This is a genomic window from Nonomuraea cavernae (genome assembly GCF_014646355.1).
GTDB classification, from domain to species: Bacteria; Actinomycetota; Actinomycetes; order Streptosporangiales; family Streptosporangiaceae; genus Nonomuraea; species Nonomuraea cavernae.
On sequence record NZ_BMNH01000042.1, the window covers coordinates 1 to 49,041 of the forward strand.

Genomic DNA, 49,041 nt, shown 5'->3' on the forward strand with positions numbered 1-49,041 from the left:
ACCCAGGCCACCGGAGCCCAATGGACCATCGGCTTCAACGGCACCTACACCACCACCAACACCAACCCCGCCACCTTCGCCATCAACGGCGTCACCTGCGGCGGATCGGGCCCCGGCCCCGACCCCGGCCAGCAGGCCCTGGTCGTCACCCCGACCGCGCTGACCGTGCCCGAAGGCTCCAGCGCCACCTACTCGGTGCGGCTGCAGACCCAGCCCACGGCGAACGTCACCGTCACCTCCACGGCCGGCAGCGGCGACACCAACCTCACCATCACCTCCGGCGCGTCGCTGACCTTCACCACCGCCAACTGGAACACCCCGCAGAACGTGACCGTCGCGGCAGCCGAGGACAGTGACACCACCAACGGCAGCCGGCCCATCACCGTCGCCTCCACCGGCCTGACCAGCGTCACCGTCACCGCCACAGAAGCCGACAACGACACCGGCGGCGGCACCGGCCACGTGGACAACCCGTACGCGGGGGCCACCGGCTACGTGAACGCCGACTGGTCGGCCAAGGCCGCAGCGGAGCCCGGCGGCTCGGCCGTCGCCAACATCTCGACCGGCGTGTGGATGGACCGCATCGCGGCCATCAACGGCACCACGAGCGGCCGGGGCCTGCGCGCCCACCTGGACGCGGCCGTCACCCAGGACGCCGCCAACGGCAGCGCGCCGCTGACCATCCAGGTCGTCATCTACAACCTGCCCAACCGCGACTGCTCGGCCCTGGCCTCCAACGGCGAACTGCTCATCGCCCAGAACGGCCTCAACAGGTACAAGACCGAGTACATCGATCCGATCGCCGCCATCATGGCCGACCCCAAGTACGCCGCCCTGCGGATCGTCACCATCGTCGAGATCGACTCCCTGCCCAACCTGATCACCAACCTCGGCTTGGCCAAGTGCCAGGAGGCGCAGTCGTCCGGCGCGTACGTGCAGGGCGTCCAGTACGCGCTGAACAAGCTGCACGCGATCCCGAACGTCTACACCTACCTCGACGCCGCGCACCACGGCTGGATCGGCTGGTCCAGCAACTTCGGCCCGACCGCCGACCTGATCGCCTCGACCGCGCGCGGCACCACGGCCGGATACGCCAGCATCGACGGGTTCATCACCAACACGGCCAACTACTCGGCCCTGACCGAGCCGCACTTCTCCATCGGCACCACCGTCAACGGCACCTCGGTCCGGCAGTCGAGGTGGCTCGACTGGAACGACTACGTCGACGAGCTGACCTTCGCCCAGGCGTTCCGGACGGCCCTGGTGTCCAAGGGCTTCCCGAACACCATCGGCATGCTGATCGACACCTCCCGCAACGGCTGGGGCGGCAGCGCCCGGCCCACCGGCCCCAGCACCTCGACCGACGTCAACACGTTCGTCGACCAGTCCCGCACCGACCGGCGGATCCACGCCGGCAACTGGTGCAACCAGAGCGGCGCCGGCCTCGGCGAGCGTCCGCGCGCCAACCCGGCGGCGGGCCTGGACGCCTACGTCTGGATCAAGCCTCCCGGCGAGTCTGACGGCTCCAGCACGGAGATCGCCAACGACGAGGGCAAGGGCTTCGACCGGATGTGCGACCCGACCTACACCGGCAACGATCGCAACGGCAACAACCTGACCGGTTCGCTGCCCAACGCGCCGCTGTCCGGCCACTGGTTCTCCGCCCAGTTCCGGCAGTTGCTGCAGAACGCCAACCCGCCGCTCTGACCTCCCGCCGAGCGCGTACGGCTCCAGCCCGATCCACGGGCTGGAGCCGTTCCGCGTAACCTGGCCGCGCGTTCCGCACGGAAGAACGCCCGGCCGCGTTCGTCCGGCGTGCTGCCGCCGTGAAAGCGATCCGGCCCATCGGGGGATAAGAGGTGTCCGCTGGTCGCGTCCGGAGGGGAGCACATGTCGGGGGAAGAATCGTGACGGCGATGTCGTGGGCCGCCGGCCCGCTGGGGGAAGCCGTGTCCGCGCGGCGTTCGCTCGCCGACGACGAGGTGTTCGCCGAGGTGTTCGACGCCTACTTCGGCGAGATCCACGGGTACGTCGCCCAGCGGCTCGGCCCGGACAGCGCCGAGGACGTCGTCGCCGACGTGTTCCTCGTCGCGTTCCGCAAGCGCGCCGTCTACGACCCGGACCGCGCGAGCGTACGGGCCTGGCTGTACGGGATCGCCACGAAGCTGGTCGGCAAGCATCGCCGCCTGGAGGCCCGCACGCTGCGGGCGCTCGGCCGGCACGGGCCGGACGCCGACGCGCCCGGCCCCGAGGACCGGGTCACGGTACGGGTCAGCGCGCAGAGCCTGCGGCCCGAGCTCGCGGCGGCCCTGGCCCAGCTCGACCAGCGCGACCGCGACGTCGTGCTGCTGGTCGCCCTGGCCGGGCTGAGTCACCAGGAGATCGGCACGGCGCTCGGCATCCCGTACGGCACCGTCGGGTCGCGGCTGAACCGCGCCAGGAAGAAACTGCGCGGCGCCCTGGGCGGCACCAATCCGATGCACGTCCTGGAGGAGGCCGACCGTGGATGACCTGCAGCGGATCCGCGACCTGTACGGCGAGCCACGGCTCGATCCGGCGGCCAAGGTCAGAGTGCGTGAGCGGCTGGCGGCCGAACCTCGGCGCGTCATCCGCTGGCGCCTGTCCTGGACGGTGGCCGTCACCTGCCTCGCCGCGTCGGTGCTCGCGGTGGTGTTCACCCTGCCGTCGCAAGGGGGCCTGTCCGGCCGGTCGATCCTGCTCGCGGCCGCCTCCACGGCCGCCTCAGACCCCACGGCCGGAGGAGCGTACTGGCACATCAGGAAACTGCGCCCGGGGACAGGGGTCACCGAGCTGTGGGTCGCCGGCGACGGCCGGGCCTGGCGCGGGCAGGGGGCGCCGGGTGAGCCGCTCACGGTCACCAGGGTGACCGGGAGGGCGCCCTTCAGCATGGCCGGGCGGGACCTGACCTTGGAGCAGATCCTGCGGCTGCCGTCCGACTCCGGCGCGCTGCGCGCGTGGGTGGCCGGGACGCTGCCCGCGAACTCCGGCGGCGGGGTCATGGCCGACGCGCTCAGCGGGCTGCTGTGGAGCAAGCCGTCCCCGCCCGGTGTCCGGGCCGCCGCCTACCGGCTGCTCGCCGACCTGCCGGACGTCCGTTACCTGGGTGGCCGTACCGACCAGCGGGGCCGGCCGGGCGAAGCGTTCGCCTTCACCCCCGCCCCGGGGGTGCGCCGGACCCTGATCATCGACCCGGTCAGCTCACAGGTCCTGTCCTGCGCCGACACCGGCCCGGACGGCACGACCGAACGCCTCGAACTGGTCCTGGACGCCGGCTGGACCGACACGGCCCCACCCACCCCCACCCGTCACCGGCCCCCGGCGCCCCGGACGCCGTAACCGGCGAGGTGCGTGACCGCCCGTAGGCGCGGTCACGCCCGGATGCCCGGTTCCCGCGCGCGTTCCGCGGCTGGAAGAGCCGCGACGCGCCTTCGTTCATCGCACCGCGCGTGGGTTTCGCGCGCCCGAAATCAGGAGCGCTGAGATGTTCTGGCGTAGCCGAACCGGCCGGGCCATCTGCCTGGCCGACCAGTTCCCCGTGGTCGACGTGCCGGAGGTGATGCGGGGCCGGGTCAGGTTCGCCGGCCTGCCGCCCGTGGACCTGGGCACGGACGTCGACTGGCGGTCGAATCCGCACGGGAACCGCTCGTGGGCGCTGAACCTGCACACGCTGCGCTGGGCGGGTCGGCTGGTCGCCGAGTACGAGCGGACCGGCGACCGGGACCTGCTCGACCGGGCCGCCGCGGTCACCCATGACTGGCTGCGCGAGAACCCCCGGGGCGGCCCCGGCGTCAGCCCCTGGGCGTGGGCCGAGCACGCGGTCGCGCTGCGCGCCCCGGTGCTCGTCTGCCTCAGCGCGCACGTACGGACCGACCACCTGTGGGACGGCCTGGCCGAGCACGGCGAGGTCCTGGCCGATTCCGCGTTGTACCGGCAGGGCCACAACCACGGGCTGGACCAGGACATCGGGCTGCTGGTGGTCGGCTGCCGCCTGGGCCGGGACGGGTGGCGCAAGCTGGCGATCCGGCGGATGACCGCCTCGGCCGAGCTGTCCATCGACGCGCAGGGCGTGCTGCACGAACAGGCCCCGAGGTACGGCCTCTACGTCCACCGGCGACTGGGCGTGGCGCTGCGCGCGATCGAGGAGAGCGGCGCGCCGGTGCCCGCGCGGCTCACCGGCCGCCGCGCCTCGCTCGAGACGTACATCGCGCACGCGACCCAGCCCGACGGCCGTCTGGTGCCCATCGGGGACAGCCCGGCGGACACCCGCGCGCCCGCCTTCGCGACCGCCTCCGGGCAGGGCGAGCCGGTGGTGAAGGTGTTCGACGGCGGTTACGTCTTCGGCAGAACCTCCTGGGGCGACCCGCGCGCCGCCTACTACTCGATCAGGTTCGGGCCGGGACGGCGGTTGCACGGGCACGAGGACCACCTCGGCGTCACCTACCACGCGCACGGCCGGAACATCCTGGTCGAGGCCGGTTTTCACTCCTACGAGAAGACCGCCTACGCCGAGTGGACCCGCTCGCCCGAGGCGCACAACGTTCCGGTCGTGGTGGGTGCCGGGTTCCGGCCCGGCACGCCCACCCGCCTGACCGGCTCCACCCTGGGCCCTTCGCGGCAGACCTTCCGGCTCGCCGACGACGCCTACGGCGTGTGCCGGACCCGCGAGATCCTGGTCGAGCACGGGCCCGACCTGATGGCCGTGCTGGACTCGGTGCCCACCGGGTCCGTGTCGCGCGGCCGCTGGCACTTCGACCCGTCGCTCCGGCCGGTCTCCCAGCGCGACGGCGTGGTGGTCCTCGGCGACGGCGACTGGCGCGTGACCCTCCTCCACCTCGCGCTCCCGTCAACCGGTCTGCCGACCAGCGGGCAGACGGTGGGCAGCAGCACCATCTCGACCGGGTATCTGCGGACGGCCGAGGCGGTGACCGTGTCGTCTCCGGAGGCGGCCCGGCTGCTGACCGTGATCGTGCCCGGAGCGGCGGACGCGCGGGTCTCGGTCGTGGACGGGGTGATCACCGTGCACACGCCCGGTGGGCCGGTCGCGCTCCCGTGGCCCGTTCAGGCTCCGTACGACCAGCCGGGGTGGGTGCGGGCGGGGAGGTCGCGGGTCCGACTCGCCGTCGGCGAACCGACGGTCTAGAGCCAGCGGCCGACGGGCGGCGCGGCCGGATCGGGCGCCGGGGCGCGCCCGGTGACCCAGGCCGCCAGCCGCGCGGCGGTCCCGTGTACCTCGCGCGGGACGCCCGGCTCGTCCGGCGGGCCGGTGGGCGGCGGCACGCTCACCGCCCAGGAGCGCCGCCTGTCGTCCGGCCGGATCATCAGGCCGGGTCCCTGCCCGCGGCGTTCCCACAGCCCGGTCACGTCCGTGAGCAGCGCGTCCACGAAGTCGGGCGGGAAGTCCTCGAACCGGCCGCCCGAGTCCAGGTCCACCGCGTGCACCCACACCTCTCGGGCGCGCATCCAGATGATCTCCGACGCCGGCACCAGGCGGCCCTGCGCGGTGCGCACCCGCTCGGCCAGGTCGGAGTCGCTCAGCGCGGCCAGATCCGACCGCAGCGCGGCCGACGTCCGCTCCGCCAGCTCGGTGAGCGCGCCCGGCGACAACCGGGCCAGTTCCTCGATCTCAGCCTCACGGGCTCCGCCCCTGGCGTACATCGGGGTCTCCTCCCCCGTGTGCGCCCAGTGCACGAGCCTGCCCAGAGCGCGCGCGTTGGCGGCGACGTGCGCCACCAGGTGGCGGCCCGTCCAGCCCGGCAGCAGGCTCGGCCGGTCGAGGTCGCAGCCGCGCAGCCGGGCTGCGAAGTAGGAGGTGCCCTCGTCCAGCCAGCGCAGGCGGGCGGCCTCCCGAACGGCGGCGCGAGGCCGGTCAGGCACCGCGACGCCCCGTGCCGGCCGGCTCACCGATCTCCACGGCCTGGTCGCCGACCACCCGCGCGACGGCCGTACGACGGGGCAGGCGCGGAGTCACGACCTTCACGCGCGCTCCTCTCGATGAGCGTCCTGGGCTTTCCCCCTCCACCCTCCAGTAACCCACGACGCGGTCACTACAGCCAGTCGCGGCCCTTGAAGACCAGGTAGAGCACCAGGCAGACGACGGCCATGAGGACCATCGCGAACGGATAGCCGAACGTCCAGTGGGTCTCGGGCATGACGTCGAAGTTCATTCCGTAGATGGTGCCCACCAGCGTCGGCGCGAACAGGATGGCCGCCCAGGCGGAGATCTTCTTGACCTCCTCGCCCTGCCGGATGCTGGCCTCGGTCATCTTGGCCATCTCGGAGTTCTGCGCCTGGGTCACCAGCGTCGAGTTGACCAGCAGGATGTTCTGGAGCAGCTGGCGGAACCCGGCCAGCCGCTCGTTCACGGTGATGACGTGGTCGGCCACGTCGCGCAGGTAGCTCTGCAGCTCCTCGTCGACGCCGTACTTGTCGGCCCCGGCGATGAAGCCGTCGATCATCCGCGCCAGCGGCGCCGTGGCCCGCTGGAACTCGATCACCTCGCCCGACAGCTCGTAGACGCGCCGCGAGACGGCCGGGTCGCCGCCGAACACCTGCGCCTCGATCTCCTCGATGTCCTTCTGCAGCCCGGCCACCACCGGGGCGTAGCCGTCGACCACGGCGTCGAGGACGGCGTACAGCACGGCCTGCGGGCCCTGCCGCAGCAGCTCGGGGTCGGACTCCATGCGCCTGCGGACGGACTGCAGGTCGGGCGCCTCCGCGTGCCGTACGGTGAGCACGAAGTTGGGGCCGACGAAGACGTGCAGCTCGCCGAACGCGACCTGCTCGACGTCGTCGAGGTAGTCGGCGGCGCGCAGCACCACGAACAACGTGTCGCCGTAGCGGTCGTACTTCGGCCGCTGCGAGCCGACGACGGCGTCCTCCAGCGCCAGCTCGTGCAGCTCGAACTCCTCCGCGAGCTGCGTCAGCTCCCACTCCTGCGGCCGGTAGAGGCCGATCCAGGCGAGGCCGTCCGGCGTCTGCTTGAGGCGTTCGAAGGCGTCGGCGAGCGACTGGGGGGTGTCGACGCGCCTGCCGTCCTGGTAGATCGCGTTGTCGATGACGGTCGGCCGGCTGGGGGCCTCGTCGGTGGCGCGGGGGTCCATCGAGTGCTCGGGTGCTTGCTCACGGCTGGAGCCGCCTTGCCGGAAGCCCTTCGTCCGTGCCATACATCTCCTTTACGTTAACTTGTCGAGCTCGCGCGTCGCCCGGTCGCGGATGGTCTTGCGCCACATCGGTGTCCAGCCGAAGATCAGGCCGTGCGGTCTGCCGAGGGCCATCCGGGACCACCGTTTGAAATCGAAGTCGTCGTGGTGGCGGACGATCAGGCCGTCCTCGAACCTGAACAGCACGTCCACCTCGTTGACCACCTCGCGGCCGGTGCTCGAGAAGACGTAGCGGACGGTCCAGTGGGCGGTGCCGGTGCGGTCGTCGGCCGTCACGGCGCCGTAGTCGGACCTAAGACCGTCACGAACCCCGAGTTGCAGCCGCCACATCGCCATGACCCTGTCGCGACCCTCGACCTCCTGGAAGATCGGGTCGCCATAACTCACCTCGGGGTGGTAGCAGCGCTCCATGGCCGCGTAGTCAGCGCGCCCCAGAGCTTCGTAGAAGGCGCCTATCAACGCCACGTGCCGATCGTTCACCCTCCTATGAGACCATGGCCGCGCCGTTGTGCCAGCAGACGGCCCTCACCCAGTCGTCACCGAGATCGAGCCGCTCGAGCGCCCGCAACTGGTGCGCGTACGTGTGCGGAATCGTCGGGAAGTCACTGCCCAGCACCACCTTCCCCGCCAGCCCCAGATCGAACAGGGCGGGCCGCAACCGCTCCGGAAACGGCATGTCGCGCTCGGCGAAGTCGGTGAAGGCCATCGTGGTGTCCAGCGCCACCCGCTCGTAGCGGGCGGCCAGGTCGAAGAACGGGTCGTACTCCGGCATGCCGAGGTGGGCGATCACCACCCGCAGCCGGGGATGCCGGCGCAGCACCTCGCCGATCGGCCCGGGCCCGACGTGGCCTCCGGGCACCGGGACCGAGCTCGCGTGCACGATCACCGGCAGGCCCGACTCGGCCAGCAGCCCCCAGATCTCGTCGAGCTCGGCCGCCCTCGGATCGAACCCGCCCACCTGGAGGTGCACCTTGAAGATCCGCGCCCCGGCCGCCAGCGCCCGCCGCACGTAGCGGGCGGCTCCGGGCTCGGGGTAGAAGGTCGCCGACGGCAGGCAGCCCGGGGTGCGGCGGGCGAAGTCGAGGGTCCAGTCGTTCAGATCGGCGGCCATGTCCGGCCGGTGCGCGTAGGCGAGCGCGGGGAACGACCGCACGCCCAGCTCGCGCAGCCGGTCGACGCGCCGCCGCACCGGCCACTGGTACTCGATCTTCCAGCCGCCGCCCATGAGCGGGCCACCGTGCTCGAAGTGGTGCCAGACCCGGCGCTCCATCCGCTCGGGCAGGAAGTGCACGTGCAGGTCGATCAGCCCAGGCAGGCCCAGTGATCGCCACCACTCCGGAACCCCGGCGTCGGAATCGGATTCTGTGAGCACAGCCGAGACTTTACCCGGATAGGGTTTTGTCCTGATGGACAAGCTATGGGCCCACCTGATCGAGGTTCAACCCGCCCCCGACCCGTGGGTCGTGGTGGTCTCGGCACTCGCCGCGCTCGTGATCGTCTCCTTCCGCACCTCCTGGCAGCTGTCCCGGGGGCTGATCACGATCGCGCACGAGGGCGGCCACGCGCTGATGGCGTTGCTCACCCGGCGCAAGCTCGAAGGCATCCGGCTGCACTCCGACACCTCGGGCGTGACGCTGACCCGGGGCAGGCCCAACGGCCCCGGCATGGTGCTGACCGCGCTCGCCGGCTACCTGGCGCCGTCGCTGCTCGGGCTCGGCGCCGCCTGGCTGACCGAGCAGGGCCGCATCACGCTGCTGATCTGGGGCGTGCTGCTCTTCCTCGTCTGCATGCTGTTGCTGATCCGCAACCTGTACGGCGCGCTGATCCTGCTGGCGACGGGCGGCGCGGTGTTCGCCCTGTCGATGTACGCGCCGGGAGAGGTGCAGCAGGCGGCTGCCCTGGCCGCGGTCTGGTTCCTGCTGCTCGGCGGGGTGCGGCCGATCGTCGAGCTGCAACGCAAGCGCCGCAGGCGAGAGGCTCGCGACTCCGACGCCGACCAGCTGGCCCGGCTGACGTTCCTGCCCGGTGGCTTCTACGTGTTCTTCTTCCTGCTGGTGGCGTGCGCCTCGGTGGTGGCCGGGGCCTATCTGATGAATCCGCTCTGACCACGCGCGCGCACCCGCGCTGCGCGGTGCCGGATTGTCGGTGGGAAGCCTTACCTTAGAGCCCGTGTCCGAACAGCCTCTGACTCTCGACGCCGCCCTCTCGGAGGAGGCGGTGCTGTCGACCTACCGCCGGATGTTCGCCGCGCTGGCCCGTGACAGCGGCGCGGTCGTCGACGATCCCGCCCTGGTCGACATCGCCGAGACGCTGTTCGCGGCGTTCGCCGAGGCGGGCGAGGAGTGGCTGACGCACGAGCAGATGCGCTTCGCCTGCCGCGCCTATCCGGGTGACCAGTTCGACAACCGGCTGCGCGTGCTCAAGGGGCTGGGCGCGATCCGCGAGGTGTTCCCCAAGCCCAACCAGCTGCGCTACCGGGCGTCCTTCACCAGCGTGGTCGGGCTGATGTTCATCCGGCGGATGATGGACGACGGCGGCCAGTCCGAGATGCACCGGCTGCTGGCGCTCGAAGACCTCAACGTCGCCGACCCCCGCACCACCATGGACGAAGCCAGGCAGAGCGCCGCCAACCTGGCCCGCGCGTTCCGGCTGTGGGCGCTGGAGCTGATCACGCTCACCATGGGCACCATCGAGGAGCTACGTGAGCAGGCCCCCAAGCTGTGGGGCACCGAGGAGATCGCCCGCCGGGCGCAGAGCCTGCACGGCACGATCCTGACCCGCTGGCCCGAGCTCGACCGGGTCTGCACCGACCTGCGCTCGGCCATCTACGCCTACAGCGACGCCTCCCGGCGCGCGGCCGGCCGGCTGGCCGACTCGGCGGGCACCACCCGCAACCTCACGCTGCTCCCGACGGAGACGTGGCGCACGTTCACCCAGACGGCGTCCAAGGAGCGGCTCGCCTCGGTGCTCGACGACTTCGTCTTCGACGCCCCGGCGCCCTGGCACGACCCGGCGGCGATCGCCCGCGCGGTCGACGAGGCGCCACGCCCGGCGCCGGCGCAGCCCACTCCCCCGCGTTCCACGCTGCCCGACCCCGGCCCCGGGGGCTCGCTCGACTCCTCTCCCGGCGCCGCGGTCGAGCGCCTCGCCGTCGTCGCGGAGTCCCTGCTGGGGGCCTCGTCACGGGTGGCCCTGGCCGACGTGCTGGGGCCCGACTGGCCGTCCGCGCGCCGTCTGCTCGCCGACCTGACCTCCGTCGACCTGCGTCCCGAGCTGCCCTACCGGCTGGTGTGGTCCGACGACCTCACCATCGATCCGGCGCGCCGGCCCGCGTGGCTGTCCCACGGACACCTGGAGCGCACCCCGTGACCACCCCCGATTCCCTCGATTCCCCCGAATCCCGCGCATCCCATGCGCCCGCACCGGTCCGGGACACGGCACCGCACGCGCGGGCCGAGGCGCATGTGCGGGCGCGTTCGGGCGGTCCGCTCCGGCTGCACGCCGGGGAGCCGGCGCCCGCGGGCATGCTCCGGCTCACGCGTTCCGACTCCAGCGGCGAGGCGCTGCCGGTGTGGCCCGACGGGGCGACGCCGTCGCTGCTGGACGAATACCAGGTGACGCCCGTCCCGGTGGAGCGCTCCGGTGAGACCCGGCGGGTGCTCGCGGCCTGCCTCACCTGCTGCTGGCCCGACCTGTCGGCGGATCCGTGGCCCGGCGAGCCCGCTCCGGTCGAGCTGGTGCTCGACACCTACCGGGCGCTGATCGGGCGGACCGACGACCTCATGCGCAACTGGGCGATCGGGGCGCTGCGCCGGTTGCACGACTCCGCGTGGATCGTCATGTCCGACGGCCTCGTCTCACTCGGCCCTCGATGCGCGCTGTGGCCGGTGGAGTCGCACGCGCAGCTCAAGGAGCTCGTCCACCGCATTCCCCGGCCTGAGCGGAGCGAGCTGACCGTGGTGGCCGACGCCGACCTGGTGGCCGCGGCCCGCCCGCCGGTCGCCTCCGATCCCGCCACATCCGCTCCGGTCCCGGGCGCCCTGGCCCCGGCCGGTGACCCGCCTCCCGCCGCTCCAGCCGAGGACCCGCCTCCCGCCGCCCCGGCCGAGGACCCGCCTCCCGCCGCCCCGGCCGAGGACCCGCCTCCCGCCGCCCCGGCCGAGGACCTGCCTTCCGCCGGCCCCGGAGGACGGGTCGAGGAGGGCACGGCGGAGTTCGGCGATCTGCTCGACGGCTACGACGAGCGGCGGCGGGCCGAGCTGGTCGCGGCGTTCATGGCGGTGGAGCACGCCGCCGAGCCCGTGCAGGAGGCCCGGTTCGGAGCGCTGCGCGATCCCGCGTTGCGCCGCACGCTGGGCGAGATGCTGGCCCGGCGTGGCCGCACGCTGATTCAGCATCGGGAGCGCTGGATCTCGGGCTACGACGACGGCGCCGCCGGGGCGGGCGTCCGGCTGGGCGAGGGCGAGCGGGCGGTGCTCACTCTGGTGCTGGTGCACTCGGTGGCGATCCCCCGTGCGGAGGGCCTGCTGCCCGAGGACACCTGGGCGTCGCCGCACCCCACGCCGGTCGAGGAGCTTCGCCGCCACACCCAGCTGCCGATCGGCGAGCTGGAGGCGGCGCTGCGCGGGCTGCGCCACGCCGGCCTGCTGACGCAGGTGAAGGCCGGCGAGGAGGCGGGCGGTTACGTGCCCGGGCCACAGTTCCACCGGCTCACTCCGGTGGCGCGGCGGCGGTTGCAGGAGGAGCTGATCCTGGCGGCCGGGCCGCACACGCCGTTGGCCGCGGCCGTGCGGGCGCGGCGAACGACCAGGTGACCGGGCACGCGGCGGGCGCGGCGGCGAGGGCCGGGGTGGGGCGGATGACGGATGCGAGAGTGACGGGGGTTCGGGTGTCGCAGGTGGAGAACGTGGTCGGAGACCGGGTGCTGATCGCCGTGCAGGCGGTCAACATCTCACGGCTTTCGACTCATCCGGTGCCGACCGTTCCCGGCACGCTCATCGTGGTGGCCGGGGCGGGGCCCAAGGACTCCAACGGCGCGGGCAAGTCGTCGTTCATCGCCTCGATCACGGCGCTGCTGGGTGACGAGCAGTGGCGCTTCGCCTCCGGCGCCAAGGCGGTGTCGGAGCTGCTGTTCAACGCCGAGCTGGCCAGCGGCGCGGGCGCCCGCCAGTGGGCCAGCGCCGACCACGGCTACATCGTCGGCGTGTTCGGCCCCCCTGACGGGCCGCCGCACCTCTCTGGCAGTCTCAGTGACGGAGCGCCACAAGCCCCGGGCAGCTCCGGCGACGACTCGCCACACACCCTCGACGGCCCCGGCGATGGCTCTCCGGGGGACACCGCGCGCTCAGGTGCGGGCGATGAGGAGTTGTTCGCGCTGCCCGACACCTCCGGCGGCGCCGTCACCGTGTGGCTCAGAGTCAACCAGGAGGCGCCGCACCTGGAGATCCGCTGGCACGACGGCGTGCGGCTGGCCTCGGCCGCGTCCGAGGCCGAGCGGGTGGCCAGGGCCGACGAGATCTGGGCGTCGCTGCCCCGGTCCGCCGGGCGGCGCGACGTGGTGGCCCGTGACCTGACGAAGGTGCTCTACGGAGACCGGGTGCGGTGCGTGTCGTTCCTGTCCACCTCGGTCCGCAGCAAGGTGGCGACCAACCTGCTCTCCCAGCCGCTCAACGAGATCTCGCCGGAGCGCGTGTTCGAGGCCATCGCGGCGTTGACCGGCCTGGACGCCGAGCTGGAGCAGGAGCGGGAGGCGCGGCGCGACGAGCACGCCAAGCGGGTGCGGGCCGCGCAGGCCCGCGACCGGCTGGCCGAGTTCGAGGCGGAGTCGAAGGCGCTGCTGGGCACCTTCGACCGTCGCGACCAGGCGAGGGTGCGCCTGGCCGACGCGCTGCGGTGCTGGCGCGGCCGGCAGGCGCGCAAGCTGGCCGACGCGGCGGCCAAGGACGAGATCATGGCCGCCGAGCTCGACCGGCACCGCGCGGCGGGTGAGGCGGCCGGCGAGGCGATCGCCATGGTCAAGGCGGAGATCGCCACGCTGAAGGACGACACGCTCGACCGGCGCGTCGCGGAGGCGCGCAAGGAGCTGGCTGCGCTCCAGGCGCGGGCCGCCAAGCTCGAAGCCGACCGGGCGGTGGCCGAAAACTCCGCCGACGAGCTGCGCGGCCGGATTCCGGCGCTGGAGGAGACGCGCCGGTTCGCCGATGGCCGCGACGTGCCGGGAGCCGAGCGAGAGCTGGTGGAGGTCAGGCAGCGGCTCAACGAGGCGTTGAAGGGCCTCGGCGTGGCCGACCGGGAGGTGAGCTCCGCCCAGTCGGCGCTGGATGACGCCGAGGGCGGCCCGGCGGCGGCCCAGCTCAACGCGCTGGCCGCCGCAGGTGTGGACGCGACAGGTCTGCTCGACGCTCTCGACGTGGCCGAGCAGGCGCACGACCACGCGGGGCTGGGGCTGGGGCTGGAGGGTCTGCGAGGGTGGCCGAACGAGCATGCCGTCATCGTCGACGCCGGACGGTTGGCCGCCGCGGCCGAGGCGCTGAGTGAGCTGCCGGGGTCGGTGCTGGTCAGTGCCGCCGGGGTGAGCGTGGTGGGGGCTTTCGACGGGGTGGCGACCGGGCGCGAGGCGCGCATCAAGGCAGCCGAGCAGCGGCTCAACCGGGCCCGCGACATCCAGGAGACCGCGGCGCGGGCCGTACACGAGGGGGAGGAAGCCGTCGCGGCCGCGCAGCGGCGGGTCGAGGGCGCGCGGGCCGGGGTGCGGCTCGCCGAGCTGGAGACGCGGCTGGCCGGTCAGCGGTCCAGGCTGGCCGAGCTGGCCGGGGCGCTCGGCGAGGTCGGGCCCGCGGTGGCCGAGGCCGAGCGGCAGGCGGGCGCGCTCGATTTCCGGGCCCGGACGCGCGACATGGAGATCGAACGGCTGGAGGGCCGGCGGCAGCGGCACGAGAGCGAGCGGGCCCAGGCGCGCGAGCAGGAGGCGCGGGTGGGCGCCGAGCGGGAGGCGCTCAAGCTCGCCGCGCTGGCCGCCGACTGGGGCGGCACCGTCGAGGCGGCGCGCGAGTGGCTGCGGGAGTTGCCCGAGGAGGAGCGGCCGCGCACCGCCGACGAGTGGTGGCGGGTCGCCGAGCGCCATTTCGACCAGGCGTTGCGTGACACGTTCCCCGAGGAGGACGCCGAGATTCCCGAGGAGCTGCGGTTCCTGCTGGCCGAGCGGGGCGGGAGCACGGCGCGCGAGCAGTCGACGTTCGCGGCGGTGTGCGGGGCGCTGGCCTCCTACCTGCGCGGTCAGGAGGAGTACGAGAAGCACCAGCGGCGCCAGATCGAGGCCCAGCTCGTGTCGCGGCAGCGTGACCTTGCCGCGGCGGCCAAGGGCGCCGAGGAGGCGGCGCACTCGACGTCCGTGCACCGCGCGGCGCTGAGTGCGGCGATCAAGGCCAGGCTCACCAGGGTGGCCGAGGAGTTCGAGAAGCTCGACACCGGTTACGGCGGTTACGGCGCCACGCTGGAGTTCCCGGTGCCGCCCGCACCGGCGGATCCGGAGCAGCGCTGGCAGTGGCGGGTGACGCCCAAGTGGCGGCGCGGAGAGGGGCAGGGGTTCGTCCCCTACAACCGCAGGGCCAACACGGCGCTCATGGACGAGAAGGCCGTCAAGCTCGTGTGCGCGGCGGCCATCGCGTCGTCCGGTGGCGGTCACCTGTGCCTGGTGCTCGACGAGCTGGGCCGCAACCTCGGCAAGGAGCACCGGCGCGAGGCGGTCGCGCTGTTCCGCCGGATCGGCGAGACGTACGGGATCACGGTGATCGGGGCGCTGCAGGACGACATGGAGCCCTACGCGATCGACGCCTGCGGCCAGTACATCAAGTTGCGTCGCTCGTCCGACGCCATGCCCTACAACGAGCCGCCGGTGATCGTCGGCCACGACGAGCACGCCGACCGGGTCCGGGCGCTCGCGGCCTACGTGGAAAGACCGTGACTCCCGACGTGTCACCAGGTGAGGTGTGGCGGCGGAGGAGTCAGCGGGAGGCCAGCCAGTCGCGAAACCTGCGGCCGATCACAACCGGGTCCTCCAGCAGCTTCGGGACACCCGATGCGTTGCCCGGCTCGATCCGGACGTGCAGGAAGGCCGGGCCGCCCGGCTCCAGCGCCTTCGCGAACTCCGCGCGCAACGTCCGAGGGTCGGCGGCCTGACGCACCGACCAGCCGGCGGCGGCGGCGAGCGCGCCGAGGTCGATCCGAGCCGAGTAGGTGGGCAGGTCGCCCGTCGAGCCGTAGACCGCGTTGTCGAGCAGCACGAGCAGCAGTTTGTCCGGCCGGAGGTAGCCTCCGGTGGCCAGCACGTTGGGGTTCATGAACAGCGACCCGTCGCCCTCGATGGCGACGACTCGCGGGATCGCCGAGCCGGCCAGGCCGAGCGCCACGCCGGTGGCGACCGAGCCCGCGAGTCCCATCGAGTCGAGCAGGTAGAGGTGGTTGGGTCTGTCGGCGATCGCGGCCAGTTCGCGGCTGGTCGCCGCGCACGTCACGACCACCGGGAGGTCAGCGGTCCCCTCCACCAGCACCTGGAGCGCGTCGATGCGCCGCATGCTCACGCCGTCTTTCCGTCGGTGGCCCAGAACTGCGCCAGCACCACCACCGGGCGGAACGTCATCCGGGCGTGCGCTCCGGCCTCCGCCACCACGTCCTCCCAGTCGGCGGGCCCGCTGCGCCGGTCGAGGTCGAAAACGCGCACCCCGAGCCGGTCGAGCAGGGCGGGCACGTGCTGGGAGAAAGAATGGATCATCGAGTTGTACTCGCCCAGCCCGCCACGGATGTTGGCCACGATCAGCAACGGCAGATGGTAGGAGACGTTGAACGTGGTCAGCGCCGTGAGCGCGTTGCCGAACCCGTTGTCCTGCATCACCACCGCGCCGAACCTCCCGGTCAGCGGCAGCGCGCCGATCACCCCCATCGCCTCCTCCTCACGGGAGAGAGGGAACACCAGGTCGGGCCGCCCGAGCGCGGTGATCACCGGCGCGACGCCGACGGAGGGGACATAGCCGACCAGTTCGGCTCCCGAAGCCCAGATGCCCTGGGCCACCGCCGCGGCGTAGGGGGAAGTCATGTGCGCAACCTACCCAGAGGCGGGTCATCTGATCGGCGGGCCGGTGTAGGAGGCGCGCAACCGCAGCAGCGAGCCCCTGCCGTACTCCTCCATGGCGTGGGCCAGCCAGCCAGCCGTCCTGGCGACCGCGAAGACGGCCTCGCCCGCGCCGCTCACCATCCCGGTGACCGCGACGAGCGTGGCGAGCGCGAAGTCGATGTTGGGCTCGGGAAGCCGGCGCCTGCGCGCCTCGTGGAGCACGGCCTGCGCGGCGGCGACCCGCTCGTGGCCGGGCGCCGCCTCGCGCACCAGGTCGAGGAGCAGGCCGCCGCGGGCGTCGCCGTTCTTGTAGACGCTGTGGCCGAAGCCGGGGACGCGCTCCCCTCGTCGTACGCGCTCCGCGACGGCGCGCGACGCCTGCCCGGGCTCGGCCACCTCGGTCAGCAGCCGCTCCGCCCCGTACGAGGCGCCGCCGTGCAGCGGGCCGCCGAGCACGCCGAGCCCGGTGAGCACCACGGCGTACGGGTCGGCCTTGGCGGAGGCGGCCACCCTGGCGGCCAGCGTGGAGGCGGCCAGTTCGTGGTCGGCGAGCAGCACGAGCGCCGCCCGGAACGCGACGAGCAGACCCGGCGTGGCGGGACGCGGGCACAGCCGTGACCAGAGGCGCTCGGCGATCGAGTCGCCTTCCGGCTCGCTCAGCGCGGGCAGGGCGTCGACCAGGCCGGCGACGAGACGGCGGGCGGTGGCGGTGACCGACACCGGGTCGAGCTGGTGGCGCAGGATGTCGGAGGCGCCGAGGACCGTTGTGATCACCTGCAGCCGGTCGAGCGGCAGCAGGCCGGCGGGCAGATCGCGCTGCGCGGCGACGGCCGCCCGCAGCCCTTCGAGATCGGCCGTCCATCCCCGCCGTGCTCCGATGCCGGACGTGCCGGAAGGCCCGCCAGACTCATCCGACGACATACCGGGAGGCCGGCCCTGATCGCCGGACGCCATGCCAGGGTGCCGGCCGGACTCGCCGGGCGGCGTGTCGGCGTCCCGACCGGGCGTGGCCGGCCGCGTGCCGTAGTCGCCGCTCTTGGACAGGGGTGGGTGAGGAAGGACGGCGGGGTCGCCGGTCCAGAGCCAGTCGGCGACCGCTTCGAAGGTGGCGGTGCGGGCCAGGCCGAGGGCGTCGCGGCCGCGGTAGTAGGGACGGTCGAGGCCGAGGGCGGTGATGCCCGACTCGATGACGAGCTCCGGCGGCTGCCCACGTGGCCGGCCGCGCCGCGCCAGCCGCTCGATCTCGGCGGCGTCGAACAGGCTGCGCCGCCCGTCCTCGCCGTGGCGGCGCTTGAGCACACCCCTGCTGACATAGGCGTAGAGCGTGGCCGGCTTCACGCCGAGCCGCTCAGCCGCCGTGGCCGCGTCGATCCACTCCACGCCCGCACCTCACAACATTGACGAAAATCAATATTGATACACATTGAGAGACCGTGTCAACGTGAAGCCATGCCAAAAGTTCACTTTCTCGACGTGACCAACCGGGACGGCGTGCAGACCGCGCGCACCGGCCTGTCGAAGTTCGGCAAGACCATGGTCAACTTCTATCTGGCCAAGCTCGGCGTGGCGCAGTCCGAGATCGGTTTCCCCTTCCTGTTCCACGAGGTCCCCTACGTGAAGGCGCAGGTGGCCCTGGCCGAGGCGGGCGCGTTCGGCGAACTGCGGCTGTCCGGGTGGTGCCGGGGCGTGGCGGAGGACGTGGAGAAGGCGGCGCCGCTGGGGTTGCGGCACTACAACCTGTCGATCTCCACCTCGGACTACATGATCCAGAACAAGTTCCGGGGCCGCCTCGACCGCGGTTCGATCATCAGGGAGATGACGGCCGCCGTCACAGCGGCCAAGGCGGCGGGCGCCCACACCGTGGGGGTCAACGCCGAGGACGGGTCGCGCACCGATGACGGCTTCCTGCTGGAGTTCGCGCTGGCGGCCAAGGAGGCGGGGGCCGGCCGGGTGCGTTACTGCGACACGATCGGCGGCGACACACCCGACCGGATCCGCGAGCGGTTCGCCAAGCTGGCCTCGTCCGCGGGGATGCCGGTCGAGACGCACTGTCACAACGACCTCGGCATGGCGGTGGCCAACTCGGTGTCGGGCGCGCTCGGCGATCTGGACGCCGGTCAGGACGCGTGGGTCAACACCTGCGTGAACGGCGTCGGCGAGCGTTCGGGCAACGCCGACCTGCTGTCCACGATCCTGGCGTTCGAGCATGGCTTCGGGCTCAACGCGGAGATCGGCGACGCCCTCGACCTGTCCTGGGCCCGCCGGTTCGGGCTGTGGGCGGCCTACGCGCTCGGGCAGCCGGTGCCGTACAACCAGGTGGGGGTGGGGCGCAACGCGTTCGCGCACGAGAGCGGCATCCACGCCGACGGCGCGCTGAAGGACCACGGCAACTACGAGCTGTACGACGAGGCGACGCTGGGGCCGTTCCCCGACGACTGGCACGCGCGCCGCGGCCGGGTCGTGCTGACCGGCGAGTACGGCGGGAAGGCCGGGTTCGGGCACGTCATGGAGGGGCTGGGGGTCGAGGTGCGGGAGGAGGACCTGGCGTTCCGCGTGGTCCAGCTCTGCAACGCGATGACCGGCCGGCCGCTCACCGACGACGAGTTGCGCCTGATCGCGACCTATCCGCGCGAGCTGTCACTCCTGTTCCCCGGCTACGAGACCGGCTGAACTCCGGAGTCCGCCCTGGTCGCTCCATGTCCTGCACGGCCGAGGTCCTCACCAGCCGACGCCCTGGTCGATCGGGGTCCTGCCCGGCCGAGTCCGGCCTGGCCATGGCGTTAGCCTGGATGGATGGACCCTGGAACCTATGCACTGGGACCTGACTCGGGCTCCCTTGTCGTCCATACGACCCGCACCGGGCTGGGCGCGAAGGCGGGCCACGACCTGACCATCGAGGTGACCCGCTGGCGAGGTGAGGCCGTGGTCGACCCCGCCGGTCCGGCCGGCTCGTCGGTGACCCTGGAGCTCGACGCCTCGTCGCTGGAGGTCAGGGAGGGCACCGGCGGCATCAAACCGCTCACCGACGGCGACCGGCGGGAGATCCAGAAGATCACGCGTGAGAAGGTCCTCCAGACCGGCCGTCACCCGACGATCACGTTCCGCTCCACCCGGATCTCCGGCGACCCGGAGTCGTTCCAGGTCGAGGGGGACCTCACCCTGGCCGGGGTCACCCGGCCGGTCACCGTGTCGGGCGCGCTGGCCGGCGACCGCGTCCGCGGCACGGCCACCGTCACGCAGAGCCTCTGGGGCATCCGGCCCTATTCGGGGTTGTTCGGCGCGCTCAAGCTCAGCGACGACGTCGAGGTGCGGTTCGACCTCGGCCTGACCCCGTGACGGTGGCGGTACACCTGGCCCCCTGCCACTGTGGCATCCGGCCAGGTCGTACGCCGTTTCACCACGGGCGCGGCCTGACGGAGCCCGAGAAATGAGGCGGTGCCGGTCGGGTCTACCCGCCCATGGTCCCCGGCCGCCGGTCCCGCGGCGCTTCCGCGCGCAGGCTGGGCAGGAGCGCGCCGAGGTCTGCGTCGGCGCCGAGCAGTCCTTCGAGGTCGACTCCTTCCGGCGCGAGCGGCGCCAGCAGAGCCGCGGTCTGCCGGCTCACCTCCGAGGTCGCCCCCTCGATCTGCTCCATGATCGAAGCGGCGATCTCCGACGCGGCCAGCTTTCTGGTGATACGCGGATCCAATTCGAGGTGCGTGATGCGCCCCTGCGGCCCGGCTTTCACGGTCACCAGGCCGTCCTTCGAGGTGGCAGTGGCCTCAACCTCCCGCAGCCGCTCGTAAACACTCCGGATCTCGGCGGCCTGTCGCTCGTAATCGGTAACCAGTTCTTCCAGCTGCGCGTGAAGCTCCTCATGCATGATGCGCGTCCTCTTCACCACTGTGCCGCCCCGGGGTCGGCAGGTGCCGCACCGCGTGCGGGTCCTCCCTGTGAAGGATGTCGTAACCCTCGGCGTACGTACGCATCATTGGCCACAACAACTGGGCACGCAGACAGACCGGCACACCCGAGTCCGCGATCCGCGCCAAGACCCAGCCGGGATCTGTCCTGTCAAGGGTGAGTACGGCCAGCATCAGTAGGTCGTCCTCCTCCAGAGCCGGATTGGTCGTCTCATCGATCTCCCCTGCGAGAAATCCGCTGACGAATCTCCCAGCCGAGTCCAGACTTTCCAGCATCATGGTCCATTCCCGTTGTTGGTATGCGGGTTGGCAGGGTCGACGCCGTTCCGTTCGAAGATGCCGTAGACCTCACTCATGAACGTGTCTAGATCGCCGCCGCCATTCAACATGCTTCGCTTGAGGGCGGTATAAATGAGATTTGCGCGGAGGGTGCCGAAGCTGAGCTCAGACACCATCGGCTCAGCGCCAAGGCTGACACCGTCCATCACCGGCAGCGTCATCGGCAGCGTGGTTGGCAGCAAGACACCGGGATTGCGTTCATGGTAGTCACCGAGCCATTGGACCACCCTGTCGGTCGCTGCCTGATCTGCAAGGAAGATCACGATTCCCTCATGACGTTGTGTGATTCTCTCGTACCCGGCGATCTTGGCCGAGTCCACCCCCGGGAAACGCCGAGGCTCGTCCACGACCTCCTTGACCAAGGCGCTCATCAACTCTGACGCACTCTTGGGCATGGCGTTCAAGTAAAGGCGTTGGGTGACCCCGAAATTAGCCCCTTCGCGGACAAAATGGAAGAACCCTCGCGCATTCCGGGAATCCCTGAGAGATCGCTCCCCTAGGTATTGCCTCGTTCTCTGATCGAACGACAGGCGGTCCGGCCTAGAATGAGCCAGGTCAACAAGAACCTTCATGTAGGAGCGAGGGCTCCGGTCAAGCGATTTAGTTACTCCGTCGTAAGCGTATTTTCTATAGATGTCATCCCCACTCCCGATGGATGACCGTTCTGCCCAGACCCGTTCGAGGAAGGCGTCTGTGCTCTCCCGTGACACGGCGGGCGGCTCCTGACCGTACGCCCGGTAGGAGGCCACCCGCATCGCCTCCAACTCTGAGAAGGACAGCTCCGGATACGACCTCGCGAGATGTGCGTACGTTTTGGGACCCTGCGGAATCGACGGGCTCTCTTGCTGCTGGGCGAAATCAGCAAGCCCCCTTGCCAGGGAATCAGGGTCAGTCGCAAGGGCCACCGGATGCCCCTCGGCGACAGCCCGCACATACATTTCAGCGAGACCAGCGCGACCATGAAGATCCACTAATCGGTTGAACGCTCCACTCGACGACCGCTCCCCCGAGACCAACTCGGGAACAAGCTCGTCCAACCGATCCAGGACCCGAGCATGCCCCGGCGAAGGAGCATCCATGCCCAATCGCTGAGCCACCCAATCACCCGAGAAAACCTCTGGTGAACGTATTGCTCCGTCACCGTTCCTGACCGGCGACGCGAGATCCGCCGGCGGCCGCTCACCGCCCGGCCCAGCCTCCCGCGGAGCCATCCCCTGATCATCATGCCGAACAGGGGAATCCCCGACACGGGCCCTCGGCGAGGGCTCGCCCGAACTCCGCGCAGCCTCCCGCTGAATGAAATCATCAAGCCCCCTGGCCAGGGACCCGGCATCGCGAGCTTCGGTGACCCCCCGGTACTCGGTCTCCACAGCCCGCACATACAACTCCGCCAGATCAGCAGGACCATGGCGCTCCACCAATCCGTTGAACGCCTCGCTCGACGACCGATCCCCGTGGGTCAGCTCAGGAACAAGCTGGTCCAACCGGTCAAGGATCCGAGCTTGCACCGGCGAAGGCGGATCCATGCCCAATCGCCGGGCCACCCACTCACCGGAGAAAACCTCTGGCGATCTCCTCGACGCGCCGCCGTCCCTGACCGGCGACACAACCTCATCCCGCGGCCGCCCACCCGGCCCAGCATCCCGCGAACCCTCCTGCTCACGGATGAAATCCGCAAGCCCTCTCGCCAGCGACTCAGGATCGGTCGCACGAGCAACCTGATGCCCAGCCTCCACAGCGCTCACATACGCCGTCACCACACTGCGACCACCGTGCGCCGCCACCAGCTGGTTGAGCGTGCTGCTCGGGGACTGCTGCAGCCCCACCACCTCAGGAACGATCCCATGGAACCGGCCCATGAGCTGGGCCTGCGCCTGCGGAACATCCCGCAGACCAAGGATGTCGGCCACCGCCCGGCCCACCGCGACCTCAAAGTTCCCGGGCCTCCCACCGCCCGGCCCCGCGTCCGGTGGGGACATCCCAGGATCGTGGGCGAGCGTCGCAGGCGATGGCGTACGCGGGACTTGACCCTCCACGACCGGAGCCGGCGCCAGCGAGGAGCTGGGTTGATCGACTGAGTGGGGGGCCGCATCCTCATAGGGCATCCGACGAAAGGCGTCGGCACGGTCGCCAACCGCCTCCGGCAGTCCGTGGGCAGGCCGGTCCCCTGCACTCCTGTTCCCGGCCGGAGACACCGGCCCGTCGCCTGCCCTCATGTCCCTTGCGCTTGGCCGGTCGCCGACACTTCGGTTCGCTGCCGGAGTCCCGGGCCTATCGTTCGCACTTCTGGCAGGCCCCTGGGTCGCGGGGTCGGCACCTCTGCTCCTGGTTGCCGGGGCAGCGGCAGGCCCGCCGCCATCACCAGACGGTGGCGCGGGTTGTCGATCGAGCAGCGGCCAGACTCGCTGGTCCCGGTTTACCTGAGAACCATCGGGCTGCTGGGCAAGCGCTGTGGGACGCTCAGCAGGCGGCCTCGTGGGAGCGGCCTCAAATTGTCGGGATCGCACGGGAACTGCGCCGTCATCCCCCAGCCGAGGCGCCCTGCCAGGCAGGTCGGTCATGGGCCTGGGACGAGCGGTCGGGCCAGGACTGGGACGGGCGGTGGGGCCAGGACTGGGACGGGCGGTGGGGCCGATGCCGCCGATCAATCCGGAGCCAAGGGCGAACAGCAGGTTGTCGCGAGTGAGCTGCCCCGTCGCCCCGAGCGTGACTGCGCTGGCGGCCACACTCGACAGACCCCCCATGACCGTCTGCCCCAACACCGTGTCGGGCGCGCCGGCCATCAGCGTCCGCAGCGTCTTGGCCTCGTTACTGGCGACCCTGCCGACCATGTCATCAGTCACCAGCTTGGCCGCACCGATCTTCATCCCTCCGAACAACGCCCCAGTCAGCGCGCCGGTCCCCGTCGACCACAACAACGACTCGAAGTTGATCTCGTCCCGGTGCCCGACCAGCATCTGCCCCAGCTGAATGCCGCCGTCCAGACCGCCCATGATTGCCCCGAACAGGAGCATGTTCCTCAGCACGATCCCCTTGATCGCCTGATTGCGCACCCGCTCGAACGCCAGCCTGCTCGAGATCAGTGCCGTCGCACTCGGATTCGCAATCGCGAACCCCAGCAGCCGGAGAATCGCCGCCCCGGTCATGATCGCCCCAGCGATCATCATCACCTGAGTGTGCTCAATGTCCGTCGCCTGCTTGCGCGTCATGGACGCGCCCTGCCGGACCTCATGCTCCACATACGTCAGCGCAGCGACCGGATTCCGGTCCACCTCGTCTGGATCACCACCGACGTCCCGCACCAGCTCACCGAACAACTGAGCGAACTCGGCCTGGGCTGTCCCCTCCCACACCCCACCCCGCAGCAGCGCCGCCACGCCATCGCCCGCTTCCTTACGCAACCGGCCGAGCGCGTCAGCTATCCCCTCCATCTCGTCAGCCTTGGCCACCATGTCGTCGTAACGCTGCTCCGGAAACAACCCACCCGCGATATAGGGCCAAAACGGCTTCACCACATCAGGCACAAAAGCATGCGGATCCATCAGAACCTGTCCCGGAGAGTCGAAGCGTCGTCAGCCGCCTGGTAGTTACGCCGCGTCTGAACGGTGTTGCCGGCCGCCGTCTGCGACTGCTCGGCGATCAGCCGCAGGAGCCTGGCCGCGCGTTCGAACCGCTGTCCCTGCTGGCTCCAGAACGTGTTGCCGTAGTCATCACCGGTCGCCGCCTTACGGGTGGCGCGCGCGGTCGCCTCATGCGCGCCGGCCAGCCCATTCAGGCCCACGCCCAACTCCCCCAGCAAGTCGCTGAGCGTGCGCAACCCCCGCTCGGCGAACGCGATGTCACCGGGATCCGCAGAGACTGACGTGCGCTCCGGCAGGACGCTCAGGTCCGGCCGGTCATTACGGAGCGAATCCGGGAGACACGGCCCCGGCTGCGGACACAGCGGACTGTGAGAACACGGGGTCACCACCGCATCCTGCGGATTCCACGGAGTCGTCAGACCATCCTCCCGCACATCCCCAACACCACGATGGTGAACGAAAAGGCTACCTGATCAGCCCGAAAGCGAGGATCACAGATCAGCGGCGATGACCTTCACCCTGGCACGCCCGGCCAGGGCCACCATGGTGACGGACGGCCGACGCCGGACCTCGGCCCGCCATGGGCAACCGTGCGGCCGAGACCACGCCACCGTCCGCGACGGCGGTCACACCACCGAAAGGCTCGATCCGGCACGCGTCTTGGAGACCTTGAGCTGGGCCGGGATGCGCGAGCGCAGCTCGGCGACGTGGCTGATGACGCCGACGGCGCGCCCGCCGTCGCGTAGCTCGTCGAGAATGTCGAGGACGCCGTCGAGGGTGTCCTCGTCGAGGGTGCCGAACCCCTCGTCCACGAAGAGCGTGCCGATCTCGGCCCCCCCGGCCTCGGCCGTGACGACGTCGGCCAGCCCGAGGGCCAGCGCCAGCGAGGTGATGAAGCTCTCTCCGCCGGAGAGAGTCGCCGGGTCGCGCTCGACGCCCGTCCACCCGTCGGAGATCCGCAACCCGAGCCCGCCGCCCGAACGGCCACGCGCGCCGGCCGTCTTACGCAGGTCGTGACGCAGGAGGTAGCGGCCGGCGGACATGTGGTCGAGGCGCTCGTTGGCGGCGTCGACCACCTGCCTGAGCCGCTCGCCGAGCACGTACGACGACAGGCTCATGCTCCACTGGTTGTCGCTGGAGGTGCCGCTGGCCAGGGCCGCCATGCGCTCGGCCAGCTTGTGCCGGTCGGCGGCGGGCTGCCAGGTGGCCAGACCTGCCGCCAGCTCACCGTGGAGCTCGTCCAGCCGGTGCGCTCTGGCCATGGCCTGGTCGAGCGCGGAGGCCAGGGCGGTGTGGGCCTGCTGCGCCGCCTCGCGCTCCGCCTCGATCGCCGCCAGGTCGGGCGCCGGCGCCTCGGCCGCCGCCAGCAGCTCGGGGTCGGCCAGGATGCCGCTCACGGCGGCGTACTGGTCGTCCAGCCGCCGCAGCCGCTCGGCCTTGCTCTCCAGCTCGGCCGGGGTCCTGGCGGCGTCGACGACGTCGTCGACCTCGGCGAAGCCCGCCTCCAGGGTGGCCCGTTCGGCCGCCTCGGCGGCTCTGGCACGCTCCTGTTCGGCGGACATGGCCAGCCGCGTCGCCTCCAGTGCCTCCCGCAACAGCTCCGCCTCGTCGCTGAGCCTGGACAGCCGCGCGGTGAGCGTCGGATCGTCGCCGCGGGCGCTGTCGAGCCGCGCGGTCAGCCTCCCCGCGTCACCGCTGAGCTCCTCCTGGCGGGTGCGGCAGGCGGCCAGCCTGGCCGTGACCCTGCGCGCCCGCTCCTCCAGCGAGACCCGCTCCTGACCGAGCCGCGCCGCCTCGGCGGCCAGCTCCGGCTCCTCGGCCGCCGACGCCTTGAGCCGCCGCACCTCCCGCTCGGCCGCCGCCAGCACCTCGACGGCCTGGACGTCGCCGCCCAACCCGCTCGAATCACCCTGGCCGCCCACGCCACCCAGGCCGGACGGGTCCAGTTGAGCGGAACCCTCGGTGCTGGTGTCCAACGCGAGACCCAGGCTGCCACGGGCGAGCTGGGCGGCGAGACGGGAGCGTTCGGCCTGCAGGTGGCTGCGGTGGGCGCGGTGGGCGGCGAGGTCTTCGGCCAGCCGGCGGGCGCGGTCGGTGACGTGCTCACGGTCGGCCTCGACGCGGTCGAGCTCCGCGGCCAGCGCGGGCTCGAGTGCGGCGATCCCCTCCAGGCGGGCGAGCTCCTGCTCGGCCCGCAGCACCTCCGCCTCGGCGGCGTCGGCGTCGAGACCGCCCGTGGCCGCCACCGCGTCGGCGTGGCGGGACTCAAGGGCGGCGAGGGTACGTTCGGCGGCCTCGCGTTCGGCGTGCGCTCCTTCATGGGCGTGCTCGGCGGCCAGCTCGTCGTCCGCCGAGGGCGCGCTGGGGGCGGGCGAGGCCGGGGCGGGGTGGTGCTCGGAGCCGCACACCGCGCAGGGCCGGCCGTCGGACAGGTCGCGGGCCAGCTCGGCCGCCATGCCGTCGATGCGGGCCTGGCGGATGTCCAGCCACTGCTCCCTCAGACCCTGGGCCCTGTCCACCAGAGCCTGGTGGGTGGCCGCCGCCGCCTCCAGCTCACCGGCCAGGGTGTCACGACGCAGGACCGCGTCGCGTATGGTCCGGGCCGCGTCGAGCGTCGCGGCCGCGGCCGGGATCGCCGCGATCTCCGCGCGTACGCCGGCGAGCCGCCCCGACACGTCGGCGAGCCGCTGGGGCAGCTCCGCCTCGGCGGCGGCCACCTCGGCCTCCCGCTGCGCCAGCCCGTCCAGCTCGGCGTCCAGCGCGGCGAGCCCGCGATCGGCTGCGATCAGCTCGGCCGCGGCGGCCCGCACGGCTTCGGCCGCCGGGATCCTGGCGGCGTCGAGGCGGGCCCGCTCGGCACGGTGCTCGGCCTCGGCCATGAGCTCGGGCAGGGCGGCCAGCCGGATGGCGGTCGCCTCGTCCTCCGTGGCCAGCCCGGCGAGCTCCTCCTCGGCCCGCCGCAGGTCTCTCCGGACGACCAGGAGCCTGGCCTCCTCGGTGAGCAGCTCGGACAGCCGCGCGATCTCGGCCTGCCGCTGCCTCTCCATCTCGGCGAGCCGCTCCGGCGACACCGCGGAACCATCGCCGGGCCGGGGCGGGAAGTCGGCGGATGGGCCGTCGGTCGCGCGGCCCAACAGGGGACGGGCGCGGGCCACGGCGTCGGCCGCGAGGGAGGTGGCCTTGGCGGCGGCCTCGGCGCGCTGCCTGGCGGCCGTGATCAGCGGGATCACGGCCGCGGCCCGAGCCGCGTCGTCGAGGATCGCCTGAAGGTCCGCTCGCTCGTCGGCACGTTCGTCCAGAGTGCGACGCAGGGTCAGCGCCTCGGCGTGACGGCGCCGGCGGTCGGCCAGCGCCGCGGCCTGCTCGAACGTGAGGCGCGCCTGCCGCGACGCCTGCTCCGCCCGCGCGTGCTGCTCGGTGCGCCGGGTGACCACGGCCCGGGCCGCGTCGCGCAGTGCTCCGGCCCACCCGAGAGGATCATCCTCGACCGACGGCACTCCGGCCTCGGCCGACCCGGGATCGGCGCCATCGGCCGAGCCGGGCGACGACGATCCGGGCAAGGGATCGCTGAACAGGAGCTCCTGGCCCGCATCGGCGGCGCCGGCCGACGGGGACTGGGAGGCGGTGAGAGGTGCGGGCTGGCCGAGGGTGTCGCCGGCCGCCTCCTCCAGCCGCTGGATGGCGAAGTCGACCTGCTGGCGCAGGTCCTGGGCCTCGCGCCAGGACTGCTTGCGGTGCTCGGCCAGCCACGACTCTGTCTGGGTGAACACCTTGACCGTGAAGAGGCGTTCGAGCAGCTTGCGGCGGTCGTCGCCGTCGGCTCGCAGGAACCGGGCGAAGTCGCCCTGGGGCAGCATGGCGACCTGGCAGAACTGGTCGGCGTTCATGCCGAGCAGCCCGCCGATGAGGTCGCCCGCCTCGTCGGCCCTGGTGGTGAGGCCCTGCCAGCCGGCTCCGGCCCGCTCCTCGACGATGACCTTGGCCTTCTCCTCGGTGCAGCCCGTGCCGCGGAGCTTGGGCCGCTGCCAGGCGGGAGAGCGCTGGATGCGGAGGTGCCGGCCGCGTACGGTCACCTCCAGCGTGACCGACGGGCCGACGGAGGGGGCGGCGTGGTCACAGCGCAGGGCACGGGCGCTGTTGCGCTGGCCGGGCACCTGCCCGTAGAGGGCGAAGCAGAGCGCGTCGAGGATCGTCGTCTTGCCCGCGCCGGTGGGCCCGTGCACGAGGAAGAGGCCCGCCTGCGCCAGCGCGTCGAAGTCGACCGTCTCCGCACCGGGGAACGACCCGAACGCCGTCAGGGAGAGCCGGTGTGGCCGCATCTACGCCATCGTCTCCTTCGCCCGGGACGCCTCGACCGCCTGTCTTAGCAGCTTTTCCTCGTCGGCCGCGGCAGGCTCGCCGCGTACCTCACGGACGAAGTCGAGCGCGACGTCGGCCTCCGGGCGCCCGCTGAGCCGCACGGGCTGGGCGGCGGGAGCGCCGCCCTCGGGGTCGAAGGAGAGCGCCAGCGTGTGCGGGAAGCGGGCGCGCAGCCGGTCCATGGCCGATTTGGGGCGTATGGGGTCGGTCAGCACCACCTGCAGCCAGTGGTCCTCGAAGCGGGCGTGGGCGGGCGAGGTCAGCAGGTCGTCGAGATGGCCGCGCAGCCGGCCGACCGGCCGGGGCACCGGCGCCGGCACGAACTCCACGCCCGAGCCGAGCGTGACCAGCCACGAACCCTTGACGTGGTCGGCCTCGGAGAACGAGTAGGCCAGCGGGGAGCCGGAGTAGCGGACCGTCTCGGACATGCGCTGGCGCCCGTGCAGGTGGCCGAGCGCGACGTAGTCGACCCCGTCGAACGCCGACAGCGGCACGTGGGCGACCCCGCCCACGCTGATGTCGCGCTCGCTGTCGCTGGCCTGGCCTCCGGTGACGAAGGCGTGGGCCAGCACGACAGAGCGGCCGCGGCGGGCGGCGTCGGCGCGGACGCGGGTCATGGCGTGGGTGAGCGCGGCGGTGTGGCTGCGATCGGGCAGCTCCCAGGGGGCGCGGACCAGCTCGGGCTCCAGGTAGGGGATGCCGTAGAAGGCGACGTCGTCGATCATCACGGGCTCCCACGCCCGCGACGGGTCGGTGCGCAGGTGCACCCCCGCGGCGTCGAACAGGGAGGCGCCGAAGCCGAGCCGCCGCGCGGAGTCGTGGTTGCCGCTGATCAGCACGGTCCGCGCGCCCTCGGCGGCCAGCCGCCCCAGCGCCTCGTTGCACAGGGTCACGGCGTCGACCGGCGGGAGGGCCCGGTCGTAGACGTCACCGGACACCGCCACCACGTCGACCCGCTCGGCGCGGACGGTCTCGACCAGGTGGTCGACGAACGCGGCCTGACCGTCGAGCAGGCTCTCGCGATGGAACGAGCGCCCCAGGTGCCAGTCGCTGGTGTGCAGGATCCGCATTCGCAGGAAGCTAACAGTTCTCACCGACAAATGCGGCCCCATGCGCCTCACCAGCGGGGAGTAGGCTGAATGATCGACGGGCAAACCAACCCACATGGGGAGGCCGATGCGCACTGGCCGTGGCACCTTGAGCGTCGCAGCCGGTCTGATGCTGGTGGTTCTGGCATCCGTCGGATACGTCCTGCCACCCGCGTTCGACCCGCCACCGCTCAGGGCCGATCAGGAGTTCCAGGCTTTACCGGCTCAGCCGCCGAGCGAGCTGCGCTCCGTCGTGGCGGTCGATCCGATCAGCCGCGAGGAGATCTCCGTCCCGGCGCAGGGGCAGCGGCTGGTGGGCACCGTGCGGGCGCCGCTCACACCGGGCCGGCATCCGGCGCTGGTGTTCGTGTCGGGGTCGGGCAACGGCTCGCGGACCGAGTTCACGCCGCAGGCGGAGTTCCTGGCCAAGGCGGGCGTGGTGACGCTCGCGTTCGACAAGCGGACGGTCGGCTACAACTTCCGCGACCGCGACTTCTCGCTGCTCGCCGACGACGCGCTCCGCATGGTGGAGCACCTGGCGAAGCGGCCGGACGTCGATCCGGCGCGGATCGGGTTATGGGCGGTCAGTGAGGGCGGATGGGTGGCGCCGATCGCCGCCGCGAAGAGCTCGGCGGTGGGGTTCACGGTGCTGGTGTCCTCACCGAACGTCTCACCGCTGCGGCAGGTGGCCTGGGCGCTGAACGAGCAGTTGCTCCGCCTGCGCGCCCCGATCGGCGTGCGCGACCTGCTGACCAGGGCGATGGGCGGGATCGGCTTCGACTTCCTGCGCCACGACGCGATGCCGGCGCTGCGGCGGATGAGACAGCCGGTGCTGGCCCTCTACGGCACGACCGACCCGTCCATCCCGTTCGTCGAGTCCACCAGGGCGCTGACCACGGCGCTGGCCGAGGCGGGCAACGACGGCTACACGATCCGCTTCATGGGCCGAGCCGACCACGCCATGCGGGTCAACGGCGGCGACTTCGCGCCGGGCTATCTGGAGACGCTCACCAACTGGATCACCGGCCTGCCGGGCACCGCCCGGCCCGAGGTGCGCATGGCGGGCACCACTCCGGTGCAGCGGTTCGAGGCCAGCGACGTGCCGGCCGCGCCGTGGTACGCGGGCGGGACGATGCTGGGGCTGACCATCTGCCTGGCCGCCGTCGGCTACGTGGCGGGCCCGGTCGCCGTCATGCTGGTACGGCTGCGCGGCCGGCCCCTCGCGCAGGTCGAGGCCAACACCAAACTGTGGCCGCCGATCAGGCGCAGACTGAGCCGGATGGCGTGGACGGGGCTGGGGCTGCTGCTCTCGGTGGTGGCGTTCATCATGGTGCTGGTGCTGTTCTCGGTGAACCAGGCGGGCGCCTGGCCCGCGGTGCTGGCCGGCTGGCTGGTCGTGCGCGGCATGGCCGTGCTGATGCTGGTGCAGGAGGTCACGGCCGTGGCGGCGGTCGTGGCGGCGCTGCGGGAGGGCATGCGGCTGAGCCGGTGGCAGCACGTGGCGATCGCGGGGGTGCTGGGCGGCACGGGGTTGCTGCTGGTGGCGGCCGCCTACTACGGGTTGTTCTCGTTCCCCTGGTAGACCCGCGTCCTCCCGACGGGCACGGCGTCCCTAGGCGTCCCGGTCCGCCGGCCCGACGTAGGCGTTCAGCCAGCGGTCGATCTCGGCGAACACCTGCTTGCGCACCGGCTCGCTGGACAGCACCAGGTCGTGTACGCCGTCGGCGACGCGGACGCAGGTGACGTGCGGGCCGATCGAGGTGGACCAGCGGGCGATCTGCCGGGGGTCGAGCACGATGTCGGCCGCACGGGCCTCGGGGACGAAGTCGCGTACCCGCAGGCCCCTGGCCGAGGCGAGGACGAGCACCGGCACGTCGACCGCGAGCCCGGCGTGCAGGCGGCGCTGCGCACGGCGGACGGCGGCCAGCCACATGGCGTGCACGGCGAAGCCGCCGAGCGGCTTGAGCTCCAGATCGTAGTCCCATTCGCCCTGCTCGGAGCTGTGCAGGCTCTGGCCGTAGACGGTGCTGACGCCCAGAGGCAGCGGCCGGCTCGTGTAGGAGAGCGGAGTCTTGAGCAGGTCGGCGGCCAGGCGGAGCGGAGCGGACACGTTGAGGTCGAAGAACGGGCTGTTGAGCACCAGCCCCTGCACGAGGCCCCGGCCGCGGACCCGGTCGGCCCACAGCGAGGCGATCAGGCCGCCGGTCGAGTGGGCGTTGACGGTGAGCTCGTCGTGGTCCCGCCGGATGACCCGGACGGCCTCGTCGATCTCGGGGAAGTAGTCGGTGACGCTCCTGATCAGGCCCCTGGTCTGGTGCGGCAGCAACGACCTCCCGTATTTACGCAGGTCGAGCGCGTAGAAGTCGATGCCGCGGTCGAGGTAGTGCTCGGCCAGGTGGTCCTGGAAGAAGTAGTCGGTGAAGCCGTGGAGATAGAGCACCGCCCGGCGGGACGCCTCGGTCCGCCGCGACACCAGTGTCGCCACGACCTCACCCTCGAAGTCGGGCGGCATGGGCAGAACGGTGATCTCGTACATGCTAGACACGATAGGGATCGTCCGGCCAGGACGGTACACCGTCCGGCAGATCCTGGCTGACCTTCATCGGGAACTCGGCCGGCCGCTTCTCCAGGAACGACGTCACGCCCTCGACGGCGTCAGCCGAGGAGCCCAGCTCGGCCATCAGCCTGGAGTCGGCCGCGTGCGCCTCCCATGGGGACGATGCCGACAGCCCCGACCACATCAGCCTGCGGACCGCGGCGACCGAGACGGCCGAGGTGTTGCCGGCGATCTCGCGGGCCAGCGCGTAGGCGGCGGGCAGCAGCTCGTCCGCCGGATACAGGCGTGAGACCAGCCGGGCTTCGAGGGCCTCCGAGGCGGGGAAGACGCGGCCCGTCGCGGCCCATTCCATGGCCTGGGCGATGCCCACGATCCTGGGCAGGAACCAGCCGGAGGCCGCCTCGGGGACGATGCCGCGGCGGGCGAACACGAAGCCGAACTTCGCGGTGTCGGCCGCGAGCCTGACGTCCATCGGCAGCGTCATCGTGACGCCCACCCCGACGGCCGCGCCGTTGATGGCGCCGATGACCGGCTTCAGCGACTGGGCGATGCGCAGGGCGACCGTGCCTCCGCCGTCGCGCGGGTAGCCGTCGACGAGCTCCTCCTGGTGGTCGCCGCGGTCCCGGCGGGTGAACGTGCCGCCGCCCCCGCCCAGGTCGGCGCCGGCGCAGAAGGCCCGGCCGGCGCCGGTGACGACCACGGCGCGCACGTCGTCGTCGGCGTCCGCGAGATCGAACGCCTCGATCAACTCCGCGCGCATCGTCAGGGTGAAGGCGTTGAGCCGGTCCGGGCGCTTCAGGGTGACGGTCGCGATGCGGTCCGTCACGGCGTACTCGATCTCGGAGAAGGCCATGACCGAATCTTATTCGGTCATCGAAGTTGACTCTCATATAACGGCATATTTCGCGTTTAAGCCGTAAGATCCCCCCTCGATTCGGCCTAAAGTGGGCCGCGTCCAGCGGCCGCTTCTGGAAGCGGCGTTCGCACCTGGAATGGGCGTCCAGCGGGCCACCTCGGGTAGCGGGGTACGCGTCTACGGTGGAGCACGGGGAAACGGGGATGGCGTGAGGCAGGCAACGAAACCGGTGAGCGCCGGGGGGTTCCTCGGCTGGCTGGCGCTGGCGGTGCTGGCCCCCGGCGCGGCACATCTGCGCGCAGGCCGGCGGCGGACCGGGCTGGTGCTGCTCTCCTGCCACGCGGCCGGGCTGCTCGCGTTGCTCGCGGTCGCGCTGACCACCGACAACCTGCTCGGCATGCTGACCGAGGACAGCTGGCTCATCGCGATCGCCGCCGGCTCGGCCGTCCTCGGCCTGGCGTGGTTCGCCCTGATCGTCCACTCGTTCACGGTGCTCCGGCCCAACGCGCTCTCCCAGGGCGGACAGGTGCTCACGGGCATCTTCGCGGGGCTGCTGGCGGTCGTGGTGGTGCTGCCGTTCGGGCTGACCGCTGAGTACGTCTGGACCTCCCAGCAGACGCTCAACGACATCTTCGTCAACCCCACGCCCGACCCCCGGGCAGAGGAGCGGGTACGCCCGGAGAACCCGTGGGCCGGGCGGCAGCGGGTCAACATCCTGCTGCTCGGCGGCGACGCCGCCGGTGACCGGGCGGGCGTGCGCACCGACAGCATGAACCTGGCCAGCATCGACGTACGGACCGGCAGCACGGTGCTGATCAGCCTGCCGCGCAACCTGGAGAACGTCCGCTTCCGCCCCGGCACGCCGATGGCCCGGCGCTTCCCCGCCGGCTTCCGGCTGCCGGCCGATCCCGGCGGCGGGCGCAGCGACCTCCTCAACAGCGTCTGGGAGTACTCCGACGCGCACCCGGAGATCTTCGGCGGCAGGCAGCACCAGGGCCCGAAGGTGCTGATGGACACGATCGGCTACACGCTGGGGCTCGACGTCGACTGGTACGCCCTGGTGAACATGTGGGGGTTCGCCCGGCTGATCGACGCGATCGGCGGGGTCACACTGAGCGTCGAGCAGGACGTGGTGTTCGGCACCTACAACGAGGGCCTGGTCAAGCAGGGCACGCGCCGGCTGAAGGGCGAGGACGCGATGTGGTACGCCCGTTCGCGCACCAACAGCGACGACTACACCAGGATGCGCCGCCAGCGGTGCGTGCTCGGCGCGCTGCTCGACCAGGCCGATCCCGCCACCGTGCTGACCCGGTTCACCCAGATCGCGCTGGCCACCAAAGAGCTGATCAAGACGGACATCCCCCGGCCCATGCTGAAGCACCTGGTGCCCCTGGCGCTCCAGGTCAAGAACGCCAGGGTGACGAGCATGCAGTTCGTGCCCCCGCTGATCTCCACCGGCTACCCCGACTGGCAGAAGATCCGCTATCTCACCGCCAAGGCGATCCGCGACTCGGGCGCCACGGGCCCGGTCGCGGCGTCGGCGGCCCCTTCGCCGACGTCCTCCGCGACGTCCTCTCCGACGTCCTCTCCGGCGTCCTCTCCCGCGTCCCCCCGGGCGTCGTCACCAGGGAGCACCCCGGCGAGCACGCCGAAGAGCGGCCTGGGCGGCACGCCGAGGAAGTCCGCCACGCCGTCCCCCACCCAGGAGCTCACCGAGGGCTGCGGAGCGCTGTGACGGCACCGGCGGGACCGGGAGGCCGATCAACCCGCCGGGCCGAACGTCAGGCGGGCCGGTGGAAGGTGGCGCGGCAGTGGTGGCGCACGGCGTCGGGGAAGTCCTCGCTCTCCTCCATCACCACCCCGCCGGTGGCGAAGGCGGCGATCTCGGACGGTGTGAGCGGCCACGGCGGCGCGAACACCGGCTGCCCTTCGTTCCGAGCCGACGCGATCACCACCAGTGTCCCGCCCGGCCCCACGAAGGAGGACACCCGTGCGATAGCCTCGGAGTGCAGCGCCTCGGGCAGCGCCTGCACCGTCGAGATCTCCACGACCAGGTCGAACGCCTCCCGCCACTCGCCGGGCGGATCGAGCAGGTCGGCCACGACGTAGCGCACACTTTCGCCCGGGAACCGCTCCCCCGCCAGCCGCACGGCCGACTCGCTCACGTCGAACGCGACCGTCTCGAAGCCGAGCCCCGCGATGTACTGGGCGTCGTTCCCCAGGCCCGCGCCGACCACGAGCGCTCTGAGCCCCTTACCGCGCAGGCCGCGCTTCGAGGCCCAGTCGACGAGCATGACGTGCGGCCGCCGGAAGTCCCACGGCACGATCGCGTCGCCCGTGTCGGACTCGGCGTAGAGCCGCTCGAACCACCCGATCGGGTCGCCGGCCGCCAGCGACTCGGCGGCCAGCCTCCGGACGTCCTCGTCCGGATCCCTCGCGTTCAGCTCCACCCCCAGCTCCAGCCCGTACGGCAGGCCGCGCGCCACCTCGCCGGCCAGTTCCACCACGTCCACCCGATCCCCCAGCCGGCCGACGAGCACCCGCTGGACGAAGGGATCGGCGTGCAGGTAGCCCAGCCGCCGCAGGGCCACATCGAGCAGCGGCATCAGCACGCAGACCTCGGGCGCGGGGTGCGGGCAGGAAGCGCTCGTATGCGACCATTCGAGCTCGCCCGCCCGGCCTCCGGCAGCGAGGCGGACGACGTCCTCGGCGGAGGCGGGCCGCCCGAGCAACGCGGTCGCGGCCGCGAGAACTCCGATCCGCTCCGCCTCCTGGTAGTACACCCACAGCTCCGCGGGCTTGTCGCGGATCGGGCCGCCTTTGACGCCGAGCGGGGAGCCGGGCCGGCCGAACAGCTCGCGCCAGAGAGCATGCGCCATCCGGCGTTCGAGCCTGGCCGGAAGGCGATCAGCCACCGGGTCGGTCGCGGGTGCGACCGGCGCCCCGCTGTCCCAGCCCAGCTCCAGCAGCAGTTCCCTCTCGTGCCGGTCGAGCTTCTCCGCGACGAACGTGTCGACGCGTGGCTGGATCCGCGCCAGCAGGCCGTCCTCCCGGACCTTCCACCGGAAGGACTCGAAGGCGTCGGAGGGAAACCCCCAATGATGGTCGGCCCAGAGCCTTACATAGCGGTATACATGCCAGGCGAAAGCATGGTCGATCATGATCTCTCGCCGGGTCGCCCGAGCCAGCGTCTCCTGGCCGACAAGAGCGGCGGTCTCCCGCCACAGCTCCTGCCGGATCCTCTTGGCCTGCGCTCGAAGCCGGGCGCGATCGGGATGCGGCTTGCCGGATGCCGCACGGGCGAGGTCTTTAAGATTGAGGCTCGCGACCCAACGATCGCGCCACGACAGCCGTGAGACGAGCAGATGCCGCACCACGATCGCGCGTAGCTCGTCCTCTTCGAGTTCCGTCACCAGAGGGAGCCCGAGCCAGAATTTTATTCTGCGCCCCGTATGCACCGTCATGGCCGGCAGGCTCCAGAGGCGTACCTTGGGGACGGTCCCGACTTCCGCCAGTTCCATGGCCTCGAGGAAGACCCTCCTGAGCCGGGGATGTTCGTCGAGCGCGAAGGCGGGATTGTCCCACCAGACGTTGGGGCCCTGTGTCATGACGAGGGCGTACAGGCACACACAGGTCAGTGCGCCCCACACCACGGCGAGCACAAGGCCGCCGTCCAACTCCACGATGAGGGTGACGCCGCCGATGCCGGCGCCGATCAGCACGACGATGCCGCAGAGCACCTGCAACCAGGCCGGCACGAAGGCGTTCAGGTGCATGGTCAGCAGCAGATGCAGCACCCTCCATCTGGATAACTCCACGCCCACCGCCCCTGTCCCGATATTTCGGGATGAAGGTAGTGCGTGGTGATCACGTACGTGTCACGCGCCGACCTGGACCCTGCCACCGGGAACGGGCCCGCCACCCGGTTCACGAGGTGAAGACGTCCCTGGCCAGGCGGCGGACACGGGACTCGTCGACCGAGTGGCCGAGACCGGGCTGGGTGAGCGGGACCGCGATGACCCCGGCGTTGGCGCCCACGATGGGGGTGACGATCTGGTTGTTGCGCGGCGGCTGGGTGACGTCGCAGGGCAGCGTGCAGCCGGGAAGGCTGGCGACCGCGACCGTCGCCGCCCTGGCCAGGCCAGCGCCCTGGCCGCCCGAGCACTGGATGTCCCAGCCGGCCGCCACGGCGCGGTCGTGGGCGCGGCGGGCCTCGCTGATCGACGGGAAGCCGGTGGGCCGCAGGAGCAGCACCCTGGCCGCCCGCAGCGTCAGATAGTCGTCGAGGTCGGCCGTGGCGCAGACCTCCACGGCCACCGAGGCGGCGACCTCGTCCTGGAGCGAGGCGTGCGCGTAGACGTCGGCCACCGGGAAGGGCCGCTCGATGACCTCCAGGCCGTAGGAGTCGAGCGCCACGAGCTGGCCCCGGTCGGTGTAGGCGCCGCCGCAGTCGACGGCGAGGGTCAGCGCGGGATAGGCGGCGCGGACCGCACGGACCGGCTCGACGTCCCAGCCGGGCCTGATGTCGAGCGTCACGTGGCCGTAGCCGGCGCAGACCTGCTGGTTGACCCGGGTCACCAGGCTCTCGAGCGAGGCGTCGGGGCTGAGCCGGACGGTGGCCATCAGCGAGGTGCGGGTGCCGCCGATCGCGTCGGCCAGCGGCACGCCGCGCATCCTGGTCCACAGGTCCCAGCAGGCCATGTCGACGGCGGAGTCACCGCTCGCGACGCTGTCGGGATGCTCCCAGTCGACGCCGATGAGCAGGGCGGCCAGCGACTCCTCCAATCTGGACCAGGCTTTGGGCGCGGGGCTCACCGTCTCACCCCACCCCGTCATGCCGCCCTGGTCGGTGAGCTTCACGAGCAGGCTGTCCGTGCGCCTGCCATGCGGCAGGACGACGCGGAACACCTCCAGCTTCCGCACACGCGGCATGTGCCCCCCTCATCCGGCGATCCCCTCCAGTGTGCCTGCCCGCGGGGACTGGGCAAAACGTGCGGGCCGGGACATCCGGATCTCGACCCGGCGGAAGAAGCAGGCCGGGGCCGTACGCGAACCACCGCGTCGCCGCCGGCACGCTCAGCCTGTCGTGCCTGGCTCCCCGCCCGGCGGCGGGGCACTGAGCGCGCCCTGCCGCTCGGCCCAGCGCGTGATCGAGTGCCGTTCGATCGCCGCCGCCATCAGATCGGGGAAGGCGTCGGGCGTGCACGCGAACGCGGGCACGCCCATGGCGGCGAGCGCGGCGGCGTTCTCGTGGTCGTAGAACGGCGCGCCCTCGTCGGAGAGGGCCAGCAGCACGATCACCTGGACGCCCGCCTGCGTCATGGCGGCCACCCGGCGCAGCATCTCCTGCCGGATGCCGCCCTCGTACAGGTCGCTGATCAGAATGAAGATCGACTCGGTGGGACGGGTGATGAGCCCCTGGCTGTAGGCGAGGGCCCGGTTGATGTCGGTGCCACCGCCGAGCTGGGTGCCGAACAGCAGCTCCACCGGGTCGTGCAGCTGGTCGGTGAGGTCGACCACGGCCGTGTCGAACACCACCAGAGACGTCCGGAGCGACCGCATCGAGGCGAGCACCGCGCCGAACACGCTCGAATAGACCACCGACGCGGCCATCGAGCCGCTCTGGTCGACGCACAGCACGATCTCGCGCTGCACCGCCCGCTGCCTGCGCGCGTAGCCGACGAGCCGCGACGGCACGACGGTGTTCTTCTCCGGCAGGTAGTTCCTGAGATTGGCCCTGATCGTCCGATCCCAGTCGATGTCGGCCACGCGTTTGGGCCGATGGGTCCTGGCGCTGCGGTCGAGCGCGCCGGTGACGGCCGCCCTGGTCTTCTGGGCGAGCCGTCGTTCGAGCCGCCGCACGACCGTGGCCACGACCGCCCGGGCCGACTCGCGGGCCTGGTCGGGCATCACCCGGTTGAGCGCGAGCAGCGTGCCGACCAGGTGCACGTCGGGCTCGACGGCTTCGAGCATCTCGGGTTCGAGCAGCAGCCTGGACAGGTCGAGCCGCTCGATCGCGTCCTTCTGCATGACCTGGACGACGGTGGACGGGAAGTAGGTCCGGATGTCGCCCAGCCACCGCGCCACGCGCGGCGCCGACGCGCCCAGGCCGCCCTCCCTGCCTCCCGAGCGGCCGCCCTGACCGCCCTGACCGCCCTGACCTTCCTGGCCGCCGTAGAGCGCGGCGAGGGCGCCGTCCATCGCGGCGTCGCCGCCCTGCAGCGCGCAGCCCGTGCCGTCGGCCTCCCCGCCGCCCAGCACCAGCCGCCACCTGCGCAACCGCTCATCCATGCGCTCTCCCCAGGATCGCCAGCACGGTCCGCTCCGCGCCCGCCGCGCGCCGCTCGTCCAGATCGGTCTCGTCGGCCTCGGCCCGCCGCCCCGCCGACCGGACGCGCTCCCCCACAGCCCTCCGCTCAGGTACGGCGAAGCCGCCGAACGTACGCCGCAGCAGCGGCAGCACCTCCACGAACTGGTCACCGCCGAGACCCGTCAGCCACCCGTCGACCAGGCTCAGCAGCCGCTGGTCGTGCACCAGCAGCAGCCCGCCGCCCGACAGGAACCCCTCGACCCACGCGGCCGCCCTGGCCGGGGCGTGGCCGCGGGACATCGCCCGCGACATCCGGTCGCCCGCGTCGGCGAGCTCCCCGGCGTCGAGCAGGACGCGGGTCAGCCTGCCCTCGATCAGCCCGTGCAGGTCGGGCCGGTCGCTCAGGCCGTGCAACGTGGCCAGCCACCGCCGCCTCGGGCCGGCAGGTCCGGCGGGCTCGGCAGGTCCGGCGGGCTCGGCAGGTCCGGCGGGCTCGGCGGGTGAGTCGTCGAGCAGGGCGACGGCCGCGTGGACGCCGTCGACGTGGCCGAGCAGGGCGGCCGCCGCGTCGTCGTCGAGGCCGGTCACCGCGACGGGCAGCCCGACGCACACCCGGTCGAGCATCGAGTGGACGATCACCGCGAGCCCCTCGGCCGGGGTGCCGCGCACGTCGCCGTAGCGGTGCGCGCGGACCATCGCGGGCAGCGCCGCCATCAGGTGGCCGACGTCGGCGTCGAGCGCCGCCTTGGCCGACAGGGCGGCCAGCACGGCGGGCAGCGCCTCGGGTAGCTCGGCCAGCAGGCACCGCTCCACCAGCGCGGTCAGGTCGGCCAGCGTGGCCGGCTCGCCGGCGGCCAGGTCGCGGGCGCGCTGCGCGGCGGCCCCGGCGACCGTGACGCCCAGCGCGGCGCACTCGATGAGCGCCAGGTCGTACTCGGGGCGCCAGCGCAGGGTCCAGGTCTCCTTGAAGGTGCCCTTGCCCCGCGACTCCCCCGGCGTGCCCCATGCGACGCCGAGCAGCCGCAGCCGGTGCAGCAGATGGCTGCGGTCGAGGTCGAGCGGTTTGCGCAGGTCGAGGTTCAGCTCGCGGTCCAGCGCCTCGGGCCGGAGCCGGAGCCGCCGCTGCCGGTCGCGCAGGTCGCGCTGGAGCGGCACCATGGGCGTCCGGTCGCTGACGTGGCCGAGCCGGTCACCGACGACCAGGCGACGCTGGATCAGCTCGACCGCCAGGTCGTCGCCCTCGCACAGCACCGCCCGGGCCGCCTCGGTGACCTCGCCCAGCCCGGCCAGCGGGCGGCCGCGCAGCGTCGCGAGGCCCTGCGCGAGCCGTACGGACTCGATGACGTGCGCCGGCGACACGGCCAGCCCCTCGTCGCGCAGGACCGCGGCCGCGCGGGCCAGCCAGCGCTCCACCGGCCGGTCGGGGGCGCCGAACAGGTGGTCGTACCAGCCGGGCGAGCCGACGCCCGCGCCGTAGCCGCTCCACCAGGCCAGCCGGCCGTGCGTCCACGGCACCCAGGTCAGCTCGGGTTTGACCTTGGGCAGGCCGCGCAGGACCGCGTCGTCGGCCTTGGCCGGCGGGAGCGGCTCGACCAGGGCGGGCACGTGCCAAGCGCCGCAGACCACCGCGATCCGCTCGAAGCCCGCCTTGGCGGTGGCGCGCAGTGTCCTGCGCATGTACGCCTCGCGCCGGGTCTCCCGCTCGTCCGGCTGGTACCCCTCTCGGACGGCGGCCATCGCCTCGGCGATCACCTCGAACGGGGTGTCGCCGCGGTGCTCGACGACGTCCTCCCACCATCGTTCGGGGTCGTCGTGGCCGGCGGCGCGGGCGAGCGCGCCGATGGGGTCGACGCGCAGCTCGGCGGCCTCGGCCGGCGGGTCGTCCGCGGGATCTTCGGCCAGCGTGTGGGCCGCGGGCAGGTCGCAGAAGCGCACCGGGATCCCGTGCGCCGTGGCGTACAGGATGGCCTGCCATTCCGGGGAGAAGGTCGCGAACGGCCAGTAGGCGGCGCCGGAGGGCCTGCCGGGGACATGCGCCAGCAGCGCCACCGGGGGCTCCAGCTCGGGCGCCAGCTCCACGAGCGCGTCGGCCTCCGGCGGGCCCTCGATCAGGATCACGTCGGGCCGGAGCCGCTGGAGCTCGTCGCGCACGGCCCGGGCCGATCCCGGGCCATGGTGGCGTACGCCAAGGACGGAGACGCTCACGACACCTCTCGGCAGGCCCGGTAGAAGTCGCGCCAGTCGGAACGCTCGCGCACGACGGTCTCCAGATACTCGCGCCAGACCACCCGGTCGGACACCGGCTCCTGCACCACCGCGCCGACGATCCCGGCGGCCACGTCGGCCGGGCGCAGCACGCCGTCGCCGAAGTGCGCGGCCAGCGCGATGCCGCTGGTCAGCACGGAGATCGCCTCGGCTGTGGACAGGGTGCCGCTCGGTGACTTGACCTTGGTGCGGCCGTCCTCGGTGACCCCGGCGCGCAGCTCGCGGAAGACGGTCACCACGCGGCGGATCTCGGCCAGGCCGGTGCTGGTCTCGGGCAACTCCAGCGAGCGGCCGAGCTGGGTGACTCGCCGCGAGACGATGTCCACCTCCTCCTCGGCCGTGGCGGGGACGGGCAGGACGACCGTGTTGAAGCGGCGGCGCAGCGCGCTGGACAGCTCGTTGACGCCGCGGTCGCGGTCGTTGGCGGTCGCGATCACGTTGAAGCCGCGCTCGGCCTGGACCTCCCGGTTGAGCTCCGGGATCGGCAGTGTCTTCTCCGACAGCACGGTGATCAGCGCGTCCTGCACGTCGGACGGCATCCGGGTCAGCTCCTCGACGCGGGCGACGCGGCCCTCGGCCATCGCCCGCATCACCGGCGACGGGGTCAGCGCCTCGATCGACGGGCCCTCGGCCAGCAGTCTCGCGTAGTTCCAGCCGTAGCGGATGGCCTCCTCCGCGGTGCCGGCCGTGCCCTGCACGAGCAGCGTGGAGTCGCCGCTGACCGCCGCGGCCAGGTGCTCCGACAGCCAGGTCTTGGCCGTGCCGGGCACGCCGAGCAGCAGCAGCGCCCGGTCGGTGGCCAGGGTGGCGACGGCCACCTCGACGATGCGGCGGGCGCCCACGTACTTCGGCGTGATCCGGTCGCCGTCGCCCAGCAGGTAGGTGGTCACCGCCCACGGCGACAGCCGCCAGCCCGGCGGCCTCGGCCGGTCGTCGTCCTTGGCGAGGAGGGACAGCTCCTCGGCGTACTGGTCTTCCGCGTGTGGCCGCAGGACGGTCATGAGGCCTCCTTCGCCGGCCCCGTGGCCGTGGTGCTGGTCGTCATCGTTCCCTCGCTCACGTGAGCTCCTTGATCATGTCCGCGCGGAACCGCAGCAGGGCGGCGACCTCCTGGATGGGCGGCTCCGGCGAGTAGCTCCCCGCCAGGTCTGCCAGGCCGGGGTCGATGCGCTCGCCCGCCAGCCTGACCAACTCGCCGAGGTTCCACGGCTGGGTGCCGGCCACCTTGAGGATCTTGCGCAGCACGGCCGTGGCCAGTCCCTCCCGCCAGTGCGGGGAGACCCCGCCCAGCACCATGATCAACTGACTGTCCAGGTCGTGCCTCTTCACGAAGTCGGCGGCGAGCCGCTGCTGCTCCTCGGGACCGAGCGCCTCCAGCAGGTCGGCGATCGGGTCCCAGGCGAACATCGCCCGCGCCCACTCCGGGTCGCGCTGCAGCACCGCGGCCCGCATCCAGCCGGCCTTCATCTCGGCGTCCCATTCGGGGATGCGCATCGCGAGCAGCGTGTCCGGCGGTAGCTCCCAGCTGGCCAGCGGGGCGCGTGCGATGACCTGCTGCAGCCACCAGGCCCGCTCGCCGGTGCCGCGAGGCGGCTTGGGCCGGATGCCGTCGCGCTCCATCGCCCTGTCGCACGCCTTGGGCGCGTCGACCGTGATCGTGGTGCCGGTGATGGCGACGCAGTCGCGGGCGCGGGCGGCCATCCGCCCGGCCAGGGCCGAGCCGGGCAGGCGGGTCAGCAGGTTGGCGGCCTGCTGGCGCACCTCAAGCCGGCGGTCGTCGAGGGCGTGCTCCAGGAACGGCTCGTCGTCCATGGACAGCCCGGCGGCCAGCACGCCGACGAACTCCATCCGGTCCTGGGGAGTCTCCTGCTCCCAGGTGCCCTCCAGCAGCTCTCTGGCCGCCTTCGGGTCGGACGTGCGGAGCCGGCGCAGGTGGGCACGGCGGTCGGCGGTGCCGCCCAGCTCCCAGGTCTCGCCGGTCGGCTCCTCCAGCAGGTAGGCCCAGGCCGGGTTGCGTCCGGCCAGCCACCGGCCGCGCTGCCCGGCGAGCACGCCCAGGTGCGCCCGGATCGACCTGTCGCGCCTGCCCCGGTCGAGCAGTTCGGGCAGCACGAACGGCGGCACCCGCCGCCCGCCGCGCGCCGCCTCGGCCAGCCATTCGGGCAACAGCCGCTCATGCCGGCCGGCCATGATCGTCGCCAGCCGTTCGGCCGCCGCCCGCCCGACCGCCGCCTGCTCCTCTTCGGGCGCCCGCCCGCCGTCCTCGGTCCGGCCCCGCTCGGGCGCGTCCCCGGGATGTACCTGCGCGCCGTCCTCGGCCCCGCTCTCGGCGACCGGCTCGTGCCCGCCGTCCTCGGCTCGACGCCCGGTGGCCGGCGCGCTGACCGGCCCGCGACCGGCGCGCCGGCGCGCGACCTCCACGGCCGCGTCCTCCAGCAGGCTCCCCTGGTACGGCCTGCGGGCGGTGCCGACCAGGGCCGTGGACGTCAGCGTGTCCCAGCTCACGGAGTCGCTCACAGGATCACCGCCATTCCCTCGTCGTCCCAGACGGTCAGGGGGCGCAGGCCACGCGGAGTCCACTCGGCCGCGACCGTGACCGGATGGCCACCGGAGACGGCGAGCAGCCGCCACGGGTCGCGCTCTCCCGGGTGCAGCGGGAAGCCGCCGAGCGCCGTCCGATCGGGCACCACGCCGGCCAGCACGACCGGCCAGGACGAGGTCCACGGGTCGGCGGCCAGCGCCGCCGCGACCTCGTCCATCGCCTGGTCGGGCGTCATCCCCGGCGGCGTCTCCTGGCCGCACGCGATCCCCGGCGCTGTTCCTTCGCCGGACGCGGGGACGTGGCGGGCGGCGACCAGCGCGCGTAGCGGCGCGGCGCTGGGATAGAAGGCCAGGTCGGCGTCGATCGTGACGCCCGTGACCAGGGAGGCGTCGAGCGCCTGCCCCTGGGGTGCGAAGGACAGCACCAGCGCGGCCTGGCCCGTGCCACGGCCGCGCAGCCACACGCGGCGGGCCGTCAGGCGGTCCTGCTCCTCGTCGCGCCGGCCCAGCACGTCCCAGCGGTCGCGCACCACGGGACCGGCCAGCACGTCCTCGCGCGTCACCGGGAAGCCGACGCGGGTCAGCACGGTCGCGGCCAGGGCCTCCGGCAGCTCGGCGCGGCGCCGATAGGCCACGGCCAGCAGGTTGACCAGGGCGTATTCCTCCAACAGCCGCCCCGGCCAGTCGTCCTCCGCGCGCACCCGGACCAGTCGTGACACGGCGCTCGCGACGCCGGGCGCCTGGGCGTCGACCAGCCGCTTGGCCAGCTCGTCCCAGTCGCGCTCACCCGCTCCGGCCAGCCCCTGACGCGTCTGGTCGGCCAGCCACCGCTCCAGCTCCGCCAGCCCCGCCGTCACGCGCGCGTGCCGCGCGGACTCCGTACCGGTGGCTCGCGCCCTGACGCCGCCCTCGTCGGCGGCGAGAGCGAGCACCTGATCACGGCTCCACCGTTTGAACACTCGCCGCACACTAGCCAGGACGACCGACAAATCGTACCTATTCCAGATGATCCCTCTTCCCTCGTTCTCCGCCCACCGGACGGCACGCGACACGCGAGGATCGAGATGGGAACTCGGGCCGTACACTCGCCGGCGTGGAGTTGACGATCTATCCGGACGGCCCCGCCGTCGAGGTGGCCGACGAGGCCGAGGCGCTGGCCAGCGGCCTGGACGGGCAATTGGTGCTCGACGGCACCCGCTTCCTGCGCCGGGACGTGACCGGCGCGCCCGTCGGGTTCGCCGAACGCCCGCCGATCGCGCGCGCCCTGGACCTGCTGCCGCACCCGGAGGGCGGCTGGTTCAGGGAGACCTGGAGGTCCGCGGTCGAGGTGCGGCCCGGCGGCTACCCGGGCCCGAGGGCCAGCGCCACGGGCATCTACTTCCTGCTCCAGCCAGGCGAGGAGTCGATCCCGCACCGGGTCCGGTCGGACGAGGTGTGGCTGTGGCACCGGGGCGGGCCGTTGTCGCTGACCGTCGGTGACGAGACGGTGGTGCTGGGGCCACTGGTCGAGGCGGGACAGGTGCCGCAGGCCGTGGTGCCCGGCGGCGTCCGGCAGTCGGCCCGGCCGGCCGGGGACGAGGCCGCGCTGGTGAGCTGCGTCGTGTCGCCGGGCTTCGACTTCGCCGACTTCAGCACCGGCTGAGCGCTCCCACCGGCATTACCGGGACTTGCCCCGGCCTTCACCGTAGGCGCGGAAGGGGCGGGGAAGGCCCACCTGCATGGGGCGCCTGCCCACCTACCACCCGATGCTCGCCCAGCTCGGCTCCCTGCCGCCGGCCGCGCAGGACGACGCGTGGAGCACCGAGATGAAGTGGGACGGAGTGCGCGCCCTGGCCTACGTCGAGGCGGGGGCGGTGCGGCTGGTGTCGCGCACCGGCAGGGACATGACAGCGTCCTATCCGGAGCTGTGTCCGATGGCCGGGGCAGTCGACGGTCACGACGTGGTGCTCGACGGCGAGATCATCGCCTTCGACGACGCCGGGCGGCCCAGCTTCGGCACGCTGGCGCCCCGGATGCAGCAGCGCAACCCGCTCAAGGTGGCCCAGCTGGTCAGGGCCGTGCCCGTCACGTACATGATCTTCGACGTGCTGCACGTCGACGATCGCAGCGTCGTACGGCTGCCCTACGACGAGCGGCGCGAGCTGCTCGAACGGCTGGTCACACCCGGCTTCCGGTGGCAGACGCCGGTGGCCTTCCGCGGCGGCTCGCGCGCGGCGCTGGCGGCCAGCCGCGAGCTGGGCCTGGAGGGCGTGGTCGTCAAGCGGCGCACCTCCCCCTACCGGCCCGGGCGGCGCAGCCCGGAGTGGACGAAGGTGAAGAACGTCTCCCACCGGGAGGTCGTCATCGGCGGCTGGAAGCCGGGGACGGGTCGGCGGGGCGGCCGGATCGGCTCGCTGCTGCTGGGCGCGCACGACCCGGCGGGCCGGCTGCTGTACGTGGGGCACGTCGGCACCGGCTTCACCGACGCCATGCTGGCCGACCTGCGGGAACGGCTGGCGCCGCTGGAACGGCCGGACTCGCCGTTCACCGAGCCGGTCCCCCGCGAGTACGCCCGCGACGCGCACTGGGTGGAGCCGCGCCTGGTGGGCGAGGTGCGCTACGCCGAGGTGACCGCCGACGGGCGGCTCCGTCATCCCTCCTGGCGCGGCCTGCGCCCCGACAAGGAACCTGGCCGGGTGATGGCCGCCGACGTGCGGATCGACCTCCCCTCGGCCATGGACGATCCCGGCAGCGCCACCGGCTGACGCGGGGCCAGGTCGTCAGGCCGCTCCGCCGACGGGCCGGCGGAGGGCCCCGGGGTCGTCAGACCGCCGACGGGCCGCCCGAGGCCCCCCGGGACGGTTCTCTTCCGGCGCCGATGATCGGGTCGATAGCCTGAATCGGTGCGACTAGGAGTGAACGTTCCCAATTTCGGACCAGGGACCGACCCCGGCGTGCTGCGTCAGTGGGCGCGCACGGTGGAGGGCCTCGGCTACGACCTGCTCATGGTGTCGGATCACATCGCGGTGACGCCCGACGTGGCCGAGCAGTATCCGGCGCCGTTCTACGAGCCGTTCACCACGTTGTCCTGGCTGGCCGGCGTCACCGGCCGGATCCGGCTCGGCACCACGGTGCTCATCGTCCCCTACCGGCACCCGCTGCTGGTCGCCCGCATGGCCGCCAACCTCAACCAGCTCAGCGGGGGGCGGCTCGTCCTCGGCGTGGGCGTCGGCTGGGCGCGGCAGGAGTTCGAGGCGCTGGGGGTGCCGTTCGAGCGGCGCGGCGCGCTGACCGACGAGCACCTGCGGGCGATGCGCGACGCCTGGGCCGACGACGCCGACTACCGGGCGGGGCGGATCCCGCTCTGGGTGGGCGGCAACAGCGACGCCGGCGTGCGCCGGGCGGTGCGGCTCGGCGACGCGTGGCACCCGCTGCGGCTCCCGCTGTCCCGGCTGCGGGCGGCGGTGGCCCGGATGAAGGCCGTCGCCGACGAACTGGGGCGGCCGGTGCCCGAGCTGGTGCCCAGGATCATGCTGCGGCTCACCGAGACGCCCATCACCGGTGACGACCGGCTCGCCGGCGAGGGCACCATCGAGCAGGTCGTCGACGACCTCGGGCAACTGCGGCTGCTCGGCGCCGAGACCGTGATGCTCGACCCGTTCGCCGGCGACCCGGACGAGACGCTGCACCCCGAGGTGGCCTGGCAGGCCCTCGCCACCGTACGCGCCCACCTGCCGACGGAGAGACCATGACGCCCGACGACGAACGCTTCCTGCTCCGTGCCATCGAGCTGGCCAACGAGGCGCGGGCGGGCGGCAACCCGCCCTTCGGCTCGTTGCTGGTCGGCCCCGACGGTGACGTACTGGCCGAAGATCGCAACACCAGCGTCACCGAGAGCGACATCACCGCCCACCCCGAGCTGAAGCTGGCCAGGTGGGCGGGCCGCGAGCTGGATCCGGCGACCGCTGCCGGCACCACCATGTACACCAGCTGCCAGCCGTGCGGCATGTGCATGGGCGCCATCGAGCGGTCCTTCCTCGGCCGCGTGGTGTACGCGTTGTCCACCGAGCAGCTCACGGCCCTCAAGCCGCCCGCTGCCGCGCCCGGCGTGCGCCTGGAGGGCCCGGCGTCGCCGGAGCAGGGCCGCGTCCCCGTCGAGGGCTACTACACGTCAGCTTCTCAGCCGTGAACGACCGAGCTTGCAGCTCCTGGCCGTCGGTGGTTTCGACGGTCCGGTCCGCGTCAGGCAGCGTGACTCACTGCCCAGCCCGTCTCACCGCGTGCGGCGATGTTGCGGGCTGCGTTGACGTCGGCGTGCTCAGCGAAGCCGCACGACGTACAGGCGAAGGTTTCCTGGTCGGGCCGGTTGTTCTTGGCCACGTGCCCGCAGGCCGAGCAGGCTTGCGAGGTGTAGGCCGGGTCCACGTGGACCAGGGCGACACCGGCGCGGGCCGCCTTGTAGGCGATGAAGTGGCCGAGCTGGTGGAAACTCCATGAATGCAGCGTGACCCGCTGGGGCTTGCGGAGCCGTACCCGGTCGCGGATCCCCTGGAGATCTTCCAGGGCGATCCCTCGCCCGGTGCGTGCAGCCTCGGTCACGATGCGTCTGGCGATGGTGTGATTGGTGTCGGCGGCGAAACGTGCTTCTTTACGGCGGCGTTTCTTCAACAGCCGTCTGGCGCTCTTGGTCTGTTTGGCCTGCAGGCGGCGGCGCAGCTCGCGGTGGCGGTGACGGACCGCGTTCAGGGTCTTGCCGCTGTGGCGGACACCATCGCCGGTGCCGGTGCCGGTGGCGGTGGCGGTGGCGGTGGCGGTGGCGGTGGTGGCGATGTTGGCGATCCCCAGATCCACCCCGACAAACCCGTCCGGGGCGCGCACCGGAACGTCCGGCAGGTCGCAGGTGGCGATGAGGAACCACCTGCCATCGCGGCAGACCAGGTCTGATTCGCCCTTGCGGTGAGCGGCCAGCAGGGT

39 protein-coding genes are annotated in these 49,041 nt (G+C 72.4%); 16 read left to right on the forward strand and 23 right to left on the reverse strand.

The window, feature by feature from the left end; all coding sequences use genetic code 11:
* From IEY82_RS36315 to IEY82_RS36330, 4 genes are all read left to right on the forward strand, one after another.
* The coding region (locus tag IEY82_RS36315; protein ID WP_373291478.1) for a glycoside hydrolase family 6 protein at positions 1 to 1,707 on the forward strand (1,707 nt) is incomplete at its 5' end.
* A gap of 209 nt (positions 1,708 to 1,916) precedes the next feature.
* Positions 1,917 to 2,510, forward strand: coding sequence for an RNA polymerase sigma factor (locus IEY82_RS36320; RefSeq protein ID WP_189128856.1), 594 nt, complete (start codon positions 1,917 to 1,919; stop codon positions 2,508 to 2,510).
* Entirely contained in the window at positions 2,503 to 3,357 is an 855-nt protein-coding gene (locus IEY82_RS36325; protein ID WP_189128825.1) for a CU044_5270 family protein, read from the forward strand. The genes IEY82_RS36320 and IEY82_RS36325 overlap by 8 nt, the downstream gene beginning before the upstream one ends.
* A gap of 145 nt (positions 3,358 to 3,502) precedes the next feature.
* On the forward strand, positions 3,503 to 5,161 hold the full coding sequence (locus IEY82_RS36330; RefSeq protein ID WP_189128826.1) for a heparinase II/III domain-containing protein: 1,659 nt from the start codon (positions 3,503 to 3,505) through the stop codon (positions 5,159 to 5,161).
* Here IEY82_RS36330 and IEY82_RS36335 read toward each other — a convergent pair.
* The 4 genes from IEY82_RS36335 to IEY82_RS36350 form a co-directional block, all read right to left on the reverse strand.
* A complete protein-coding gene (locus IEY82_RS36335) occupies positions 5,158 to 5,895 on the reverse strand; it encodes a maleylpyruvate isomerase family mycothiol-dependent enzyme (protein WP_189128827.1) in 738 nt (245 codons plus the stop codon). The genes IEY82_RS36330 and IEY82_RS36335 overlap by 4 nt on opposite strands.
* 170 nt (positions 5,896 to 6,065) lie before the next feature.
* Positions 6,066 to 7,184 carry a magnesium and cobalt transport protein CorA gene (locus tag IEY82_RS36340; protein ID WP_189128828.1) on the reverse strand — a complete coding sequence of 373 codons (1,119 nt, stop codon included), beginning with the start codon at positions 7,182 to 7,184 and terminating at the stop codon, positions 6,066 to 6,068.
* 9 nt (positions 7,185 to 7,193) lie between these two features.
* Positions 7,194 to 7,661 carry a nuclear transport factor 2 family protein gene (locus IEY82_RS36345; protein WP_189128829.1) on the reverse strand — a complete coding sequence of 156 codons (468 nt, stop codon included), beginning with the start codon at positions 7,659 to 7,661 and terminating at the stop codon, positions 7,194 to 7,196.
* Positions 7,662 to 7,665: 4 nt separating this feature from the next.
* Positions 7,666 to 8,553 carry an amidohydrolase family protein gene (locus IEY82_RS36350; RefSeq protein WP_189128830.1) on the reverse strand — a complete coding sequence of 296 codons (888 nt, stop codon included), beginning with the start codon at positions 8,551 to 8,553 and terminating at the stop codon, positions 7,666 to 7,668.
* Positions 8,554 to 8,587: 34 nt separating this feature from the next.
* Between IEY82_RS36350 and IEY82_RS36355 the strand changes: the two genes are divergently transcribed.
* From IEY82_RS36355 to IEY82_RS36375, 4 genes are all read left to right on the forward strand, one after another.
* Positions 8,588 to 9,286 carry a M50 family metallopeptidase gene (locus IEY82_RS36355; protein ID WP_189128831.1) on the forward strand — a complete coding sequence of 233 codons (699 nt, stop codon included), beginning with the start codon at positions 8,588 to 8,590 and terminating at the stop codon, positions 9,284 to 9,286.
* A 64-nt stretch (positions 9,287 to 9,350) separates the two neighbouring features.
* Positions 9,351 to 10,550, forward strand: a complete 1,200-nt coding sequence (locus IEY82_RS36360; protein WP_189128832.1) for a hypothetical protein — start codon at positions 9,351 to 9,353, stop codon at positions 10,548 to 10,550.
* Complete coding sequence (locus IEY82_RS39665; RefSeq protein ID WP_225264330.1) at positions 10,547 to 11,995, forward strand: hypothetical protein; 1,449 nt, start codon at positions 10,547 to 10,549, stop codon at positions 11,993 to 11,995. Before IEY82_RS36360 ends, IEY82_RS39665 begins: the two co-directional genes overlap by 4 nt.
* 44 nt (positions 11,996 to 12,039) lie before the next feature.
* Complete coding sequence (locus IEY82_RS36375) at positions 12,040 to 15,144, forward strand: coiled-coil domain-containing protein (protein WP_225264328.1); 3,105 nt, start codon at positions 12,040 to 12,042, stop codon at positions 15,142 to 15,144.
* Positions 15,145 to 15,184: 40 nt separating this feature from the next.
* On the opposite strand, the gene IEY82_RS36380 is transcribed toward IEY82_RS36375, so the two are convergent.
* From IEY82_RS36380 to IEY82_RS36390, 3 genes are read right to left on the reverse strand one after another with little or no spacing between them, the layout of a single operon-like run.
* Positions 15,185 to 15,754 (reverse strand): thiamine pyrophosphate-dependent enzyme, encoded by a 570-nt coding sequence (locus IEY82_RS36380; protein ID WP_189128859.1) that lies wholly within the window; start codon positions 15,752 to 15,754, stop codon positions 15,185 to 15,187.
* 2 nt (positions 15,755 to 15,756) lie between these two features.
* Positions 15,757 to 16,272 (reverse strand): thiamine pyrophosphate-binding protein, encoded by a 516-nt coding sequence (locus IEY82_RS36385; RefSeq protein WP_189128833.1) that lies wholly within the window; start codon positions 16,270 to 16,272, stop codon positions 15,757 to 15,759.
* A 24-nt stretch (positions 16,273 to 16,296) separates the two neighbouring features.
* The gene (locus IEY82_RS36390) at positions 16,297 to 17,670 is read right to left on the reverse strand and encodes a citrate synthase (RefSeq protein WP_189128834.1); all 1,374 of its coding nucleotides are present in this window, start codon (positions 17,668 to 17,670) and stop codon (positions 16,297 to 16,299) included.
* A gap of 69 nt (positions 17,671 to 17,739) precedes the next feature.
* Here IEY82_RS36390 and IEY82_RS36395 point away from each other — a divergent pair, with 69 nt between their 5' ends.
* Both IEY82_RS36395 and IEY82_RS36400 read left to right on the forward strand, forming a co-directional pair.
* Positions 17,740 to 18,960, forward strand: coding sequence for a LeuA family protein (locus IEY82_RS36395; RefSeq protein ID WP_189128835.1), 1,221 nt, complete (start codon positions 17,740 to 17,742; stop codon positions 18,958 to 18,960).
* A gap of 123 nt (positions 18,961 to 19,083) precedes the next feature.
* Entirely contained in the window at positions 19,084 to 19,626 is a 543-nt protein-coding gene (locus IEY82_RS36400) for a YceI family protein (RefSeq protein ID WP_189128836.1), read from the forward strand.
* Positions 19,627 to 19,738: 112 nt separating this feature from the next.
* On the opposite strand, the gene IEY82_RS36405 is transcribed toward IEY82_RS36400, so the two are convergent.
* From IEY82_RS36405 to IEY82_RS36430, 6 genes are all read right to left on the reverse strand, one after another.
* Positions 19,739 to 20,152 carry a YbaB/EbfC family nucleoid-associated protein gene (locus IEY82_RS36405; RefSeq protein WP_189128837.1) on the reverse strand — a complete coding sequence of 138 codons (414 nt, stop codon included), beginning with the start codon at positions 20,150 to 20,152 and terminating at the stop codon, positions 19,739 to 19,741.
* The gene (locus IEY82_RS36410; protein WP_189128838.1) at positions 20,145 to 20,471 is read right to left on the reverse strand and encodes a hypothetical protein; all 327 of its coding nucleotides are present in this window, start codon (positions 20,469 to 20,471) and stop codon (positions 20,145 to 20,147) included. Before IEY82_RS36410 ends, IEY82_RS36405 begins: the two co-directional genes overlap by 8 nt.
* Positions 20,468 to 24,073: a T3SS effector HopA1 family protein gene (locus IEY82_RS36415; RefSeq protein ID WP_189128839.1), complete on the reverse strand. Its 3,606-nt coding sequence runs from the start codon at positions 24,071 to 24,073 to the stop codon at positions 20,468 to 20,470. The genes IEY82_RS36410 and IEY82_RS36415 overlap by 4 nt, the downstream gene beginning before the upstream one ends.
* Positions 24,073 to 24,312 (reverse strand): hypothetical protein, encoded by a 240-nt coding sequence (locus IEY82_RS36420; RefSeq protein WP_189128840.1) that lies wholly within the window; start codon positions 24,310 to 24,312, stop codon positions 24,073 to 24,075. The genes IEY82_RS36415 and IEY82_RS36420 overlap by 1 nt, the downstream gene beginning before the upstream one ends.
* Before the next feature lie 426 nt (positions 24,313 to 24,738).
* Positions 24,739 to 28,431 carry an AAA family ATPase gene (locus tag IEY82_RS40045; RefSeq protein WP_189128841.1) on the reverse strand — a complete coding sequence of 1,231 codons (3,693 nt, stop codon included), beginning with the start codon at positions 28,429 to 28,431 and terminating at the stop codon, positions 24,739 to 24,741.
* A complete protein-coding gene (locus tag IEY82_RS36430) occupies positions 28,432 to 29,541 on the reverse strand; it encodes an exonuclease SbcCD subunit D (protein WP_189128842.1) in 1,110 nt (369 codons plus the stop codon).
* A 148-nt stretch (positions 29,542 to 29,689) separates the two neighbouring features.
* Here IEY82_RS36430 and IEY82_RS36435 point away from each other — a divergent pair, with 148 nt between their 5' ends.
* On the forward strand, positions 29,690 to 31,141 hold the full coding sequence (locus tag IEY82_RS36435; protein ID WP_229697781.1) for an alpha/beta hydrolase family protein: 1,452 nt from the start codon (positions 29,690 to 29,692) through the stop codon (positions 31,139 to 31,141).
* Positions 31,142 to 31,171: 30 nt separating this feature from the next.
* Here IEY82_RS36435 and IEY82_RS36440 read toward each other — a convergent pair whose 3' ends face one another.
* Positions 31,172 to 32,095 (reverse strand): alpha/beta hydrolase, encoded by a 924-nt coding sequence (locus IEY82_RS36440; RefSeq protein WP_225264327.1) that lies wholly within the window; start codon positions 32,093 to 32,095, stop codon positions 31,172 to 31,174.
* A gap of 1 nt (position 32,096) precedes the next feature.
* On the reverse strand, positions 32,097 to 32,969 hold the full coding sequence (locus IEY82_RS36445; protein WP_189128844.1) for an enoyl-CoA hydratase-related protein: 873 nt from the start codon (positions 32,967 to 32,969) through the stop codon (positions 32,097 to 32,099).
* Positions 32,970 to 33,180: 211 nt separating this feature from the next.
* On the opposite strand from IEY82_RS36445, the gene IEY82_RS36450 reads away from it, so the two are divergent.
* Positions 33,181 to 34,707, forward strand: a complete 1,527-nt coding sequence (locus IEY82_RS36450) for an LCP family protein (RefSeq protein ID WP_225264325.1) — start codon at positions 33,181 to 33,183, stop codon at positions 34,705 to 34,707.
* 46 nt (positions 34,708 to 34,753) lie between these two features.
* Here the strand turns inward: IEY82_RS36450 and IEY82_RS39680 are convergent, their stop codons facing one another.
* The 7 genes from IEY82_RS39680 to IEY82_RS36485 all read right to left on the reverse strand — a co-directional run bounded on the left by IEY82_RS39680 (position 34,754) and on the right by IEY82_RS36485 (position 45,047).
* Entirely contained in the window at positions 34,754 to 36,769 is a 2,016-nt protein-coding gene (locus IEY82_RS39680) for a class I SAM-dependent methyltransferase (RefSeq protein ID WP_225264323.1), read from the reverse strand.
* A gap of 130 nt (positions 36,770 to 36,899) precedes the next feature.
* A complete protein-coding gene (locus IEY82_RS36460) occupies positions 36,900 to 37,904 on the reverse strand; it encodes an enolase C-terminal domain-like protein (RefSeq protein WP_189128845.1) in 1,005 nt (334 codons plus the stop codon).
* 144 nt (positions 37,905 to 38,048) lie between these two features.
* On the reverse strand, positions 38,049 to 39,263 hold the full coding sequence (locus IEY82_RS36465; protein WP_189128846.1) for a VWA domain-containing protein: 1,215 nt from the start codon (positions 39,261 to 39,263) through the stop codon (positions 38,049 to 38,051).
* Complete coding sequence (locus IEY82_RS36470; RefSeq protein ID WP_189128847.1) at positions 39,256 to 41,487, reverse strand: DUF5682 family protein; 2,232 nt, start codon at positions 41,485 to 41,487, stop codon at positions 39,256 to 39,258. The genes IEY82_RS36465 and IEY82_RS36470 overlap by 8 nt, the downstream gene beginning before the upstream one ends.
* Positions 41,484 to 42,548, reverse strand: coding sequence for an ATP-binding protein (locus IEY82_RS36475; RefSeq protein ID WP_189128848.1), 1,065 nt, complete (start codon positions 42,546 to 42,548; stop codon positions 41,484 to 41,486). Before IEY82_RS36475 ends, IEY82_RS36470 begins: the two co-directional genes overlap by 4 nt.
* 55 nt (positions 42,549 to 42,603) lie before the next feature.
* On the reverse strand, positions 42,604 to 44,064 hold the full coding sequence (locus IEY82_RS36480) for a DUF5691 domain-containing protein (RefSeq protein ID WP_189128849.1): 1,461 nt from the start codon (positions 44,062 to 44,064) through the stop codon (positions 42,604 to 42,606).
* Positions 44,061 to 45,047: an SWIM zinc finger family protein gene (locus tag IEY82_RS36485; protein ID WP_225264321.1), complete on the reverse strand. Its 987-nt coding sequence runs from the start codon at positions 45,045 to 45,047 to the stop codon at positions 44,061 to 44,063. The genes IEY82_RS36480 and IEY82_RS36485 overlap by 4 nt, the downstream gene beginning before the upstream one ends.
* 134 nt (positions 45,048 to 45,181) lie before the next feature.
* Here IEY82_RS36485 and IEY82_RS36490 point away from each other — a divergent pair, with 134 nt between their 5' ends.
* The 4 genes from IEY82_RS36490 (at position 45,182) to IEY82_RS36505 (ending at position 48,256) form a co-directional block, all read left to right on the forward strand.
* Complete coding sequence (locus IEY82_RS36490) at positions 45,182 to 45,730, forward strand: cupin domain-containing protein (protein WP_189128850.1); 549 nt, start codon at positions 45,182 to 45,184, stop codon at positions 45,728 to 45,730.
* 76 nt (positions 45,731 to 45,806) lie between these two features.
* Entirely contained in the window at positions 45,807 to 46,832 is a 1,026-nt protein-coding gene (gene ligD / locus IEY82_RS36495; RefSeq protein WP_189128851.1) for a non-homologous end-joining DNA ligase, read from the forward strand.
* Positions 46,833 to 46,970: 138 nt separating this feature from the next.
* A complete protein-coding gene (locus IEY82_RS36500; protein WP_189128852.1) occupies positions 46,971 to 47,819 on the forward strand; it encodes an LLM class flavin-dependent oxidoreductase in 849 nt (282 codons plus the stop codon).
* Positions 47,816 to 48,256, forward strand: a complete 441-nt coding sequence (locus IEY82_RS36505) for a nucleoside deaminase (RefSeq protein ID WP_189128853.1) — start codon at positions 47,816 to 47,818, stop codon at positions 48,254 to 48,256. Before IEY82_RS36500 ends, IEY82_RS36505 begins: the two co-directional genes overlap by 4 nt.
* Before the next feature lie 53 nt (positions 48,257 to 48,309).
* On the opposite strand, the gene IEY82_RS36510 is transcribed toward IEY82_RS36505, so the two are convergent.
* Positions 48,310 to 49,041, reverse strand: a 732-nt coding sequence (locus IEY82_RS36510; protein ID WP_189128854.1) for an RNA-guided endonuclease InsQ/TnpB family protein, incomplete at its 5' end; no start/stop codon positions are given.

Excerpts from the sequence above, each read along its gene's own strand:
- IEY82_RS36320 (WP_189128856.1), top strand. The coding sequence starts at position 1,917 with ATGTCGTGGGCCGCCGGCCCGCTGGGGGAAGCCGTGTCCGCGCGGCGT.
- IEY82_RS36330 (WP_189128826.1), top strand. The coding sequence starts at position 3,503 with ATGTTCTGGCGTAGCCGAACCGGCCGGGCCATCTGCCTGGCCGACCAG.
- IEY82_RS36340 (WP_189128828.1), bottom strand. The coding sequence starts at position 7,184 with ATGGCACGGACGAAGGGCTTCCGGCAAGGCGGCTCCAGCCGTGAGCAA.
- IEY82_RS36355 (WP_189128831.1), top strand. The coding sequence starts at position 8,588 with ATGGACAAGCTATGGGCCCACCTGATCGAGGTTCAACCCGCCCCCGAC.
- IEY82_RS36375 (WP_225264328.1), top strand. The coding sequence starts at position 12,040 with ATGACGGATGCGAGAGTGACGGGGGTTCGGGTGTCGCAGGTGGAGAAC.
- IEY82_RS36380 (WP_189128859.1), bottom strand. The coding sequence starts at position 15,754 with ATGCGGCGCATCGACGCGCTCCAGGTGCTGGTGGAGGGGACCGCTGAC.
- IEY82_RS36385 (WP_189128833.1), bottom strand. The coding sequence starts at position 16,272 with ATGACTTCCCCCTACGCCGCGGCGGTGGCCCAGGGCATCTGGGCTTCG.
- IEY82_RS36395 (WP_189128835.1), top strand. The coding sequence starts at position 17,740 with ATGCCAAAAGTTCACTTTCTCGACGTGACCAACCGGGACGGCGTGCAG.
- IEY82_RS36400 (WP_189128836.1), top strand. The coding sequence starts at position 19,084 with ATGGACCCTGGAACCTATGCACTGGGACCTGACTCGGGCTCCCTTGTC.
- IEY82_RS36405 (WP_189128837.1), bottom strand. The coding sequence starts at position 20,152 with ATGCATGAGGAGCTTCACGCGCAGCTGGAAGAACTGGTTACCGATTAC.
- IEY82_RS36410 (WP_189128838.1), bottom strand. The coding sequence starts at position 20,471 with ATGATGCTGGAAAGTCTGGACTCGGCTGGGAGATTCGTCAGCGGATTT.
- IEY82_RS36415 (WP_189128839.1), bottom strand. The coding sequence starts at position 24,073 with ATGGATCCGCATGCTTTTGTGCCTGATGTGGTGAAGCCGTTTTGGCCC.
- IEY82_RS40045 (WP_189128841.1), bottom strand. The coding sequence starts at position 28,431 with ATGCGGCCACACCGGCTCTCCCTGACGGCGTTCGGGTCGTTCCCCGGT.
- IEY82_RS36430 (WP_189128842.1), bottom strand. The coding sequence starts at position 29,541 with ATGCGGATCCTGCACACCAGCGACTGGCACCTGGGGCGCTCGTTCCAT.
- IEY82_RS36435 (WP_229697781.1), top strand. The coding sequence starts at position 29,690 with ATGCTGGTGGTTCTGGCATCCGTCGGATACGTCCTGCCACCCGCGTTC.
- IEY82_RS36440 (WP_225264327.1), bottom strand. The coding sequence starts at position 32,095 with ATGTACGAGATCACCGTTCTGCCCATGCCGCCCGACTTCGAGGGTGAG.
- IEY82_RS36445 (WP_189128844.1), bottom strand. The coding sequence starts at position 32,969 with ATGGCCTTCTCCGAGATCGAGTACGCCGTGACGGACCGCATCGCGACC.
- IEY82_RS36460 (WP_189128845.1), bottom strand. The coding sequence starts at position 37,904 with ATGCCGCGTGTGCGGAAGCTGGAGGTGTTCCGCGTCGTCCTGCCGCAT.
- IEY82_RS36465 (WP_189128846.1), bottom strand. The coding sequence starts at position 39,263 with ATGGATGAGCGGTTGCGCAGGTGGCGGCTGGTGCTGGGCGGCGGGGAG.
- IEY82_RS36475 (WP_189128848.1), bottom strand. The coding sequence starts at position 42,548 with ATGACCGTCCTGCGGCCACACGCGGAAGACCAGTACGCCGAGGAGCTG.
- ligD (WP_189128851.1), top strand. The coding sequence starts at position 45,807 with ATGGGGCGCCTGCCCACCTACCACCCGATGCTCGCCCAGCTCGGCTCC.
- IEY82_RS36505 (WP_189128853.1), top strand. The coding sequence starts at position 47,816 with ATGACGCCCGACGACGAACGCTTCCTGCTCCGTGCCATCGAGCTGGCC.